Raw genomic sequence first — 57,671 nt, 5'->3', positions numbered from 1 at the left:
GGAAAAGGCGGCGGCGAAGACGGCCGCCGGTTCCAACCATAAAAACTCGTAACCATTTCAGAGGGAGGAGCGGACTTCATGGCGAAAACGTTGAGGAAGGGCATGCTGTACGGGATTCTGCTCGTGGCCGGCGTCACTTTGGGGATGCAGCTCTCGGACTCGGGGGCGGGTCAATCCGGTCTCGCGCAAAACGGAGCATGGCCAACCAGTGTCTGGTCCAATGGATCTCCATATAACGGTGTCCAGGTCGGCTCGGCCGGGGCTTACAATGGAACACCGGCCGGACAGGCGGGGAACCAGAACATGGCTCCCGGGTATGCCAACGGTAATGCCAACGCCGGAGGGTATGGAACGGGGTATAATAACGGATATAGCAATGATTATAATAACGGCTATAACAATGGCAATAACTACGGTAACCCAAATAACGGGCAATACACCGCCGACGGCAGGCAATACGTTGATGGGGCTAACGGCGGAGCGGCCCTGACGCCTGGTGATTTACTGCTTCCTCAACCGGCTCCTCCCGCGGTAGACCGCTTTGCGGACAAGACCGCAAACCTGCTTCAACAGGTATCCCGCAAGGGGATTCACTGGTTTGCTTCCTGGTTCGGGCCTTCTACGGAATAATTTTGCGAACCGTCCAAATTCCAATGTATCACCGCAGCTGACTTTGTTATAATGGAATGAGCACATTGAACAAACAGTTATTGTTTGCGGGGGTATTGTCAGTTGAAGAAAATTACGATGCAGCAAATCGCCGACCACCTGGGAGTGTCCAAGTTTGTCGTGTCCAAGGCGCTATCAGGCAAGGGCGGGGTGAATGAGACCACGAAGAACCGGGTAATCCAAGCGGCCTCACAACTAGGTTATTTTGCTCAAAAAAATGCTTATATGAAAAACCAACCCATTTCTCAGCAGTCTACTTCCTTTACAGGGAAGCAATCGGTCATCGTATTGATGCCGAATATCCGTTTTCAGACGAAGGATTCGCTGTATTGGGGCAAAATACTTGAGGGGATTTCGGAGGAGTTGGAGGCCCGCAGCCTTGGCATGGTCATCGTCTCGGAATCCCGGGTAGACCATTTTATCCATGTGTTGAATCCGGATGGAATTCTGGGAATGATCGGAGTAGGGCAAATCGATTCTTCGCTTTTGCTTGAAGTGCACCGGCTCGGGATTCCCATGGTCCTGGTGGATCATGAGGACGCCCTTATTCCGACGGACACGGTATTCGCAAACAACGGGGACAGCATTTTCCGTTTGTGCAATCATTTGATGGGCCTCGGACATACTCGGCTTCACTTTTTAGGAAACATTCAATTTTCACGCAGCTTCCGCGACCGTTGGTCCGGATTTCGGGAAGCGCTGGAAGAGAATGATTTGGAGACGCCAGAGATCAGTGATCCGATGCTGCGGCTTCGCGGTGTGGATACAGGTGAATTTGTGCCTGATTTCGAAGAGTGGATTATGGCCCGGCAGAAATCACGCCAGTTACCGACCGCCTTGGTATGCGCCAATGATTCAATTGCGATTCGTGTGGGACAAGCTCTGAAAAAGGTCGGAATCGACGTGCCTGGCCAGATCACGATCACGGGCTTCGATAATATCGATGACGCTTACCGCAACGAACCGCCGATCACAACGGTACATGTGCCTAAAGAAGCGATGGGGCGCAGGGCTGTCCGTAAGCTGATCGAACGAATCGAGCATCCGGAACAAGTATACGAGAAGGTGCTGGTAGCCGCTGAGCTGGTTCACCGTGATTCCAGTGCGGCTCCTTCGGTGGAGCAATAAGAGGGAGAATAACCTGTAGATTCGAAACAAGCAATAAGGGCCGGTCCCGCAGATAACTGCGTGGATCGGCCCTTGTTTTATAAATAATGTTTACTTCAGGGACAAATTACGTTCAACCAGCCCGATGCGTTGTTCCACGCAAGCGAAGGAACGCATAGCATCTTCCGGTGTGTTCACCACGTAGTCCAACAGGCGGTCTACAGTTGTGGCAGCCACATGAATACGCGTATCGGAGGAAGCGTAATAAATATACACTTCGCCGTTATCCGTAGCGATGACGCCGTTGCAGAAGACTACGTTCGATACGTCGCCGACACGTTCTTCGCCTTCAGGAGCGATGAGGTGTCCGCCCGGACGATGCGTAACTTCGTAAGGCTTCTCAAGATCGGAGAGGAAGGCGTACAAGACATATCTGAGCCCGGCCGCAGTGTTGCGAACCCCGTGGGCGATATGCAGCCAGCCGCGTTCGGTTTTGATCGGTGCCGGGCCTTGACCGTTCTTGACTTCCTTGATCGTATGGTAGAAGCGCTCATCAATGATGATTTCCTTCTCGATCACGGCGTTTTCGATCGTATCGGACAGACCCCAGCCGATGCCGCCGCCGGAACCCGTATCGATGAATCCGTCCTGCGGACGAGTATAAAAGGCGTATTTGCCATCCACAAACTCCGGATGAAGCACTACGTTACGCTGCTGCGGGGAAGCGGTCTTCAGGTCGGCCAGGCGTTCCCAAGTGATCAGATCCTTCGTCCGAGCGATGCCGCATTGGGCAACTGCGCTGGAGAGGTCGCCGCGAGGGGCGTCCGGATCTTTCCGCTCCGTGCAGAACAAGCCGTAGATCCAGCCGTCTTCATGCTGAACCAGCCGCATATCATAAACGTTCGTATCAGGTACGTCCGTTTCAGGCAACACGACGGGTTTGTCCCAGAAGCGGAAGCCGTCTACGCCGTTGTCGCTCTCGGCGATCGCAAAAAACGATTTGCGGTCTACGCCTTCCACACGCGCGACAAGATAAAACTTTCCGTTTAATTGAATGGCTCCCGGATTAAATACGCCGTTGACTCCGATGCGCTCCATGAAATATGGATTGGTTTCCGGATTGAAGTCGTATTTCCAGATCAGCGGAGCATGTTCTGCTGTCAGAATAGGGTGCTTGTAACGGTCATAAATGCCATTGCCGCCCGAAACGACTTCATTGCGGCGGGTGATCAAGGATTCGTAACGTTCGGTCAACAGGTTCTTTCTTTCTTCAAATAAGCTCATGTTTTGCCTCCTAAGGATAATGAATTAATTGGTTTTGTACTGACTTGCTGAATTCTTATTGACGGTCAAGTCTTTCAAGCATCTCCAGGCAAGCCCGGCCGTTATGATAAGGACATTTCCAAGGACTGACTTTCGGCTCGTTCGGCAATGGGGTGCCGGATTGGTCAACGCCCCAGTACCATTCGCCGCCGTTGCGATCGACGATATAGTTTTGAATGAACTTCCAGGAATTTACGGCTGCTTCCTCAAACTTTTCGTCACGCGTCATTTGGTAGGCATTATAGAATCCGACCATGGCTTCCGCTTGCGGCCACCAGTCTTTGTTCGTGTCGGTTAGGCCGCTTGGATCGGCCTCATTCCATATGCCGCCGTCTTTATCGATACCTTCGGCATGCACGGCTTCAGCCATTGCAATGGCTGTCTGAATAACGCGCTTAAGCACACCCGGATCGTCAAGCACTTCGGCGGCTTCCACGAGTAACCAGCTGCCTTCAATATCGTGGCCGTAGGAAATATGATGGCTTTTTACATCCCATGCCTCATCAAAGAACAGCAGGAAATGAGAGCTTTCGGAATCGATAATATGGTCCAAAGTCACTTCGATGAGCTCGTTCAAGCTATGTTTGAGCTCAGGCGACTTCCATACCCGGTATAAATTAGTGTAGGCTTCCAGCACATGAAGGTGAGTGTTCATGGATTTTTTCTCATTCAAATCCTTGTCGCTCAGGCTGAGGTTGCCGGTCTGCTCCCAGGTCCGGGACAACGCTTCAACATAGCCTTTATGGATCGGATCATAGCTGTATTTCTCCAGCAGATGATAAAGCTCGATCGCAAGATCCAATGCTTCCTGATTTCCGGCTGCACGATAATATTCCGCTAAGGCGTAAATCATGAAGGCCTGGCCGTACACCTGTTTTTTATCCTGAGATGGGCGTCCCAGATAGTCCACCATCCAGAACAAACCGCCATGCTCCCGGTCCAGGAAATGATTCAGCAAATAATCGTAGGCGCGTTCCGCCATCTCCAGATATTTCGGAGAAGGATGCAACCGGTGAGCGGAGGCGAATGTCCAAAGAATCCGGGAGTTCAGTACGAGCCCTTTATCCGCTTTGCTGTCCACCTGAAGCTGCTGATCGATTTCTCCAATAAAGCCGCCATGCTCGGAATCGATACTGTTGTCGATCCAGAATTTTAGAATGTTATCATTTAATTCTTGCTGCAGCTCTTCTTTCCACTGTTGTTTGTTCACGCAGGAACAACCTCCTATTTAGTTTTCATGCCGTTTCTGGCTGCGTAGGCCTCGAATATTACCGCCTCGGCTTCTTTTCCGTAAACGCAGTAACCGTCATCGTCGGCCGCCTCGCTCTTCTCATACAGTTTTGCCGGCCAATCCCAGAGCATAAAGCCGCGTACCCAGTCGCGTTCACCGCTCTTCTGAAACATCGTGCGGTAAAAATCCGCTTGTTCGGCGTGATTGGTCGCCCCTTGAAGAGTCCAGTCGTTCGGGATCGCGGAAGATCCGGTGCGGCTCGGACAGCCTGCTTCCATAAAGAAAAACGGCTTGTCGTATTTCCGTACAACGCTTTCAATCCGATCCAGCTGCCGGTCCCAGTCATCGATCGGATAATAGCCGCTGGAGCTGATCAGATCGAGATCATCCCACCAGCCGACGTTATCCTCCTGATATTTGTCGCAGTTATAGGTAACAAGACCGCTGTATACCTTTCTTACTTCCGAGATGAGGTGGCGCCATTCGGCCTCGCGCCGGTCGGTTTGCACCATTTCACAACCGATGCAGAACATCTCGCAACCGGTCTCTTCGGCGATTTGCGCAAAATGGAGAATATAATCGCGGTAGGAGGCGAACCAGTCGGACCATTTCGGTTCGCAAGGCACGTCTTTATCAAAGAAGTTGATATGCGCCCGCCAAGTGCCGTCGGCACAATTGACGATGGGCTTCAGGCAAACCTTAAGCCCAAGGGACTTGGCCTTTTGAATGGCCCATTTAACTTCATCATCGGTTACGGTAGGCTCGTTCCAGTACGGAATTTCTGTTGAAAACGCCGTATCCTGGAGAGCGGAGAAAGCGATGGCTGTCCAGTTGACGCCGGTATTCCTCGCCATCGTTTCCATGGATGCGGAAGCCTCGTCGTTAGCCCAACTGCCCCGGACGCCCATGAAACCCCAAGTCATACCAGCTACATATTCATCTAGCTGCTTCATTTCAACACCTCGCTTAGCTGTGATCATGATGTTTGTTATTGTTTGTTATAATTTTATATAACAAATTAGCTACCTTATGTTTAATATAAGTCTAACACCCGATGATTTCAACACTTTAATTTTTGAGTGATTGGATCTTACGAACCCGAAAACAACAAAAACCGCCGATATAACCGGCGGTTTTTGAAATATGTCTATTATTTAGAATTTATTTGCGGTTTGTTATTTATTTTAACTTGATCAGCATCTAACGTGCGAACGGAATCCCGGTATATGATTTTGCCCTGTACAAGTACCCGGCCATTCCGGCGGTTCGGGTTGGACACTTTATCCATAATCGATTTGACGGCCGTGCGGGCCATCTGTTCAATGTCCACTTCCACCGTAGTGAGCGGAGGGGAGGTGAGCGTAGCATAGAGATCATTATCGAAGCCGACTACGGAGCAATCTTCAGGCACCTTATATCCCGAATCGTTTAAAAACTCGCATAAGTTGTATGCTACCTGGTCGCAGTTGCAGACGAAGGCGGTCGGCATTTTCTCCGGAAGTTCGATATCGATATAATAGCCGCGCTCGTCGCGATCATTTAGCAACAGCCGGTCTTCAAAAGCTAAACCATGTTCCAGCAAAGATTTGTAGTAACCGAGAAAACGGTCCTGGATACTGCTTGTAGAGTATATGTTGCCTACATAAGCAATGTCACGGTGTCCGCTCTGAATCAAATAGTTGGTCAATTCATAGGCTCCATAAAAATTGTCCGTGACGATCGAATCGATCGCCGCATGCTCGTCATAGAAATCCAGAAACAGCTTGGGCAGGTCCATATTTTGAACGGTTTCGATATATTTTTTGCTGATTTGGCCCAAAATAATAATCCCGTCGACCTTGTTCTCACTGTAAACCCGCGGAAAGTTCAACTGTTCCTCGTCTTCGCTGCTTAGTATATTCAGGATGCCAAAGTAGCCGTAATGATCCAGATGAATAGCAATTTCCTGATAAACCCGGAGGTAAAAAGAATCGTTCATGCCCGTAAAACGTTGCGGGATCATGACCCCTATATTATAGGAAAGTCCATCCTTAATGGATTTGGCCGCCGAATTAAAACGGTAACCCATCTCACCAGCGACTTTTTTGATCGTAACCTTCAGGCTGTCGCTGACTCCTTCTTTATCGTTTAGCGCTTTTGATACCGTTACGCTACTGACCCCTAATTTATTGGCGATATCTTTCATCGTAATATTACTTTTCATTAACTTCATTCACCGTCCTGTTAAACTTTATCCGGAATCAGCTTAACTAATATAAAATCAGTATACATTTATCGTTAATAAAGATAAAGAGACAGACTCCGATGTTTCTATTCAAGCTACAATTAACTTAACACATAAACTAATTAATTAACTAATATTAATTTCGTAATTGACGGGAAAGCGTATTCAAGATAGAATGAAAAAGTAGTTTATCGATAACTTAAATAGTTAAGTTGAAAGGGGTTAATGAAGTGAAGAAAAACAAAGCACTATTTGGTTTCATGGCATTGGTACTCGTACTCTCAATGCTGGCAGGATGTGGAAAGAGCAATAACGCGGCGGAAAACAACACGCCTGCAAACAACACGGGGGCGAACAATTCTTCGTCGGAACAAACAGAGAAGAAAATCGCCGGAGAAATTACCGTGCTCACTCAGAGAACAGATATCGTAGATACGGTGTTCAAAGACTACGCTGCAGAATTCAACAAAAAATATCCTGACGTTAAAGTCAACTTCCAAGCTTTGTCCGATTACGAAGGTCAAATCACGGTTCGTATGAACTCCGATGATTACGGCGATGTTCTGCTCTTGCCGACAAGCATTCCGCTTAAGGATTCTCCTGATTTTTATGAGCCGCTTGGCGAATTGTCGGAACTGAGCAAACAGTATATCGGTTTGGAAGAAAGAACCGTGGACGGTAAAGTATACGGGATTCCGACTGCCGTGAACTTCTCAGGCATTCTGTACAACAAAAAAGTGTTTGCGGATGCAGGCATTACAACAGCGCCTAAAACACCTGAAGAATTCTTGAACGCTTTGAAAGCTATTAAGGATAAAGGCGATGCGATTCCTTTGTACACGAACTATGCTGACAGCTGGCCATTGACACAGTGGGAAGCCGTACTGACCACAGTAGCAGGCAGCGTGGATTATGTAAACGTGGAACAGCCGAACACGGACGATAACTTTGTAGCCGGCAAGCCACACTACGAACTTTATAAAGTAATGTATGACGCTGCAAAAGAAGGTTTGATCGAAAAAGACCCAACAACAACAAACTGGGAAGCTTCGAAAGCTGATATGGCGAACGGCAAAATCGGTGCAATGGTGCTCGGTTCCTGGGCGATCGGACAAGTTCAAGGCTTGGCCGCAAATCCGGACGACATCGCTTATATGCCATTCCCTACGAATGCAAGCGAAGTAATCATGCCGCTTGCTGACGATTACACAGTCGGTATTAACAAACACAGCAAAAACAAAGATGCAGCACGTGCTTGGATCGACTGGTTCATTAACGAGTCCAACTATCCTACAGAACAAGCCGGCGGTATGAGCCCGGTTGTTGGCGCTCCGCTTCCTGCAACCTTGAAACAATTTGAAGGATCTGACGTGAAATTCGAACTTCAAACTCCTTCCCAGCCTGGTCAAGAAGGCCTGGTCGACAAAATTGACAAGGATGCCGAAATTGGTCTTTGGCAGCCGGAATTCAAGAAACGCATTATCGAAGCAGCCATCGGCAACTTGAACGAATCCTATGATGACATCATGAAGGATCTGAATGACGCATGGGTGAAATCCCGCGCGAAAGTAACGAAAGAATAACAGACCGACCAAGCATTTGACACCCGGAAATAAAAAAATGGGAAACGCGCGCTAGGTGCGTTTCCCTTATATTTGACTTGTAGAGACAGAGACCATATGCAGCAAGATTATTGGAGGTGTGAGTGGTGTTCAAAAATTTAAGCTACAAAACACAGCGAAAGGTCATCATTGTCGCCTTCTCGCTAATTCCGGTCGTGTTATTGTTTACTTTCGCATATTTGCCCGTATTTAATATGTTCAAGTACAGCTTTACCGATTGGAACGGTTACAGCAAAAGCTATGATTATGTAGGTTTGGAAAACTACAAAACGATTTTTACGGATTCTAAATATTTTACCGTATTTAAAGTCAGTTTGTACTATTTCGCGGGCTCCTTTGTACAGATGGCCCTGGCCTTATATTTCGCAACGATACTTAGCTTCAATGTTCGCTTCAAGAATTTCTTTAAAGGCGTCCTGTTCTTCCCTTACCTGCTGAACGGGGTGGCCATCGGTTTTATTTTCCTGTTCTTCTTCAGACCGGACGGTACGCTTGATACTTTGATGCAGTCCATAGGCTTGGGTGCTTACACACAAGGCTGGCTGCTGAATCCGAAGATCATTAATATCTCGCTTGCAGGAGCATCTCTCTGGAGATACATGGGCTTCAACTTTATTATTTTTCTGGGCGCGATCTCCTCGATCGGCAAAGACGTGTATGAAGCCGCAGAAATTGACGGTGCCAACCGCTGGCATCAATTCCGGCACATTATTCTGCCGAGCATCAAGAGTATTGTGCAGTTAAATCTGATTTTGGCTATTAGCGGAGCCATCAGCGCCTTCGACATTCCATATATTATGACCGGCGGATCGAACGGAAGTAATACGTTCGTTATCCAGACCGTAACCACAGCGTTCAAATACAACAAGCTGGGCCTTGCTTCGGCCATGGCTGTCGTTCTGTTGTTTATCGTCATCATCGTGACTTTACTGCAGCGCTTGTTGATTAAGGAGGAGAAGTAAACATGTACAGACTTAAGTATACGGCGGCGAGCATTGTAAAGTACGTAAGCTTGCTCCTTGGCGCGTTTGCTGCTCTGATTCCGATCGCTGTAGTTCTGTTTGCCTCCTTTAAGACGAATAAGGAATACGGCGATACCAGTCCATTGACGCCTCCGGATAACTGGCTTAATTTCGCTAACTATTCCAAAGCGTTTATCAACGGGAAAATGCTGCTAGGTTTCGGAAACACGGTCATTATCGTTGTTATTTCGATCATCGGGGCTACGCTCATCGGGTCCATGATCGCGTACGTACTGAATCGTTTCAAATTCCGGGGTAACAAGCTTCTGATGGGCGCATTTCTGTTGGCTACCTTGATTCCAAGTGTAACTACACAGGTCGCGACATTCCGGATCATCAACTTCTTTCATTTGGTGGATACCCGGTTTGCTCCAATCTTGTTGTATCTCGGGACCGATATCATCGCCGTTTACATTTTCATTCAATTTTTGGATTCCATCTCGGAATCGCTGGATGAATCGGCCATGCTGGACGGAGCGTCCTATTTTACGATCTACTGGCGGATTATCCTGCCGCTTCTGGCTCCGGCCATCGTTACGGTAATCATCGTTAAAGGCGTAAATATTTATAACGATTTCTATACGCCTTTCCTTTATATGCCGAGTGAGGACCTTCAGGTTCTTTCGACCGCATTGTTTAAATTTAAAGGCCCATACGGTTCCCAGTGGGAAGTCATTTGCGCCGGCATTATGATTACGATTCTTCCGATTCTTATCGTATTCTTGGCCCTTCAAAAATATATTTATAACGGATTTGCGCAAGGCTCGGTTAAATAAAAAAACATTTTTTCATTATGGAAGGAGATTGCATCATGACTACAGTCAACATTATTGGAGAAAACCTGCCGAATATCCCTTGGCAAGACAAACCGGAAGGTGCAGTAGGACCTGTCTGGAGACATAGCGAAAATCCGGTCGTAAAAAGAAATCCGGCCAAAGGCATCGCCCGTATTTTTAACAGTGCCGTAGTTCCGTATGAAGGAAAATTTGTCGGTGTATTCCGCGCCGAAACGATCAATGGCCGCCCTCATTTGCATATGGGCTGGAGCGATAACGCGCTGGACTGGAAAATTGAAGAAGAGCGCATTCCTTTCGTAGACGAGGCAGGCAAGCCTTTTCAACCGAACTATGCCTATGATCCCCGCCTCGTGAAGGTGGAAGATACGTACTATATCATTTGGTGCACCGATTTTTACGGAGCCTCCATCGGCGTGGCGAAGACGACCGACTTTAAATCCTTTGTACGTCTGGAGAATCCGTTCCTGCCGTTCAACCGGAACGGCGTGCTTTTCCCGAAAAAGATCAACGGCAATTTCGTGATGCTCTCTCGTCCGAGCGACAGCGGACACACCCCGTTCGGCGATGTATTTTTGAGTGAAAGCCCGGACTTCGTCTACTGGGGCAAGCACCGGCATGTGATGTCGAAAGGCGGACAAGGCTGGTGGCAATCGGTAAAAATCGGCGGCGGTCCTGCTCCGATCGAAACTTCCGAAGGCTGGCTGATGTTCTACCACGGAGTCACCGGAACCTGCAACGGGCTTGTATACAGCATGGGCGCCGTCATCCTTGACAAGGACGAACCGTCCAAAGTCAAATACCGTTCCAGCACTTACGTCCTTACGCCGGAAGAATGGTATGAGGAGCGCGGGTTCGTACCTAACGTTATCTTCCCTTGTGCGACGTTGACCGATGCGGAAACCGGAAAAATCGCTATCTACTACGGAGCTGCGGATACGTATGTAGGCGTGGCCTACACTACGGTTCAGGAAATCGTCGATTATGTAAAAGCAACGCATGAAGAAGTAGGCGACGACTCCGAAATCGGAATTATGTAATCACTAATCACTTCAAGTAATAATAGACAGCGAAAACGGATAACTCTTATGGAATTATCCGTTTTTGTCTTATTAGGAGGAGACAACCATGGCTAACGATAAAGTGGAAGATTTGCTGAAATACACCGGGATCAGTCCGAAACCGGACGATTTTGATGCCTATTGGGATCGGGCGTTGAAGGAGCTGGACGCTCAACCGCTCGATTACGAACTGGTGGAGGCTGATTTCCAGACGCCGCTTGCCGCGTGCTACCATCTGTATTTTACCGGTGTCGGCGGTGCCAGAGTGCATGCGAAATTTGCCAAGCCAAAACAACTCCAATCCGAAAAGGGACCCGGGCTCGCTCTGTTTCACGGTTACCATACGGGCAGCGGAGACTGGTCCGATAAAGCGTCCTACGCCGCCCACGGCATTACGGTGATCGCGATGGATTGCCGGGGACAGGGAGGGATGTCCGAAGACAATTCCACTACAAAAGGCACGACGTTGAAGGGGCATATCATCCGCGGCATCGACGAGGAAAATCCCGATAAATTGTATTACCGTAACGTGTTTCTCGACTTGGTGCAGTCCGTCCGGATTTTAATGTCCATGGATCAGGTCGATGAGGAGAAAATTGCGGTACACGGCTGTTCCCAAGGCGGAGCGCTTACGGTAGCTTGCGCTGCTTTGGAACCGAGAGTGAGTCTGGCGATCCCGGTATACCCTTTCCTGACGGATTATAAAAAAGCATGGGAAATGGAGATTACGTCATCCGCTTACGAAGAAATCGCTTATTATTTCCGGTTTATGGATCCGCTGCATCAGCGGCAGGATGAAGTTTTCAACAAGCTCGGCTATATCGATATTCAGAACCTTGCGGACCGGATCCGGGCCAGGGTTGTATTTGTGACAGGCTTGGCCGATACGGTTTGCCCGCCTTATACGCAGTTTGCAACCTATAACAAGATTCAATCGGACAAGGAACTCGTCGTATACCATGAATATGGTCACGAGTACCTGCCTTATTTAGGCGACCGAGTTATGCAGGAATTATTGAAAATGTAATAAAAAGCAGGTCCTATCATGAGGAACAGGTTCAAAGGGGGAATTGGAATGAAGATCCATCAACCGCATCATACAAAAAGTCCTTATACCCGATTTCGCGAAATTGGAATTCATCCATCGAAGTCGGTAGGAGCACGTTTGTTTTTTATTTTTTTCGTAGCCACTTTGGTCTTCGTTTTGAGCCTGGGTATAGTTTCTTATCAAATGTCCAGAAACACGATTGAACGTAACGCAGAGCTGTCTAACCAGCAAACGGTCAATCAGACGGCGGAGAAGCTGGAGCTGGTGCTGAAGCGATACGAGGATTCGCTCCAGCAATCGATGTTCAGTAATGAAATACAGGATCTGGTACGGCAAGGATCGTTAAGCGGTACTGAAGCCAGACAACAAATCATCATCAAGCAGAAGCTAACTTCGGCGCTCGGAAACTGGGCGTTTTCTAACCCGGGAGTATTGGGCGTATATCTGATTCCTGAGAATGATGTCATGCAAAGCGTAACGTCCGGGATGAAGGATGATGCTTTCTTTGAGGGCGCCAAGCAGGCGGAGTGGTTCGAACAGGCGCTGGCAACGGACAATACGGTCTGGATGGCGGAAAAGGAAGGCGGGCAGGGGCAAGGACCTTCAGCGTTGTTCCGTTTGGCGAAGGCATTGCCGGGTTCGGTCGGGACAAGCTATGTCATCGTAGCCGACATTAAAAGCTCCGTATTAACCGAAGAATTGAAAAAAATAAGTCTTGGCGACAAGTCGGTGGTTCAGCTTATTTCAGCGGACGGGGATTTGATTGCTTCCTCGGCCGAGGCCGGGCAAGCGGGGCATGATGCCGTTATGGGTAACGTGGATCCGGAGCAGGAACGCGGGAGCCTGCATGGGAAGGATGAGGACGGGAACAAAAGCTTAACCGTATTCAGTACGCTAGGTTCTGCGAAGTGGCGGTTGATCAGCGTCATCCCTGTCGATGAACTGATTAAGGATGCCAAGAAAATCCTAATGACCACTTATTTATCCGCATTGATCGTAGCATTGATCGCAGTCGCCGTTGGCTTTTGGATGGCCAGAACGATCGCTGGTCCGCTCATTAATATGAAGATGTTAATGCGTGAAGCCGCCAAAGGTAACTTAACGGTGCGGATGAGCTCCCGAAGCAAGGATGAAATCGGAGAATTGTCCCTTTCGTTTAATGAAATGATGGAACAGATTACGGGGCTAGTCGATCAGACCGGCCAGACGGCGCTGGAAGTACTGGACACGGCCAGGGAGCTTGGCGAAGCTTCGCGCAAAACGGCGGTCTCGGCCAAAGAAATCGCAGCGGCTACCGAACAGATTGCCATCGGAGCAACGAATCTGGCCCAGGAAGCGGAGCGCGGCAACGAGCTGACGGAGCAAATGTCCGGGCAGATGCGGCAATTCATTGAAGTAAACCGGGAGATGGGGGACTCGGCGGTCAGTGTCGGAGAATCCAGTGAACGGGGAATCGGGCAACTGGAGGAGCTGGAAATCCAGACCGGTTTGACCGGACAAAAGACCGGAGCCTTGGTGGAGAGGGTAAACGGTCTGAAAGAGACGACCTCCTCGGTGCTTCAGGTATTGGATGTCATGCAAAACATTACGAAACAGACGAATATTTTGTCGCTGAACGCGACGATCGAAGCGGCGAGAGCAGGAGCGGCGGGCAAAGGATTTATGGTCGTGGCCGATGAAATCCGCGGATTGGCCGAGCAATCCAGGCAATCGATCGAAATGGTCGCCACGATTGCGGACGGCATCATGCATGAAATGAATGAGACGGTTGCCGCTCTGTCCGAAGTGACGCCGTTATTCGGCAGGCAGAGGGATGCGGTTCAAGAGACGAACGAGATATTCTTTGCCGTCCGAGAGGAGATGAGGGCGTTTATCGAACGCTTGGACACGGTGACGGACTCGATCGGCCGGTTGTATGATTCCCAGTCCGTGTTGTCCGAATCGATGAGCAACGTAAGCGCCGTAGCGCAGCAATCCTCCGCGACTTCCGAGGAAGTGGCTTCTTTGAGCGGAGAGCAGCAGGATGTCAGCGAAATGCTGGTCCTTTTATCCGGAAAGCTGGAGCAGGCCTCGGCGAAGCTTAAAGAAAAATTGTCGGTTTTTAAGTTTTAATTCAAATTGGCTTTTGTGTTGTTTGTTATCTAAATATTATCAAAAGATAATAATTATATTATTCAATTAGCGCTAACTTTATTGTTTTATTTGCTTCTTGATGCTAATATTTATGACGTAGACAAAAATATTAGTACCTGAAGGGAGGTTAGTGCTCATTTTTTTATTGCACTCATTATGAACTGAAGGGGTGAGGTTTTTGAAGAAAATTAGAAGAGGGGGAACAGCCGCCCTCCTGGCAGCAGTTTTGACGCTGCAGTTAGCGGTGCCGATGGGTTCCATTCAAGCCGCCGGTACGACGGTGGAGAAGGCTCAGACCATTGCCGTTCAGAGTGGAGCGCATTGGGCGCAGTCCAGCATCGATCAATGGACGGGCTATGGGGTAGTCAAAGGTTATCCGGACGGGTTGTTTCATCCGAATGAAAAGGTAACCCGGGCCGAATTGGCCACGATCATTAACCGGATGTTTGGTTTCTCAGCGAAATCAGATAAGCCGTTTGCGGATGTTCCTGCGGAGGCTTGGTACAGCGACTCTATGGCGATTGCGAGTGGCGCGGGGTATTATGAAGGATTTCCCGGCAACTTGGCCAAAGCGACTGCTAATGTAAGCCGGCAGGATGCAGTAACCTTGATTTCGAAAGCGTTCTCACTAACAAATGAAAGCGCTGTTAAACCGACGAACTACCAAGATGAACAAGATATCAGCGAATATGCCCGTAAAGCAGTTTCGGCGTTAAGCGGGGCTATCTCCGGTTATCCGGACGGCACGTTCCGCCCGAACCAGCCTATGACCCGGGCAGAGCTCGTTACCGTGCTGGATCATCTGGTGAGCAAGTTTTATCATAGCGCGGGAACCGTTACGGGCGGAGAAGCTGCCGGTCATGTCATGATTAACCGGACCGGTGTAATTTTGAAGGACAGCAGCATCTCCGGAAATCTGTACCTGACTCCTGGAATTGGTAACGGGGATGCCGAACTGCATCAGGTAAAAGTACAGGGGACGGCGTTTGTATCGGGAGGCGGAGACCAATCGATACATATTGCCGACTCGGAAATAACGAACCTGATCGCTAATCGTATCGGCGGCAAGGTAAGGATCGTCCTGTCGGGAACGACTCGATTGGGACATGCTGACTTTAACACTGCGGCTATTTTGGAATTGGGGAACGGTACCGCAGTCTCCAGTATCACGATCGGCAGCGGAGCGGCCGGTACTACGCTGGATGGACAAGGCAGCATCGGTGAAATCACGGTATTGGCTGATCAAGTCGAGATTAACGGTCAGACCGCTGAAAAGAACAAGAAATACGCTCTTCAAGGCGGGAAATTACAGGTAATCACGCAATCAGGTACTACGCCTAATCCTGGCGGTGCCGCTAACGGCGGCTCGAGTTCCGGTTCAGGGAGCGGCGGCGGTTCGGGGACCGATCCGGGGACGCCTGGAGTAAAAGGCGTGAATCTGGTAGATGATCAGGCGACGGCTGAGACGAAATCGCTGTTTGAGTACCTGAATGAAACGCGCGGTAAGAATGTTTTATTCGGGCATCAGCACGATACCACGGTTTCTTTTGCCGGGAAAGACGATCAAGGCCGGACCATATCGGACGTAAACAATTCAGTTGGAGACTATCCGGTAGTATTCGGTTGGGACACGCTTAGCCTGGATGGGCTTGAGAATCCTCCGGGCGTATCCGGAGATTACGAAGCGAGCCGCATCGCGCTTTCTGAAGCGATGAAGGAAGCATATGAGCTCGGCGGAATCGTGACGCTGAGCACGCATCCGTACAATCCGGTCACGGGGGGCACCTTCAATGATACGAGTAATACCGCGGATGCTACACAATCCGTTGTAGCTCGAATTTTGCCGGGCGGCGACGCAAACGGCAAATTCCGCGAATATCTGGATCGGATCGCCGCTTTCGCCAACCAGTTGAAGGACGATAACGGCAAACCGATTCCCGTATTGTTTCGTCCGTTCCATGAGCAAAACGGCGGCTGGTTCTGGTGGGGAGCGGCCACGACGACGAGGAGCGAGTACGTGGAATTGTACCGCTACACAGTGGAGTATTTACGGGATGTGAAGAATGTAAGCAACTTCCTGTATGTATATTCACCGAACGGACCGTTTAACGGAAATCCGAATGAATACTTGACTACCTATCCGGGAGACGAGTTTGTCGATATTCTCGGCATGGACCAGTATGACAACAAGGAAAATGCAGGCAGCGAAGGGTTTTTGAACGGGCTTGTGAAGGATCTGGCCATGATTTCGAAGCTGGCGGACAGCCGCGGCAAGGTTGCGACTTTGTCGGAATACGGCTACAGCGCCGCTGGGATGAAAACGACCGGAAACAACGAGCTGAGCTGGTTTACTAAAATCACGGATGCTATTAAGAGCGATCCTGATGCCAAAAGAATATCCTATATGCTGACTTGGGCCAATTTTGGCGAAGGCAACAATTTGTTCGTGCCGTATAAGGACGTTCCGGGAAAAGGCAGCCATGAGCTGTTGCCTGATTTTATCAAATTTTATAACGATCCTTACACGTCTTTCTCCAGAGACGTTAAGGGCGCGAATATTTATAACCGTACCGTCATCGCCGCGAGTGAAAAACCTTTCATGCACATCGTGACTCCTACGCATGTAGGAACGGTAAGCGAAGCTCCTGCGGTCATTCGTGCCAAGGTGTTGAATACGGTACCTTCCAAAGTAACCTATAGTATAGGGAACGATGGAACGGAAATCGAGATGAAGCTAGACGCCGACGGATATTATTCTTCAGCTTGGCTTCCCGAAGCGGCGCTGAACGGCGGCACGGCTGAGATTACGGTTCGGGCTTATCCAACCGGCGGAGCCATCCTCGAGCAAACCGTTTCCGTGTTCGTAAAAGTTCGCGAGTTGGCCATCAAGCAATTCACTTTTGATACGGCTGACACCCTTGATGCAGTTAATAACAACGGAACCTGGCCTGAAACAATAACACTGGGTCTCGGTCATAGTGTAGTCGATGGAGATGGCAAGCTGGAATTCCAGGTATCGGGGCTGGAGGCTAAAGACACCTGGCAGGAGTTGAAACTGCAGTTGACTGACAAGGCCTTGTCGGATGTTGATTTGGCTAAAGTCAAGCGCTTAAAGCTGTCCGCGCTCATTCCGGTATCCCTTGCGGGAACGGGTACGGGAGCGGCAATCCAGGCGGTCGCGATGTATCCCGAAGATTGGGACCATAAATACGGAATGAATGCCACGAAAAAGACATTGAACGAACTGGAACAAGTAACGATTGCTGGTAAAGCGTACTACAAATATGATGCTGTCATTGAATTAAACAATGCCGAGGCTGCTAGTAAAGCATCCGGCCTGGCGGTTTCATTGATAGGAAGCGCGTTGCAGCAAAGCGGCAGCGAATCTATCTATATGGATAACCTGGGTCTGTTCAGCGCATATACGGCTCCGATCCTCGATACTTCCCTTGTGGATGATTTCGAAGGTTACGGCGGATCGAGCGAAGCCGTATCGGCGAAATACCCGAAAGCGGGCGGAGACGATATCGGCGTGAGTATAGACCAGGATCACAAATTGTCCGGCGAATACGGGATGAAGCTCCAATACAACATTGATTCTGCCGGATATACGGGGATCGGTAAAAATCTGGGTACCGTGAATTGGTCCGATACCAATGCATTGCATCTTTGGGTAGCCGCGGGCGAGACAGGCGCTTATGCCAAAGATGGCAAGCCGCTCAAACTGGTCATCCAGCTGCATATGAATGGCTCCGCATACGAAGCGTATCCGGAGTTGGAAGCCGCGGGCGAGAAGGAACTTAATATTTCGTTCAACGACTTTGAGGTGGCTTCCTGGAGCTCGGGAGGGCCAATTTCCAAGGAAAGCCTGAAAAAAGTGACCGGCTTCAACATTTATGTAAACTCGATGGATCAAAGCAAGCATAGCGGAATCCTTTACTTTGATGATATCCGTGCGGTCAAGGACGACAATCTTCCTGAGATCCCTGGGGTCGGGCAAGAAGAGCCGGGGATGCCGCCGGGCGTATTGTACAAATTTGAATCCGCTTCGGATATCGAAGGATGGAACCTTGACGGCAATACGGCCAAAGCGCTGGCTCCAAAGTTTGATACAAACGAAGCGGCGCTCGCTATCGAGTTTCCTTTAGTGAACACGGGTAAAAATAACTCAGGAGTTTCTAATGAAGAATTCGAGATTTCCAAATCGCCGTCCGGTTTGAATCTGAATGGACTGGACAGCATTACCGCCCGCGTGAAATTAAGTAAGGGTACGGCGAAAGCCCGTCTGTTCATGAAGAGCGGAGCAGGCTGGACTTGGACCGATAGCGGAGCACCGGCAAACGTCGATGCGAACGGCTACACCGCCTTGACGATTTCCTTGCCGGAAGCAGCGGCAGCAGCTGGAGTTGATCTGAAGGATATTAAAATGATCGGCATCAAAGTTGAGGAGATCGGAAACGACGGCGGAACGGCTAACCTCTATTTGAAAGACGTTGTCTTAACTAAGGCGCAGCCTCAACTCGTTTTCGGTTTTGACAAGGATGCGGAAGGCTGGGCGAAGGAAGCAGGTAATGTAACCGTAACTAAGAGCGTATATTCCGAGGATGGACAGGACTGGAATGTATTAAAGGCTGACTTCACTTTAGGAAAAGAAAACGACTTTATGGCGGTGAGCAAAACGGGCGCCATGGACCTGAGCTCTTTTGACGGAATCGAGGCGAAGGTTAAGATTGATTCCGAAATACCGAACGTGAAGGCGAAGCTTTTTATCAAAATGGGAAATGACTGGATTTGGATGGATTCGGGTGAATTAACCGTAGACGGAAAAGGCTTTACTACATTAAGATTCGTGTTTTCTGAATATGGGTACATCGCTAAAGAACCGTTTAACAAAGAGGACCTGAAAGCAGGGAAAGTCATCGGGGTTCAAATCGTGACGCCAGGCGGCATCTCCGAAGGTAACGGGACCTTGTATATTGACGAGATAAAAGGCTTCAAGAACTAATAACTTACAGTTTCATCAAAAGGAGCGGATTCCCCGTTAGATCGGAGGATTCGCTCCTCTTGTATTAGTTTTGAACCGGAGATAGAACTATACAGCGCTTCAATGCTATAATGTTGTGAATCAAGCAATGTTTCCACAAATAGCATTAAGATGTCTGGAGAGAATGTTATGAGCCAAAAAGTAACCATGCAGCATGTGGCGGATGCGGCAGGAGTATCCAAATATGTCGTTTCAAAATCGCTTTCCGGCAAAGGAGGCGTCAATACGGCGACCAGGGAACGCGTGCTGCAGATGGCCGCAAAGCTGGGTTACCGGTTTCAGGCACGCACATCAGGGGTTGACGGAGGTTCGCCGGATGGGGATGAAACGGGGAAAACAACGGTTGTGGTGCTGCTCCCTAATGTGCGTTATCAGCTTCTGGATTCGGTATATTGGGGACGGATCGTGGACGGGATCACCCAGGAGCTGGAGGAAAGCAACGCCAGGGCTGTCGTGATTACGGATCAGACCGCGGACAGTTTTTTATCCCTGGTCCATCAGGACAATATACAAGGCTTTATCGGGGTCGGTCAGGTCAGTCCCCAAGTGCTTCAAGAGGTCGGAAGGCTTCAGGTGCCCATCGTGCTGATTGATCATGAGGAACCGCTGGTTAAGGCCAGCGAACTGTTTGCCGACAACAGGGAGTGTACCTCACAACTCACGCATCATCTAATCTCTTTAGGGCATCGCTTCATTTACTTTGTGGGGAATACGGATTATTCATTGAGTTTCCTAAGCCGCTGGAAGGGGTATAAGGATGCGATGGAGGAAGCCGGGCTGGAAGTGCCGAAGCAGCATCCGCTCACAGGTCTTCAAGGCGAGACAAGGGTTGAGCATACGGAGCAGGTAAGATCCATTCTGGAGGATATGAAGGGACAAGAGGAATTCCCGACCGCATTAGTCTGCGCCAATGACGCCATCGCGACCTGCGCGGTAAGCGCCTTAAGAAGTATGAATATTGGCGTTCCCGACCAAGTATCCATTACGGGGTTCGATAATATTGAGGATGCTTTTTTGTCCGAGCCTCGGCTTACTACAGTAAATGTTGAAAAAGAATTGATGGGCAAACGGGCAGTGCAGGTTCTGTTCAATCATATGAACCACCCGGAATTTCCGAAGGAGACGATTTATATGTCGGCTTCCATCATCTACCGGGATTCGATTACGAACCCGCCTGAGTCATAATTGGGATGAAATGTGCACTTAGCGGTCTCACCGATTGATGCAACCCTTTGCAACTGATATAATAAATTGATTGTACTTCAAGGATTTGTGGTGGGGGTAAGGATGACTGACATTAGAGCAAGACAAGAGAAGATACGGAATTTCAGTATTATCGCTCATATAGACCATGGTAAATCGACGCTGGCGGACCGGATACTTGAATATACCGGGGCGCTGACCTCGCGGGAAATGCAGGAGCAGGTTCTGGACAAGATGGATCTGGAACGCGAACGGGGCATCACGATCAAGCTGCAGGCCGTACGCTTAACCTATCGCGCAGACGATGGGGAAGAGTACCTGCTTAATTTGATCGATACACCGGGACACGTCGACTTCACTTATGAGGTATCCCGAAGCCTGGCCGCTTGCGAAGGGGCTTTGCTTGTGGTGGACGCGGCGCAGGGCATCGAAGCTCAAACCCTGGCCAACGTATATCTGGCACTGGATAACAATCTTGAAATATTGCCAGTCATCAACAAAATCGATCTTCCGAGTGCGGATCCGGAGCGGGTGAAGCAGGAGGTCGAGGACGTGATCGGGCTGGATGCCAGCGAAGCCGTGCTTGCTTCGGCGAAGGCGGGTATCGGCATCAAGGAAATTCTGGAGCAGGTCGTCCAGAAGGTTCCCGCTCCTACGGGAGACCCGGACCAGCCGCTCAAAGCGCTGATTTTCGATTCGCATTACGACCCTTATAAGGGCGTTATCGTTTATGTGCGCGTCGTTGACGGAAACATCAAGTCCGGTTCGAAAATAAAAATGATGGCGACGGAAAAAACCTTTGAGGTCATCGAGGTCGGTGCTTTCAAACCGAGCATGACGATTGTGGACGAGCTGAAAGTCGGAGACGTAGGGTTCATCGTTGCCGGCATCAAGCATGTAGGCGATACCCGGGTCGGGGACACGGTTACGGACGCGAAGAATCCGACCGCAGAGCCGCTGCCGGGTTACCGGAAGATCAACCCGATGGTTTACTGCGGTCTCTATCCGATCGAAACCTCGGATTATAACGACCTTCGCGAAGCGTTGGAGAAACTGCAACTCAATGACGCCTCGCTCAGCTTCGAGCCGGAAACGTCTAGCGCACTTGGCTTTGGTTTCCGCTGCGGATTCCTCGGCCTGCTGCACATGGACGTCATTCAGGAGCGCATTGAGCGCGAATTCAATATTCCACTCATTACAACCGCACCGAGCGTAATTTATCGGGTCACCCTGACGAACGGAGAGACGATTTCGATCGATAACCCTTCGAACTATCCGGAGGTCGGGAAGATCGAATACGTGGAAGAACCTTATGTGAAGGCAGCCATTATCGTTCCTAACGATTTCGTAGGGACCGTAATGGAGCTTTGCCAGGGGAAACGCGGCGAATTCGTGAATATGGAATACCTCGATACGACGCGGGTAACGATCACTTATCAGATCCCGCTTGCTGAAATCGTATATGATTTCTTCGATCAGTTGAAGTCGAGTACGAAGGGATACGCCTCATTCGATTACGAGCTGTCCGGCTACCGCCAGTCCAATCTGGTGAAGATGGATATTTTGCTCAACAGCGAACAGGTTGACGCTTTGTCCTTTATCGTACACCGGGAACGTGCATACCATCGCGGCCGGATCATTTGCGAGAAGCTGCGTGAGCTCATTCCGCGGCAAATGTTTGAGGTGCCGATCCAGGCATCCATCGGTACGAAGGTCATCGCTCGCGAAACGGTCAAAGCGATGCGCAAGAACGTCCTTGCCAAATGCTACGGCGGTGACATTTCGCGGAAACGGAAGCTGTTGGAGAAGCAAAAGGAAGGTAAGAAGCGCATGAAGCAAGTCGGCAATGTCGAAGTGCCGCAGGAAGCTTTTATGGCGGTACTGAAAATAGACGACAAATAAAAATGCGCGTCGGCGTGATCGACGATCCAAGGAAAGCCTGCGGGCTTTCCTTTCCTTGTAAGAGCCGAATCACGTATTCAGCCCGGTTTGTTGATTGAATTGGAAATATCCAATGAAAAACATCTTGATTTAGCCCATTGGCGGGTTTCATTGGAAAATTCCAATGAAATTTATGAAATTCCCCTTTTGGGCGTGAAATTAGGGATCTCCATTGGAAATATCCATTCCAAAGGGCAAATTGGCCAATGGATCTCTATTTTCATTGGAAATATCCAATGGGCCCAGGTGCGGGAAGAAGAAGTCAGCCACTTAACCACTATAGATGAAGATCCACAGCTAAACGCTATGGAAGAAGGCTATACCAAGAGCTGCATTAAATGTAGCGAAGCAATATTTAGGAGGCATTACCATGAATGAGATCACAGATCAGCAGGGCCAGGGAATGCCTGAGCTTGGGAAAGAAAACAATGCCGCTCCCAAGGCGGTTTATATACACATTCCTTTTTGCACGAACAAGTGCTTTTATTGTGACTTCAATTCGTACGTGCTGAAGGATCAGCCCGTGATGGATTATTTGCGGGCGTTGGATCGAGAGATGGAGTTGACCGTACAGGCAACCCCTCCCGGTGAAATCAAGACGATTTTTGTCGGCGGAGGTACACCGACGGTGCTTAACCCGCAGGAGATGGAGTTCTTCCTGAAATCGGTCCGCAAAAACTTTCCGGACTGGGCGGAGGACATCGAGTTTACGATGGAAGCCAATCCGGGAACGACGGATGCCGAAAAACTGGCGGTCATGAAGGCCGGCGGCGTCAACCGGGTCAGCTTCGGCGTTCAGGCGTTCCAAAATGAGCTGCTCTCGGGAATCGGCCGGATTCATAATACGGACGATGTTTACCGCAGCCTGGAGAATGCCCGCGAGGCGGGACTCCATAATTTGTCGATCGACCTGATGTTCGGTCTGCCGAACCAGACGGTCGAAATGCTGGAGTACAGCGTGGGCCGGGCGCTGGAATTGGGGCTGCCGCATTATTCGATCTACAGCCTGAAGGTGGAGGAAAACACGCTGTTCCATACGCTTTTCCAAAAAAATCAGCTCCCGCTTCCGGGTGAGGAAGATGAACTGAAAATGTACCTTCTGCTTATGGAGCGCATGAAGGCCGCCGGATACAAGCAGTATGAGATCAGCAATTTTGCCAAGCCGGGCTATGAGAGCCGACATAACATTACTTATTGGCGAAATGAGGATTATTATGGGCTGGGCGCCGGAGCCCACGGTTATGTCAAACGGCAGCGCCATATGAATATCAAGGGCGTCAATCCGTATGTCGAAGCTGCCAAGCAAAAGCTCCCGAGACTGGACCAATTCCCCGTATCTAAGGAAGAGGCCATGGAAGATTTCGTGATGGTCGGCCTTCGCATGCTGGATGGAATCCGCATGGCCGATTTTACCGCCCAATTCGGGGTTACGCTGGAGGAAACGTTCCATAATCAGCTGCATAAGATGACCTCGGCGGGTTTGTTGGAGATGCATGAAGATCATGGCGGTTATCGTCTCAGCGAAAAAGGAGTTCTGTTCGGCAATGAGGTGTTTGCCGAGTTTATCGGCGCATTGACGACGTAATCGGGTGATCGGCTCTGCATTGGAATTGTGAGCTTGTGCAGATAATTACGCATTTTCTCTCTTGAACTTTTATACGCCATCATGTATATTTATTCATATCAGTTTTTAGGATGGGTTCGAGGGGGAGAGACTATGCAGGCCGTAGCCGTGTGCAGACAAGCGACAATTGAAGATGTCGAGCCGCTTTATATAATGATTGAGAATTACAGCCGTCAAGGGATTATGCTGCCGCGCTCCCGCGCCGTGCTGGAACGGCAGATCCACGATTTTGTCGTCGCTGAAATTGACGGCATCGTCGTAGGCTGCGGTTCGTTATGCAAGCTGGGTGAAGAACTGGTGGAAATCCGGTCGCTTGGCATTGCGGAAGGTTATAAGGGCCGGGGACTCGGATCCATGCTCGTTGAGCAGCTTGTGCATGAAGCTAAGAAACGCTCGCTTTTCAAGGTAATGGCTTTGACCTATGAAGTTTCTTTCTTCTTGAAGAACGGATTTACCGTAGTGGAAAAAGAAATTTTTCCCGAAAAGGTTTGGACGGATTGCGTAAACTGCGCCAAGCAGCATGCTTGCGATGAAATAGCCGTACTTAAGATACTGAACTGACTTGACAATCGTCAGGTTGGTTTGGTATTTTTGTATTAGTGATTAGCACTCAACAGACTAGAGTGCTAACGAGCTTCAAACATTCAGTAAACAGGAGGGATTTCCATGTTGACGGAACGCCAAAGAATGATTCTGACGGCTATTGTAGATGACTATATTCGATCGGCGGAACCCGTGGGATCCCGAAGCATCTCCAAACGGGGGGACGTCGGGTATAGCCCGGCTACCATCCGCAACGAGATGGCCGATCTGGAGGAACTCGGATTTCTGGAGCAGCCGCATACTTCGGCCGGACGCATTCCTTCCCATAAGGGATACCGGTACTATGTGGATCACTTGGCTCCACTAAATCTGCTTGAGCCAAACGAGTTCAAGATGATGAAGACTTTCTTCGCGGAAAAATTGAATGCCATCGAACAGGTTGTGCAGCATGCCGGAACGATACTGTCCCATATGACGAATTACACTTCCATCCTGCTTGGGCCGGAAGTTTTTCATACGTCTCTGCGGCATTTTCAGCTGCTTCCGCTCGGTGAGAACACAGCGGTTGCCATTATTGTGACAAGCACGGGCCAGGTCGAAAACAAAACGGTTTCGATCCCGTCCGGAGTTTCCGTGTCCGATATGGAAAAGGTTGTGAATTTGCTTAACCGGAAGCTTACAGGGGTACCTATTTATAAGCTGAAGACGGCTCTATACAACGAAATCGGGCAAGAGATGCAGCGGCATGTCGAACATTTCGAGGAACTGATGAACGTGCTGGATGAAGCGCTGGATGGCGGTCAGGACGGACAGCGTCTGTTTCTCAGCGGAACGACAAATATGCTGAATCAGCCCGAGTTCAGGGATATCGATAAAGTGAAGAGCATACTCGACCTATTCGAAGAAACGCCGACCTTAATGAAAATGATGATTTCAGCGTCGACGGGCACCGGCATTCAAGTAAGGATCGGGACTGAGAACGACCACCAGGCTTTCGCTAACTGCAGCCTGATTACGGCGACTTACGCCATCGAAGGCGAAGCCGTAGGGACGATCGGGATTTTGGGACCGACCCGTATGGAATATGCCCGGGTGATCGGGATTTTGGATATATTATCTAAAGACTTGACCAAGTTTTTATCCCGGCTGCATTAATAATGAAAATGAGCAAACTAAGCGTACCAGACAACATGGCAACATTTATAGCTAAGGAGGTGACATCTTGAAGGAACAAAAGCCGATTCAGGATAACATCCAGACGGGTGTGGAAGAAGAGTTAAATGTGAACGGTACTGAGAATCAGGACCCGAACCGGGTGGAAGAGCCCGAGGTGTCCGCAGAAGAGGTTCAGGAGACTGGATCTGCAGGGCAAGCCGAGCTGGACCAGTTGCGGGCTGAAGCGGAGGACCACAAACAGCGTTTGCTCCGTACGCAGGCCGATTTTGATAATTTCCGCCGCCGCACGGTGAAGGAGAAGGAAGAGCTTGGTAAATATGCTTCCTCCAAACTTATCGTCGAATTGCTGCCGGTCATTGATAACTTTGAACGCGCTTTGGGCACGGTGTCGGAGAATGCAGATGTTTCTTCTTACGCCAAAGGGGTGGAAATGATTTTCCGCCAGTTTGAAGGTGTATTAAAAGCGGAAGGCTTGACTCCGATGGAGTCGGTGGGCACGCCGTTTAATCCCGAGTTTCATCAGGCGATCATGCAGGTCGAAAGCGATGAATATGAGGAAGGTATCGTTGTGGAAGAAGTTCAGAAGGGTTACCTGCTGAAAGATAAAGTGCTTCGTCCGGCGATGGTTAAAGTCAGCGGTTAAATTGAACCGAACAGAAATTATGAAACAGCAACCAATTAAGGAGGATAATTTCCTATGAGTAAAGTAATCGGTATTGACCTTGGAACCACAAACTCTTGCGTTGCGGTTATGGAAGGCGGCGAAGCTGTCGTAATTCCGAACCCGGAAGGCGCGCGTACAACCCCTTCGGTTGTAGGCTTTAAGAAAGACGGCGAGCGCGTTGTCGGTGAAACGGCAAAACGTCAGGCGATCACGAATCCGGACCGCACGATCATTTCGATCAAAAGACATATGGGTACGAACCATAAGGAAAGCATTGACGGCAAAGACTTCACGCCGCAAGAAATTTCCGCAATTATTTTGCAAAAATTGAAATCGGACGCCGAAGCCTATCTTGGCCAGCCTGTAACACAGGCGGTAATTACGGTGCCTGCTTACTTTAACGACAGCCAGCGCCAAGCTACCAAAGATGCCGGTAAAATCGCCGGTCTTGAAGTATTGCGCATCGTCAACGAGCCGACTGCTGCGGCATTGGCTTACGGTATGGAGAAATCCGAAGATCAAACGATTCTCGTATATGACCTTGGCGGCGGTACCTTCGACGTATCGATTCTGGAACTCGGCGACGGCTTCTTTGAGGTTAAAGCCACTAGCGGGGACAACCGTCTCGGCGGCGACGACTTTGACCAAGTCATCATCGATTATCTGGTAGCAGAATTCAAGAAAGACCAAGGCATTGATCTGAGCAAAGACAAAGCGGCTGTACAACGTTTGAAAGATGCTGCTGAAAAAGCGAAAAAGGAATTGTCCGGCGTTCTTACGACGACCATTTCTCTTCCATTCATCACCGTTGCTGACGGCGTTCCTCAGCACTTGGAATTGAACCTGACCCGCGCTAAATTCGAAGAATTGTCCGCAGATCTGGTTGAACGGACTTTGGGACCTACTCGCCGCGCGCTCAGCGATGCCGGCATGACTCCTGCCGACATTAACAAAGTCGTGCTGGTGGGCGGATCTACCCGGATTCCTGCCGTACAGGAAGCCATCAAGAAACTGACCGGTAAAGAGCCTCATAAAGGCGTGAACCCTGACGAAGTTGTTGCCTTGGGCGCAGCCGTACAAGCGGGCGTTCTGACCGGCGACGTCAAAGATGTCGTATTGCTTGACGTAACTCCGTTGTCGCTGGGGATTGAAACCGCTGGCGGCGTGTTTACGAAAATGATCGAGCGCAACACAACGATCCCTACAAGCAAATCGCAAGTCTTCTCGACCTATGCGGATAATCAACCAAGCGTTGAAATCCACGTACTTCAAGGGGAACGCGAAATGGCTGCAGGCAACAAGACCCTCGGACGCTTTATGCTGGGCGACATTCCTTTGGCTCCACGCGGCGTGCCACAAATCGAAGTTAGCTTCGATATCGATGCCAACGGGATTGTCAACGTGTCGGCTACCGACAAAGGCACTGGCAAGAGTCAGAAGATCACGATCACTTCCTCCAGCGGCTTGAGCGATGATGAAGTGGAACGGATGATGAAAGACGCCGAGCTTCATGCCGAAGAAGACAAGAAGCGCAAAGAACTGGTTGAAGCCAAAAACAACGGCGACCAACTGATCTACAGCGTTGACAAGACGCTGAAGGAACTTGGCGATAAAGTCGATGCGGCTGAAACAGAAAAAGCGAACGCAGCGAAAGAAGAATTGAAAAAAGCGCTGGAAAGCGATAACCTGGATAGTATCAACTCGGCATCCGAAAAGTTGACCGAGATCGTACAACAGTTGTCCGTTAAGCTGTACGAGCAAGCGGCACAGGATCAACAACAGGCTGAAGGCGCTCAAGGAGCATCGGCTGCAGGCGGTAAAGACAATGTAGTCGACGCCGAATACGAAGTTGTGGATGAGGACAAGAAGCAGGACTAAAGAACTGGGCTAAATCACAGGTTACTTGACCGGTGAATAGACTTAGGTGAACTGGGAAGGTCAAAGTGCGGGCTGTTTCCGTGCTTTGACTTTCCTTTTGCCGGATTAAGGAGACTTTGTTCCGGCACGCCAAGCAAGTCATAACGGGGGTGGAAGGATGGCTGAAAAACGGGACTATTACGAAGTGCTGGGCCTTGGCAAGAGCGCTTCGGATGAAGAGATCAAAAAGGCTTATCGCAAGCTTGCGCGTCAATATCACCCGGATGTAAACAAGGCGGATGATGCGGAGACCAAGTTTAAGGAAGTTAAGGAAGCGTATGATGTCCTGAGTGATTCGGGCAAACGCGCACGCTATGATCAATATGGACATGTCGATCCGAACCAAGGGATGGGCGGCGGCTTTAACGGCGGCGATTTCAGCGGTTTCGGCGATATTTTCGATATGTTTTTCGGAGGCGGTGGCGGTCGTCGGGATCCGAATGCCCCGCAGCGGGGAAATGATCTGCAGTACACGATGACCATCGAATTTAAAGAAGCGGTGTTCGGTAAAGAGACTGACATTACGATCCCGCGGACTGAAAATTGCGATACCTGCTTCGGTTCGGGAGCAAAACCCGGAACTAAGCCGGAAACCTGCTCCGTCTGCCACGGCTCCGGACAACAGGAGGTCGTGCAGAACACGCCGTTCGGCCGGATGGTCAACCGTCGCGCGTGCAACAACTGCGGCGGCAAAGGCCAAATCATCAAGGAAAAATGTCCTACCTGCTCCGGCAGCGGCAAAGTGAAGAAGCAGCGGAAAATTCATGTCCGCATTCCTGCCGGCGTAGACGATGGGGCTCAGCTCCGGATGTCCGGCGAAGGCGAAGGCGGATTGCGCGGGGGACCTGCAGGCGATCTGTATATTGTTATCCGCGTGAAATCGCATGACTTCTTCGAGCGTGAAGGTGATGATATTTATTGCGAGGTGCCTCTGACATTTGCGCAGGCGGCGCTTGGCGATGAGATCGAGATTCCGACCTTGACGGAGAAAGTCAAACTGAAGATTCCGGCAGGAACGCAAACCGGAACTTATTTCCGTCTCAAAGGCAAAGGGGTACCGAAGCTTCGCGGCATCGGACAAGGCGATCAGCATATCAAGGTCGTGGTTGTAACTCCTAGCAAGCTGAGCGAGGAACAAAAAGATTTGATGCGGCAGTTCGCGGCGCTCGATGGCGAGCATACGCACGAGCATGAACAATCGTTCTTCGATCGGATGAAACGGGCGTTCCGTGGAGATTGACCGTAATATAAAAGCAGCAGTCGAAGGGAAACCTTCGAACTGCTGCTTTTTTGTTTAGGGCCTTTTAAGGAACATTACTGCCGGACAAATGCGGTGATTTCTTCATCCAGATCCAGTGTGATATCATCGCGAAATGCGCGGATACCGTATTCCTTATATACATATTGCATAATCGCTTCCAGAATATTGGATTCGACGATATATCGGCTTCTGCCGCCCGCCCAAAGCTCTCCGGTATAGCCGGTGTCTTCATCCCAGCTGAGCTCCACTTGAACGTCGGTAGGACGAAGTCCTGTACGCTCGGCGGTATGAATGCAGATTGCGTTTATGATTTCGTCCATGCTGAGAACCATAGCTTAATATCGTCCTCCGCGGTTGTAATCATCAGGTTGCGGTCGCTTCTTAAATCGGCGGAACAGCCAAACGACAACGGCGATGACTGCATATATGGCTAGCAGGTTTACTGCGAGACCGAGCAAGTTGCCGAGGAAGCCCATTCCTCCGAATAGTCCGCCGAAGAGCATGCCGGCCAAACCGCCGATCATTAAGCCCTTCATGAAGCCTCCTCCGCTGAAGAATCCGCGGCCAGAATTATTTCCAGTCGTGGCGCCGGACTTTTTAGTACTGGAAGTATCGCCGGATTTCTGATAATCGCTGGTCGTCGACTTTTTGGGGGCCGGCGTGTAAGAACGTGGGCCGGATTTAAATCCGCCGCCGCGTTTTGCATCGACCAAGGCTGGTGAAGTGAAGGCGAAAATCAGCGTAAACGCCATCACGATCATCGTTAATTTCTTTAGCATTTGATGTGGTAACCCTCCTATGAATTTTAGTATGATCTAATGCCATAACTGTAATACGGACTAGCTGCCAAAGCGTTTCAAATTTTAAAGACACACAGAATAAACCGGGATAAAAGATAGCATTCTAAACGAAAGAACCGCACCAAAGGGGTTCACTTGACGTTTCAGCTAGGAAAGGCAGGGGATCAGAATGGGTGAAAAAAATATTTTGGCTTATTTCAAAAGCCCGGAAGAAGCGGAAGGCGTAGCCAGAAAGCTGAATGCGCTGCGGGCCGTTGAGGTATCTGTCGACCGTTTCAGCCGATATGCAGGCGAAGGCTATGATCCGATGAACCCGATCACGGGGAAGGTGAGCAGTCTGGCGGCAATTACCCAGGATGCAATGATAACCAACACCTCGGCAGGGATATTGGCCGCAGCGGACCCGGCAGCCAGCGGTATGAGCCATGGCGGTCAAGGCGGGCCAACGGGTCATGACATATTACTTACAGCTGTTGTGGACGAGGGGATCCACCACCAAGCGCTGCGAATCGTGGAAGAAGCCGGCGGACTGATGTAGCCGGAAATATCATTGAATGACAATTGAAATCTGAAACCATGGAAGGAGAGAGTTTATTTATGAGCGAAAAGAATTTGGATCGCGTGACGAAAAGACAAACGGCAAAATCATCCCGGCTCTCGATCGGACATAACGAGGACGTCGAATTCTCGGATGAACTGGCGGATCAAGAGGATTGGGAAGCCATTGAACGCAGTGAACGGGCGGATGCACGGCAGCAGGGCCAGCACAGCTCCTGGCCCGGGCGATAATTTCGCAACTCTCTAATCTATCTCTACAAATTCATCACGGAAACAGACTCATTAGACAAGCAAGCCGTCGGAGAAGGCTCCGGCGGTTTTTGTTATGATCAAGTTTAAAGTGGATCTTGACAGTCCCTAGGAAACATAATATGTTGAAGTTAATTAATTTTTTCATCGAAATAATTAATTACCTAGGAGGCATAACCCATGAAAATCTCGTTGGGCGGGTATTCATTCAATCAATTGTTTTTGGAAGGGAAAATGGATGTATTCGGTTATCTGGAAACGGTTAAATACCGTTACAGGCTGGATGCGGTTGATTTGTGGAACGCCCAGATTGCAGAGCGTACGACACCGATTCTTACCCTGGCGGATGAGAGCTACTTGCGTAAGGTCCGCGAAGCGCTGGATGAGAAAGAATTGAGACTGATTAATCTTGCCGTGGATACAGCTCATTTATGGGACCCGGACCCTGAGATGCGTGAGGCGCTTTACCAGAGCGCATTGAATCATTTAAAGGCGGCGGTTATTTTGGGAGCCGAAACTGTCCGGATCGATACCGGAGGCTACGGTGAACAAGAATTCTCGGAGGAGGCGTTTCATTGGATTGTCACCAAGTACCGGGAATATTGCCGGATTTGCAGCGACTATGGTATAAAGATCGGGCCTGAAAACCACATGGGTCCCTCCCTTATACCGAAGCAGTTAGCTCGGATCGCTCAAGCGGTGGATGAACCGAATTTCGGAATTTTGGTTCATTTAAACCGATGGGACCAGGACAGGGAAGACGGCAACGAAATCGTGGCCCCTTGGGTCATTCATACCCATTTTGACGCCAACACCGCGGGATCGGAGGAGGCGCCCGACATCGTCCGGATGCTCCGACGTTACGGTTATGAGGGCCACTATTCAATCGAGTATAACGCACAGTCAAATCCATATATTGAAATCGAGCATGTCATAGCGCAAGTAAAAAAACGACTGGCGGAAGCGGATAACTGATTCGCGGCAGAGACAAACAGGAGGAACAGAATGCAGAATGTAAAAATAGGACTTATAGGTGCGGGACAGATCGGAAAAATGCATTTGGATCAATACAAGAACATTCCGGGAGTAGAAGTGGCAGCCGTATGCGACGTTAATGCCGAGGAGGCGAGACAAGTAGCGGAGAAATACGGAATTCGGAACGTATATAGCGATTTTCGCGAGCTTCTGGCCCAGGAGGATCTGGTAGCCGTGGACGTGTGCCTGCATAATAATCTGCATCAGCCGGTGACCTCCGCGGCATTGGAAGCCGGTAAACATGTCTATTGCGAGAAGCCGATCGCCGGCTCTTACACGGACGGACTCCGTATGGTCGAGGATGCGGAACGATTCGGACGAATGCTGCATATTCAACTCGGAAAATTGTACGACACGGAGACATGGGCGGCAAAGCGTCTCATAGACGAAGGAAAGCTTGGTAAGCTGTATCACGCCCGCTCAACCGGCTTCCGGCGGCGCAATCGTCCTTTCGTGGACGGCTACGGCACCGCATCTTTTACACGGAAGGAAACGGCAGGCGGGGGAGCCATGTACGATATGGGGGTCTATCATATCTCCCGGATGCTGTACCTGTTAGGAAACCCGCAAGTACAGCGGATCTCCGGGCAAGTGTATCAGGAGATGGCCATGAATGAGGAACGCAGGGCGGCCAGCGGGTTTAACGTTGAGGAGATGGGTGCAGGGTTCGTCAAAATGGACGGAGGGATTACCTTGGATATTATCGAGTCCTGGTCCCTTCATCTTGGCGGGCTGGAGGGCAGCTCGCTCGTCGGATCGGAGGGCGGGATCAGGTTTTCCGGCGCGGTCTCCGAGAAGGAGCCGAACCGTTTCTCTTATCATACTACGATCGCGGATCTGGACATGGACTGTACAGTGAATCTGGAATTGGCCGCGCTTCGGCATCAGCGGCTTAGTCCTTATCCGGATGCGTACGCTTCGTCACAGCACCATTGGATCGCAGCTTTGTCGGGCCAGGTTCCGCTCCTGCCGACAGCGCAGATTGCGTTAAATACCATGCTGATCAGCGAGGGGTTGTTCCTTTCCCATGAGCTGGGGCGCGAAGTTTCGGCGGACGAAGTGAAACAACGCTCGGTCTCTTGCTCCATTTCTTTGTAAAACGGTTAGGCAGCGGTATAAAAAGAGGAGTTTTTACGTGGAGAGGGGGCAATCCGGATGTCGGAAAGTACCGGCGGGATTCACCGCAACGCGTACCTGATGCTAAAAGTATTCAATTTTGTTTTGTACGGTGCCTTGGCCATTTTCGGAACGTTCTTCGCTTTATACCTGAGGAATCTCGGAGTTTCTAATATCGCGATCGGGGCCATCCTGGCGGGTGGCCCGGTCGTGTCTCTGATCGCCAACCCGTTTTGGGCCTATTGGGCGGACCGGCTCCGCAACAACCGGCTGATTCTGATTATTACGCTGACGGCGGCGCTGATCGTAATGCAGTTCGTTTTTTTGACGCACAATGAGCCGGTCATATATGGAACCTTGCTTGCGTTTTTTCTTTTCCAAAGCCCTCTGTATACGCAAAGCAACAGCCTGATTCTGAATTCGATCCAAGGTACAGGGCTGAAATTCGGAGCCTTCCGCCTGTGGGGTTCATTGGGCTGGGCGCTTAGCGCCGCGGCTTTTGGTCCTGTCATCGGGTGGATAGGAATCAACCGGCTCTGGATCGTATTTGACGCCATGATGCTGTTGGCATTGGTGTTTGCCTTTTTACTGCCGACCGGAGGGGAAGGGAAGCGGAAAGACGTGTTTTCCAACAGCGGCTACCGCCAGGTGTTCGTGAACCGGCCCTTTATGCTTCTGGTCCTGATCGGCATCTTGGTTTCCGTGCCCAATTCGGTCAATAACACGTTTGTAGCCATCTATATTTCGGATTTGGGCGGATCGGCGTCGATCGTAGGCTGGTCGATATTTGCGACGGCTATTTTGGAGGCTCCCGTCTTTCTGCTGCTGGATCGTTTTCTAAAGCCTTCACCGCACAAGATGATCGCCTGGATGGTCGTAGTCAGCGGTCTTTACTCGCTGAGATGGCTGTTAATGAGCTCGGTGGAAACGGCGGGCGGAATCGTTTGGATTCAACTGATGCACTGCGTTACTTTCGGAGCTTACTACTATATCGGGACACAGCTGACTTCGCTGCTCGTGCCCGATTCATTCCGGTCCACCGGGCAAGCTGTGTACGGGCTGACCTGGGGCGGAATATCAGGCGTCATTGCCGGCCTGGCCGGCGGCTGGATGTTCGAATATTTGGGTCCCGTCACGCTTTACAGGATCAGTTCCCTGGTAACCTTGATGGGGGCCTTCGGATTTTTGTTCATGTTGGGGCTGACGCGAAAGTCGTTCGGGGATTCCGCCCTGGAATCCAAGGCCGGAACCGTAGGCAAATGATATAATGGGGAAATGAATAACAGCGGCAGGAGATAAGGTAATGAATAAAATCGGGAATCAACAAATGCTCCGGGAAATCAACAAAGCGCTGCTGCTGCACCTGATCCATGAGCGGGGACCGGTGTCCAGGGTCGAACTGTCCAGGGAAACCAAGCTCAGTCCTTCGACCGTATCGATCCTGGTTGACGAAGTCATCAGAGAAGGGCTTGTTCACGAAACTGGGACCAGCGGCAGCGGGGTCGGACGCAAAATGACAATGCTGGAGATCAAGGCGGACAGCGGGTATGTGGTAGGCATCGATCTGTCCAATCCGCGCTGCGTCTTGCTCGACATGAAAGGCGAACTAAAGGCCGTGCAGAAAATTCCGCGTCTGATAGGCGCTGAGCAGATCCGTGATGAGCTTGCGGGGACGGTGATGTCGTTTTTGGAGCATCACGACATCGGACTGGAGCAGGTGCGGCGCATCGGTATTTCCGTGCCCGGCAGAATCGATGAGAGTAAGCAAACGGTAATCGGTGCGATCCCGATCGGGTTGGACCGCCTGGAGCTCGGGGCGATCATGGAAGAAGCGCTCGGAGCGCCGGTACAACTGGTGAACGACATCGACGCTGCCGGTTTTGCCGAACGGTATAACGGAACGGCGCAGGGATTGCGTACCATTTTATATATCCTGATCGACTACGGCGTTGGAGCGGGGCTGGTCATCGACAACCACATTTACCGGGGAAGCAGCGGCCGGGCGGGTAGAACACCGGAGCTCGGGCAATTCAGCATGATCCGCTATGCGGAGAGCCTGAAGCTGCAGTTCCCTGAACATTTTGCGGAAACGGCCACACCGGAGCAAACCTTGCAGGAATTTACCCGGCTCGGCATGTCGGGGACAAGCCCGGCCTCTGATGAACTGGAACGTCTAGTGAATGATATTGCTGCGGACTGCAACAGGATGTTGAATTTGATGAACCCGGAAGCCGTTATTCTAAGCGGATGGATTGCAGAGGAAGATGCATTGTTCGCCAAACTGGCGGCTCGCATTCAGGAGCTGGAGCACGGGGTTCCCGAGCCCACTCCGGTGCAGGCCGCCCACTGGAAGACGAACGGAGCGGCCGTAGGCGCAGCCACACTGGGTCTGCATGAAATGTTCCGGATGATGATGATCGATTGATTTCGACTTTAATGAAGCGAAGCGATGAAAAGATAAAGCGACCAGGCCAGACAATCACTGGCCCGGCCGCTTTTGATTTTGTTTATTGGGGCATCTTTTGTCACTCTTTTCATTCTATAGTACAATAGATTTTATGCACGAATTCAAGGAGGAAAACTTACGATGATATGGAAAGAACTGACTATACATACAACCGAGGAAGCGGTGGAGATGATCTCCAATTTCCTGCATGAAGCGGGAGCGGGGGGCGTGACGATCGAAGAGCACGTCGATAACGACAAGCCGCGCGACACATCCCTGGGGCAATGGTTTGAAATTCCGCCTAACGATATTCCCGAAGGCGAGGCGAAGATCAGCGGCTATTTCCCCGAAGGAATCGATATGGAGGAAGTAGTCTCCCAGGTGAAGGAACGGACCGAAGAGCTTCGGGAATACGATATCGATCCCGGAAATCCGGTGATCACGGTAAGAGATGTCAGCGAGGACGATTGGGCGAACAACTGGAAGCAGTATTTCAAACCAATCCGCGTTTCCAACCGCTTGACCATTAAGCCGACCTGGGAGCAGTATGAGCCTGAGTCTCCAGAGGAGCGCATTATTGAACTTGATCCCGGAATGGCCTTCGGTACGGGGACGCATCCGACCACCTCGCTCTGCCTTCGAACTCTGGAAGGCGTTATCCGCGAGGGAGATGAAGTCATCGACGTCGGCACCGGATCGGGCATTTTGGCGATCGGCGCATGCCAGCTTGGCGCTTCCCGGGTACTGGCGCTGGATCTGGATCCGGTCGCGGTGTCCAGTGCGATGGAGAACACGCGGCTGAACCGGTTGGAAGAGCAAATTCTGGTGGTGGAGAGCGACCTGCTGTCCGTCCTTAAAAAAGAAGGCGATGCCCAGGTAAATGTGCAGCTTCCGGTGCGCGTCGTCGTCGCCAATATTTTGGCGGAGATTATTTTGTTGTTTATTGAAGACGTGTATGAAGCCTTGCAGCCTGGCGGTTATTATATCGCCTCCGGAATATATAAGAACAAGGAACAAGCCGTCGAGGAAGCCTTGGTGGCGGCAGGATTTGAAATTGCACAGACGGCTCGGGATGAAGACTGGGTCGCTTTCGTAGCGAGAAAGAGGTAATCGATGGATTTTCTGGATAGTATATTGCGCGTTCCGCTAAGCCAGCTTCCTTTTTATTTGATCACGCTGGTTATTGCGTTTACGCTTCATGAGTTCTCTCATGCTTACTTCGCTAACAAATTCGGTGACCCGACGGCCAAGCTGCTTGGCCGGGTCACTTTGAATCCTGCGGTGCATTTCGATTTGCTCGGGATCATTCTGCTGCTGATTGCGGGATTCGGCTGGGCACGGCCTGTGCCCGTCAACCGGGACAATTTCAGCAGGCCGCGCCTGATGGGCGTTATCGTCTCCGTAGCCGGCCCTTTGAGCAATTTGCTGCTGGCGGTCGTAGGGGCCGCGATTTATGCGGCATTGCTGCAATTTGGCGTTGTTTCGCCTTTGGGCGACGATAAACTATCGCAAGCCGTTCATATTTTCTTCAGCTTGTTCATCGTCATGAACTTTTTCTTATGCTTATTTAACCTTATTCCGCTCCCTCCGCTTGACGGTTACCGGATTCTTGAAGATGTGGTGCCGCGCCGCGTACTGGGCAAGCTTCAGCAGTTTGAACAGTGGTCGGTGCTCATTTTCTTGATTATCTTAATCGTACCGGGATTTCAAAGATATACGATTGCTCCGCTGTATAATGCGGCCCATTCGTTGGCGGCACACTTTCTGATTTTCTTCCGCACTTTATTCGGGGCTTAAGGGACTGAAGAGATAAGATATTTTTACCGGGATCAGGTACTGGAAAGCGCAAATCAAAAGTTGTATGATGGTCTTTGGTGATTTTTAGTTCGATTTCAAGGAATGATGACGAATGCAGCGATATTTTATAGAGCCCGCACAGTTCGGGGAGAAGACGGTTACCATTACCGGCGATGATGCGAAGCATATCGGCAGAGTGATGCGCTCCAAGCCGGGGGATAAACTGATCGTCAGCGACGGGGAATCCCGCGATGCGCTCGCCGCGATTATTGCGATAGATCCGCAGGAAGTGACGGCGGAAATCATAGAAACGCTCGAACCTTCGGGAGAGCCGTGGTTTCGGGTGACGGTGGCGCAAAGTCTGCCGAAGGGGGACAAGATGGAGACCGTGATCCAGAAGTGTACGGAGATCGGAGCCACCTCGTTTTTACCCTTTTTGTCGGAACGTACCGTTGTTCAATATGATGGAAAAAAAGAAGAAAAGCGTACGGCGCGCTGGCGTAAAATCGCCAAGGAAGCTGCCGAACAAGCGCATCGCAGCCGCGTGCCAGCCGTGGATTCTCCGGTATCCTGGCGCGAGCTGTTGAAGGGCTTGTCCGCTTATGATCTGGTATGCTTATGTTACGAAAAGGAGCACGGCCAGCAGCTTCGCGACGTGCTTAAGCCGTTCGTCGGCAAGCATCCGGCCGGACAGCCGTGCAGCATCGCCGTCATCGTCGGACCGGAGGGCGGTTTATCCGAGAACGAGGTGTCGGAAGCGGAAGCCGCGGGGGCTGTATCCATCGGCCTGGGCAGGCGTATCCTGCGGACGGAGACGGCCGCCATGGCCGCCCTGACTTGCATCATGTATGAATCTGGAGAAATGGGGGGAATGTGAGGATGCCATCCGTTGCATTTTACACGCTCGGCTGCAAAGTGAACTTTTACGATACAGAAGCGATCTGGCAGCTATTTAAAAACGAAGGGTATGAACAGGTCGATTTCGAACAGACGGCCGACGTTTATTTGATTAATACTTGTACGGTAACTAATACGGGGGACAAGAAGAGCCGGCAAATTATTCGCCGTGCCGTTCGGCGCAATCCGGACGCGATCGTGGCGGTGACGGGTTGCTATGCCCAGACATCTCCGGCTGAGATTCTGGATATTCCGGGCGTAGATCTGGTAATCGGGACGCAGGATCGCGAGAAAATCATTCCGTACGTCAATGAAATTCAAGCTCAGCGAAAACCGATCAACGCCGTTCGCAACATTATGAAGACCCGGGAATTCGAGGAACTGGACGTTCCCGATTTCGCGGATCATACTCGCGCCTTTTTGAAAATTCAGGAGGGCTGCAATAACTTCTGCACATTCTGCATCATTCCATGGTCCCGGGGGCTGTCCCGCAGCCGTGATCCGCAAAGCGTCGTAGCTCAGGCTCGCCAATTGGTGGCCGCGGGTTATAACGAAATCGTGTTGACCGGGATCCACACCGGCGGTTACGGCGATGATCTGGACAACTACAGACTGTCCGACCTACTTTGGGAATTGGACAAGGTGGAGGGCCTGGGACGCATTCGTATCAGTTCTATTGAGGCGAGCCAGATTGACGACCGTATGCTTGAGGTGCTGAAAGGCTCCTCGAAGATGTGCCGCCACTTCCACATTCCGCTGCAAGCGGGCAGTAATGAAGTGTTGAAGCGGATGAGACGGAAATATACGATCGAGGAATTCGAAGGGAAGATCAAGAAGATCCGCGAATTCATGCCGGATGTGGCGATCACTACCGACATTATCGTCGGCTTCCCTGGAGAGACCGATGAGCTGTTCCGGGAAGGCTTCGAAGCGATTAAGCGGATCGGGTTCTCGGAAATGCACGTCTTCCCTTATTCGAAACGGACCGGAACGCCTGCAGCGCGCATGGAAGACCAGGTCGATGAAGAGATCAAGCATGCAAGAGTGCAGGAATTGATCGATTTGTCCGAGCAAATGCAACAGGCTTATGCCGAGAAGTTTGTCGGACAGGTGCTGGACGTAATTCCCGAGCGCGATGAGAAGGGCGTTTGGGGAGAAGGCTTCGTAACCGGCTTCAGCGACAACTATCTGCAAATCAAATTCGACGGTTCCCACGACCTGGCCGGCAAAATTTGCCGCGTCAAGATGACGAAGGCCGATGCGAATACGAGCGAGGGCCAATTGGTTCGCGTTCTGGATGAAACAGCGCAGGCGTTGGCGTAGATTTAAGAGGTTAGCGGGTTGACCCGTGGAACATAGGATGGGACATAAACAGGGATTTCACCCCGCCGGGGGTTGAAGTCCTTGTTTTGAATCGGGGTAATACGGGGTAAGGAGGCGAGGATTATGCCGGACAAGGAAATATCCGCCGGAGGCGTTGTTTACCGCAAAAATGCCGGCCGGCTGCAGATTCAGCTTATTACGGACCGGTACGGCAGACTTTCTTTTGCCAAGGGAAAAAGCGAGCCCGGGGAGACGGTAGAGGAAACGGCGCTTCGGGAAATAAGGGAGGAGACCGGCATAGTCGGCAATATCGATGACCTTATCGATATTATCGCCTATACGTACAATCATCCCGTTCACGGAGCCGTAGATAAAGAGGTTCATTATTACCTCGTAGAAAGCCGGGGCGGCCAGCTCCGGCCCCAACTGGAAGAAATCCGCAGCGTGGCGTGGTACGAACCGAAGGACGCTTGGGAAAAGCAGCTGAAATCCGGGTATGACAACAATGATTTTATTTTGGAAAAAGCGCTGCGGATGCTAAAGCTGGAAGTTTAGTTTTAGTACAACCCCTATTATGTTCTTTGGGGTGCAATGGGAGTGCTATGAGACGTTGGCGGACGGTCCAGGCGCGTCCAAAACGGAAGATAGCAGATCGGCAGGGCCGCAAGTGAGCAGACCACATTGAATATCGTTTGTGAATGGGCGATCTGTGCCGCCGGATCGGAGGACAACCAGGCCGAGGCTGTTCCCAGCAGCGGCGTCAGCGGGAGAAACACCACTGCGCCCAGCACATTGAGCACGACATGCGACCAGGCGACAAAGCTGCCAGAGCGCGTTCCGCCGATGGAAGCGATCAGCGCGGTGACGCAGGTGCCGACATTGGAGCCGATCACCATCGCGATGCCGAGCTCAAGCGGCAGGGCACCGGTGCCGACCAGGCCCATCGTCATTGCGATCGTGGCTGCGCTGCTGTGGATCAGTGCGGTTAGCACAGCTCCGGCGAGCGCGCCCCAAAGCAGGCTGTCTCCCGCGTGGCCGAGCAGCCAGTCGATGATGCCGTAGGTTTTGAGCGCAGGCCCGGTCGATTGCATCCAGCGGATTGCAATCATGATGAGGCTGAATCCGGCGGTCGCCAGGGCGCCGAATTGGAGCGGCATGAGCAGGCCGGACCATTTGGCGGACCTCCAACCGGGGAGCATTTCCAATAGAGTGACAGCCGCGGCCCATACCAGAAAGGATATAAAGAGGAGCGGAACGCCAATACTGGAAATATCCAGGGCGATCAGTTCGGTGGTCAGGCAGGTTCCGATGTTGCCGCCGAGAATGATGCCGAGCGTGCGGGCATAGGACAACAACCCGGCGTTCACGAGCCCGATCGTCATTACTGTGAGAGCTGTACTGCTCTGAAGGACTGCGGATACGACGGTGCTGGACAGCAGTCCGGTCCAGGGCGTTCTCGTTGTGAGATGCAGCACCCGGATCAGCTTAGGGCCGGCCCAGGCATGAAGGGCGGACTCCATCACCTTCATGCCGAACAGAAAGAGGGCCAGTCCGAAAGTGACAGGAAAAACGATGGCGTGAAACATCGGTAAAGACCTCCTTTTTTATGCTCCGTCATTTATCGAACAACCTATACAAGTTACATATATGCCTCTTGGCAGAAGTCCATGCGGGGTACGGTACAGACTTATAGTGGCGATGATAAAGCTGATGACAGCCACAGGAATAGGAACGGTAGTACTGTAGCAATTTGAACGAACAAACTAGTTAAGGAGTTGAGTGATTATCGTGGGATCCGTTATTTTATCGCGCAGCCGCAAGAAGCGTCTGGAACAGGGCCATCCCTGGGTTTACAAGAGTGAAATTGAGAGTGTGGAAGGAGAGCCGGCGGCGGGCAGTCTGGTACAGGTACTGGATCATCGGCGCCGGTTTCTGGCCACCGGGTATTATAATCCCGCATCGCAAATCACGGTTCGGGCCGTTTCCTTCGTCATGTTGGAAAAGATGGATACCGCCTTTTTCGTGGAGCGGTTTCAAGAATGCCTCAAGCACCGGGAGCGTTTCGTTCATGAGAATGCTTACCGGTTTGTGTACGGAGAAGCCGACTTTTTGCCGGGCTTGATCGTTGACCGTTTCGGCGAAGTGCTGGTGGTCCAATTGCTGACCTTGGGCATGGATCTATGCAGAGACGCTATTGTCGAAGCGTTGGTTACTGTACTGCAGCCGGTCGGCATTTATGAGCGAAGCGACGTTTCCATTCGGGAAATGGAGGGTTTGGAGCAGGTTAAAGGACCGTTATACGGGAACCCGCCGCGGCATGTTACGGTTACGGAGAACGGTTTGAAGATCAAGGTCGACATTGAGCAGGGTCAAAAGACCGGATATTTCTTTGATCAGCGCGAAAACCGTGCTTCCATCAAGCCGCTCATGACCGGATGGGGAGCGCGCAGCGGCATAGAGCTGCAGGAAATACCGGATGAAGAGGGAGGGACCCGCCGGGTTCCGGTCAACCGCAAAGGCAAGGAAGTGACTTTCCCTTATTGGGATGGAGCGACGGTATTGGAATGCTTTTCCCATACGGGCAGCTTTACGCTGCATGCGTGCCAATACGGGGCTAAAAAAGTAACCTGCCTGGATATTTCCGAGCATGCGATCGAGAGTGCAAAGAGCAATGTGGAGCTGAACGGTTTCGAGGACCGTGTTGAATTTGTGGTTGCGGATGCATTTGACTACCTGCGCAGCCAAGTCAAAGGGCTGGCCGAACGCAGCAACCGGGCCGCGGCGGGCAGTGAAGCCAAAACCGACACTTCCGTCCCTATGACGGCCGGAGGCGGACGGACGTGGGACGTCGTGATCCTTGATCCGCCGGCCTTCGCCAAAACCCGGGGAGCGGTCAAGGGTGCCTGCCGGGGATACAAGGACATTAACCTGCATGGGATGAAGCTGGTCAACGAGGGCGGTTACCTGGTAACGGCAAGCTGTTCGTACCATATGCGCCCCGACCTTTTCCTGGAGACGATTCAGGAAGCCGCAGTCGATGCTGGGAAAATCCTCCGTCTCGTCGAATGGCGGGCGGCGGGTAAAGACCATCCGCAAATCCTCGGCGTGGATGAGGGACACTATCTGAAATTTGCCGTGTTCGAAGTCCGCAGCAAAAATTTCTAGTAGGATTTGCCGGAAAACATATTTTTACTATTTTAAGTAAGAAGTAACAACAACTAGATTAATCTGTTTACTCGTGTGATAATGAGATTACACTTGAGAGTTTTTTAAACTTCTCTAAATAATGGACTTTAATTGCAATCCTTTCTGGATGTTCCGGAAGGGATTGTTTTGTTGCAGGGCGGGGAACGTACATTCCTATTTTTGTCTGATATGATATACTGGATAGTAAACTGTAGAAAAAACGGAGTATTAATAGCATATTGGCGAGGGATGGATGCCTTCGCAGGCGGGAGGCAATTTCATGTCATTACAATTCATCATAGGCCGCTCGGGCAGCGGCAAAAGCAGCCTGGTTCTGGAACAGATTACATCGAAGCTTCGCGAGGACCCGTCGGGTCCTCCGATGGTGCTGTTGGCTCCCGAGCAGGGAACATTTCAGATCGAGCAGGCGCTAGTCAGAGCCCCGGGTCTGCGGGGAACCGTGCGCATGCAGGTACTCGGCTTCCGTCGATTGGCGCTTCGCGTCATGCAGGAGACGGGCGGTGCAGCCCTTGTTCCTATCGGTGAGGAAGGGAAGAAGATGCTGCTGTACAAAATTCTCAGACGCCGCAAAGCGGATCTGAAGTTGTACGGTAACGGCAGCGATCAGTTGGGACTGATCGACCGGATCAATTCCCTGTACACGGAGCTGAAGAAGCATAATGCCGATTTTACCCGGCTCGATGAACATCTCCGCTTGCTGGAAGCAGCCGCTGGGGAATCTCCGCTGCTCAAGGACAAGCTGCATGACCTGAGCATCCTGTACCGCGAGTTCGACGCGGAGCTATCGAGCTTATACATCGATGCTGAGGATCATGTCGTCAAACTGGCCGAAGGCGCGCGGGACTCTTCTTACTTGCGCGGCGCCGATCTGTGGATCGACGGTTTTCACTCATTTACTCCGCAGGAATATAAGGCGCTGGGTGTATTAATGCAGGTTGCCTCATCGGTCACGGTCGCCTTGACGCTGGATAAGCCTTATGACGACGGCGCCCCTCCGCATGAGTTGAATCTGTTTCATCAAACAGCGACAACGTACATGAAGCTGCGGGCACTGGCCGAATCGGTTGGCGTGGACGTGCAGCCAGCCCAACTGCTCAAGGCTCGCCCGTTTCCGAGATTCCGCAGCAGTGAGACGCTGTCTTATCTGGAGTCGGCCTATGACCGGAGGACGCCATGGCCGGGAAGTGCCGCACCGGATGACCTTGAGGAATCCCTGTCCCTTCGTTCGGCGGGAAGCCGCCGGACCGAGGTAGAGGGAGCGGCCCGGGAAATGTTGAGATTGGCGCGGGATAAGGGTGCGCGCTGGCGGGATATGGCGTTGTTTGTGCGAAATCTCGGCGATTATGAGCACATTATCCGGCCGGTGTTTGAAGATTACGGAATTCCTTTTTTCATGGACCAGAAGGCTAGCGTTCTGCATCATCCGCTGGTTGAATTGATCCGCGGAGCGCTGGACGTGGCGTTGAAATTTTGGAAATACGAAGATGTGTTCCGCTGCGTGAAGAGTGAGTTCCTCCTCCCTATGGATGGAAGCCTGACGCGGGCGGATATGGACATATTAGAAAATTATGTGTTGGCCAGCGGTATCCAGGGATACCGTTGGACGGACGGACGTCCATGGAAAGGGACGCCAAGCCTGTCGCTGGAAGCGGACGAAGCTAGCCGGAACCGCGCCGAGAGCGAACGGCTCCAGTTCCTTGAACGTTGCCGCGCAGCGGTGACGGTGCCGTTGTCTGCCTTTGAGAAGCGCTTAAAGCGCGCAAAAACAATACGGGACATGTGTGCAGCCGTTTACCTCTTGCTTGAGGAGACCGAGGCGCCGCAACGATTGGATCTGTTGGCTCACAGGGCTCTTCAGGGCGGACATCCTCAGCAGGCGATGGAACATCGGCAGTTGTGGAGCGCGGTTCTCGACCTGCTTGATCAGATCGTGGAGATGATGGGCGAAGAAAACCTGGCTTCCGAATTGTTTGCCGGAATTTTGGAGACGGGTCTCAAGGATTTGCAGCTGGGTCTCGTTCCGCCGGCCATCGATCAGGTGTTGGTCGGCAGTACGGACCGAAGCCGGACGCGCCATGTCAAGCACGCCTTCCTGCTGGGCATTAACGAGGGAATCATGCCGGCGAATCTTCAGGAGGAGGGGATCCTGAGCGATCAGGAGCGTCTGCGACTGGAGGAAATCGGACTTGAATTGGCTCCCGGCATGACGCGCAGGCTGCTTGATGAGCGCTTCCTGATCTATGGAGCGCTTTCCGCGGCGGGCTGTTCGCTGTGGCTGAGTTATCCGAACGCGGACGAGGAAGGCAAAAATCTGCTACCCTCCGAAGTGATTCGGCATATGAAGCAGATTTTTCCGGCGGGAATGCTGCAAGAACAACAAATCGACGATGCTCCGCCGGCTTCCGCGCCCCGGGAGCAGCAGCTTGAATTTATCAGCCGCCCGGTTCCGACGCTGCCGCGGCTGATGAACCAGCTAAGGGCATGGAAGTCCGGACAGCCTATTTCGCCGGTTTGGTGGAGCGTGCTCCAGTGGTATAAGGAGCGGCCCGAATGGGAGGAATACGTGGACCGTCTGCTGGGGTCGTTGGATTACCGGAATAGGGTCAGCGGACTTTCCCCGGCTACCAGCCGCAAATTGTACGGCAAGCGGCTCCGTACGAGCGTATCGCGAATGGAGAAGTTTTCAGCTTGCCCGTTCTCTCACTTCGCCTCACATGGCCTCAAGCTGAAGGAACGGCAGCTGTATCGGCTTAAGGCGCCGGATATCGGTCAGCTGTTCCATGCGGCGTTGAGCCAGATGGCGATAACCTTTAAGGAACAGAACCGAAGCTGGGGCAGTCTGACACCGGAAGAGTGCGTAAGGGAAGCGGATGCGGCGGTGGATAAACTGGCTCCCAAACTTCAAGGTGAAATATTGCTTAGTACGAAGAGGTACGGATATATCTCACGCAAGCTGAAGAATATCGTCGGCCGCGCCTCCGTCATTTTGGGAGAGCAATCCCGGCGGGGCAGCTTCGAGCCGGTCGGTCTGGAACTGGATTTCGGACCGGGGCGGCCTCTTCCGCCGTTGACATTCGAGCTCCCGAACGGCTGCGTGATGGAAATCGTCGGCCGCATCGACCGGGTTGATATGGCTGAAGGAGAAGACGGCGTTCTGCTGCGGGTCATTGATTATAAATCCAGTCAGACCGATTTGAAGCTGCATGAAGTGTATTACGGACTGTCGCTTCAAATGCTTACTTATCTGGATGTATTGCTGCGCTCGGCGGAAGAATGGCTTGGGCAGCCCGCTATGCCGGCTGGAACGCTTTATTTTCATGTGCAAAACCCTTTGCTCCAGAGCAGCAACGGACTTAGTGCGGAAGAGGCCCGGACCGAGCTGCTGAAGCGGTTCAAAATGAAAGGCCTGCTGCTGGCGGACAGAGACGTAATCGCTCAGATGGACGGGGAACTGGAAAAAGGACATTCCGAAATTCTGCCGGTGGCGGTGAAAGCGGATGGAGGCTTTTACAGCAGCGCCTCCGTCGCAACGCCGGACCAGTGGCAGACGCTGCTCGGTTCGGTACGCCGAACGATCGTGGATATTGGCACAAGAATTACCGACGGTGATGTTAAAATAGCGCCGTACCGCCTCGGAACCGAGACGGCCTGCACGCATTGCGCGTTCAAGCCGGTATGCCGGTTCGAAGAGTCGATGGACGGAAGCGATTATCAAATTTTGAACAAGCCCGGTAAGGACCAGCTGTGGGAACTGCTGGAGGGGCCGGATGGAAAGAAGGATGAGACATGTTGACGATACCCAAACCGCCCGGCAGCTATTGGAGCAATGATCAGTGGAAGGCGATTTCGCTGTCAGGCGGCGACATCCTGGTTGCGGCGGCGGCAGGTTCCGGCAAAACCGCCGTGCTGGTTGAACGGATTATCCGCAAGCTGTCCGCTTCCGATGCACCGCTGAGTGTCGATCGCCTGCTTGTCGCAACCTTTACGAAAGCAGCCGCCTCGGAAATGAGACAGCGGATTCGCGAAGCGCTGGAGAAAGAACTGGAAAGGGATCCGGGCAGCGAGCATCTTACACGGCAGCTTGCCATGCTTGGCCGCGCGTCGATTACGACGCTGCACTCTTTTTGCATGGAAGTTATCCAGCGTTATTACACACTGATCCCGCTTGATCCCGGGTTTCGTATCGCTTCCGAAAGCGAGACGGCACTGCTCCGTCAGGAGGTGCTGGAGGATCTGTTTGAAGAAAAATACGCCACCGAGCAGGAGGGCGGCACCTTCTTATCGCTGGTTGACTGGTTCAGCGGCGAGAGAAGCGATGATGCCGTGTTTGCGCTTGTGCAGAAGCTGTACGACTTCTCGCGAAGCCATTCCTGGCCGGAGCATTGGCTGCGGCAGGCGGCGTCTTCCTTTCATGCTCCCGATCCCGCGGCATTGGAGGCAAGCCCTTGGGTGGCGAGTATTTTAACCGATACGTCGATTACGCTGGACGGGGCTGCGGAGCTGCTCCGCCAAGCCAAAACGCTGTCGCTTTCCCCCGGCGGACCCGAGCCTTATGCCTTGACGCTGGAAGAGGATCTCGGGATGGTTGCGGGATTGCAGTCCGCTGTTTTGGAGGGGCCCTGGTCCGGACTGTACGGGAAGTTCCAACTCACCTCGTTCGGCAAATTAAAGCCGTGCAAAAAAGACCAGACCGATCCGCAAATACAGGAGAGGGTCAAGGGCTTGCGCGAAGAAGCAAAGAAGATGGTCACCGATTTACGGGGCCAGTTATTCGGCCGGACGGCGGAAGCGTTCCTGGGAGAGCTTCATTCGGCTGCTCCATTGATGGGAGCGCTCGCCGAGCTGGTTATCGAGTTTGGCGAACGCTACAGACGGGAAAAGACGGCCAAGGGATGGCTCGATTTTTCGGATTTGGAGCATTACTGCCTGAAGATATTGCGCGATTCGGCTTCGACTCCGGAAATGACTGTGCCTTCGGATGCAGCTCGGGAATATCAGGCCCAGTATGATGAAGTGCTGCTCGATGAGTATCAGGATACAAATACAGTACAAGAAGATATCGTTCGTCTGATTTCCCGTGAAGGGCCCGGGAACCGGTTTATGGTCGGTGACGTGAAGCAGAGCATTTACCGTTTCCGGCTGGCGGAGCCCGGATTGTTTTTGGAGAAATACCGGAGCTATGGGAACAGTTTTGAGGACGGGGGATTACGGATCGATTTGGCCCGGAATTTCCGGAGCCGCCGTGAGGTTGTAGATGCGGTCAATTTGCTGTTTCGCCAGATCATGAACGAGGGCGTAGCGGAGATTGCCTACGATGCCAGGGCGGAATTGGTTTATGGCGAAGGCTTTCCGGCTTCGGCCGGGGACAACGACTACCGTCCCGAACTGCTGCTCGTTGATCGGAGCACGGATGCTCACGCTTCCGGCACCGGAGAGGCGCTGGCAGAAGGGAATTCCACGGAAGCGGGAACAGAGGAAGAGGTCGCGGCCGAACTGGAGGCCGTCCGGCTGGAAGCACGGGCGATTGCCGCTCGAATACGCGAGTTGACGGGTGAGAGCGGAAGGCCGCCCCTGCGAATCTACGATAAGCAATTGAAAGATTTACGGCCGGTGGAATACCGGGACATGGTTATATTACTCCGTTCTACTTTGTCTTGGGCGCCCGTTATGATCGAAGAGCTTCGCATTGAGGGAATTCCGGCTTACGGAGAGCTCAGCCAGGGATATTTTCAAGCTTCGGAAGTGGAGACGATGCTGTCGCTGCTGCAAATTATAGATAACCCTTTACAGGATATCCCGCTAGCCGCCGTATTGCGGTCGCCGATTTACGGACTGTCCGAAGAAGAACTGGCGGAAATCCGGCTCGCTGCAGGATCAGGCAGTTACTTTGAAGCATTGGTAGCCGCAGCGGGCGGGGACGGTGAACAATCCGGAATACCCGTGAAGGGTCAAGTGGAGTTGTCCGAAGAGGATTCCGCTGAAGTTTCGCCTTTACTTACCGCAAAACTGCAGGCTTTTTTGAATCAGCTTGAGTCCTGGCGCAATTTGGCTAGGGAAGGCGAGCTTAGCAGGCTGATCTGGGGGATTTACCGGGATACCGGTTATTTAGATTGGGTTGGCGGCCTGCCTGGAGGCGCCTTGCGCCAAGGAAATCTAAGAGCGCTGCATGATCGTGCGAGACAATATGAACTGACGACCTCTTCCAGGGGGCTGTTCCGTTTTTTGCGGTACGTGAACCGGCTGCGTGAGAATGGCGGGGATCTGGGCGCCGCGGCTTCAGCCGGAGGACAAGAGGATGCGGTTCAGATCATGACCATCCATAAGAGTAAAGGGCTGGAATTCCCCGTCGTATTTGTCGCCGGGCTATCCAAAATGTTTAATCGGCAGGATTTGAATGCGAATTTCCTCATGCATAAGGAAATGGGCTTCGGTCCGAAATTCGTGGATGGTGAACTGCGCGTAAGTTATCCGACGCTGCCGAATTTGGCAATCCGCCGGCGGGCGCAAATGGAGCTGCTCGCGGAGGAAATGCGCGTGCTTTATGTGGCTCTGACCCGTCCGAAGGACAAGCTGATTCTGATCTCCTCGGTCAAGGATCTAACTGCAGCGGTTGAGAATTGGAGCGGTGCGCTGGAAATCCGGGAAGAAAAACTGCCCGATTACCTGCTTGCCCGGGGGAGGTCTTATCTGGACTGGATCGGGCCGTCGCTCATTCGGCATCCGGCCGCGACAGAGCTGCGGCGTTTTGCGGGATTACCCGAAACCTCCCCTGCGATTTTCGCTGACAGCAGCTCGGATTGGGTTATCGGCTTCCTGCCTGCCCAAGAGATCGCGTTGTCTGCTATGCTTGGGGCGGCGGTGTCCAAAGAAGCGGAGAATCCGATCACGGGATTAAGTTCGGATCAAGGAGTGAATCCCGCTCAGATCCAAGCTTTATTGTCTGGAGGACCCGTGAGCGTAAAAGAACCGGAGGACAGCGAAGCAGGCCGGCAGATTGGAGTTAAGCTCGGCTGGTCTTACCCCTATGAGCTGTCCACGCAAATTTCGGCCAAGACCTCGGTTACCGAAATGAAAAAGATGTTAGCCGAACAGGAGATGCCACCGCTTGATGTTTTTGCGGAAGCCGACCTTCGCAAGGAGATGGAGCAATCGCCAGAACAGGTGGATTTCAAGCTTCATCTCCGCCGGCCGCGGTTCATGGAACAGGCGAGGATGACTCCTACCGAACGGGGGACCGCTTACCATACCGTGATGCAGCATTTGCCTTTGGATAAGGAGCCCGGCGAGAGTACGGTCATCGAGACGTTGGCTCTGCTGGTGGAACGACAGATCATGACCCAGGAACAAACTGCGGAGATGGATGTGCCTAGAATTACGGAATTTTTAAGTAGTCCTCTAGGGCAGATGCTGCGAAAAGCGGATTGGGTCCGGCGGGAGATGCCGTTCAGTTACGGTTTATCCGCGGCCGACGCCTATCCGCGTCTTGCACCGCCGATGAACGGGCAGCTTACAGAAGAATCAGGGACTGGTATTCGGATCGCGCAGATTCTGGATCAGGAGACCGTATTGATTCAGGGGATCGTGGACTGCCTGTTCTATGTGGACGGCAAACAGGTTTTGCTGGATTACAAAAGCGACAAGGTGCTGGCCCACCGGGGCGGCGTCACCGCGTTGGCTGAGGCATACAGGTTCCAGCTGGAGCTTTATGCTTCCGCTGTGAAGCAAATTACCGGCGTTCCCGTGGATGAGAAATGGTTGTATTTCTTTGATAGCGGCGAAGCCGTCAAGGTTTGAGCAAACAGGACAACTAACGGAGTTTTAGAAATGGGGGAAGAGCAATGCGGATATTGCATACGGGGGATTGGCACCTGGGGCGGACACTGGAAGGAAGGAGCCGGTTGCAGGAGCAAGAGAAGTTTCTGGAGGAGCTTGTCCTGATGGCGGAGGAGCAGCAGGCGGATGCCATCCTGATGGCCGGCGATGTCTACGACAGCGTCAACCCGCCGGCTGCGGCGGAGACCATGTTCTATGAGGCGGCCGCGCGGCTTACGGAGAACGGGCGGCAGCTTGTTGTAATCTCGGGCAATCATGATCAGCCGGAGCGGGTCTCTGCCGTGGCTCCGCTCGTTTCCCGCCGAGGTATATCCCTGGTTGGACTGCCGACGTCCGAATGCGTGCGATTGCACGTGCCGCGTACAGGTGAAACCGCGGTGATCGCCGCTCTTCCCTACCCTTCGGAAGCAAGGCTGGCGGAGTTGCTTGCCGGTGATGGAGACGAAACGGAATTGCGGATCGCCTACAGCGCTAAAGTCGGCAAATTAATGCGGCAGCTCTCTGGAGCCTTTCAACCGGATACCGTTAATTTGGCAATGAGTCATATTTATGTGCTGGGCGGCTTGGAATGCGATTCGGAGCGGCCGATTCAAGTCGGCGGCGCTTATACCGTAGATCCTTCCGCCCTGGATATTGGAGCTCAATATACGGCGCTGGGGCACTTGCATCGCCCGCAAGCGGTTAAAGCGGGCGGAATGGTCCGTTACAGCGGGTCGCCGCTGGCCTACAGCTTCTCGGAAGCGGGACAAGCCAAATCGGTGATGCAGGTCGACGTGGTGCCGGGCGGAATTCCCCAAACGGAGGAGCTGTTTCTGACGAGCGGCAAGCCGCTTGTCCGATGGAGCTGCCGCGGCGGGTTGGAGGAAGTTTGGCGGTACCTGGATGAAGGAAGGGACCGCAGCGCATTTATCGATTTGGAGCTTCATCTCGGCGAAGCGATGTCAATGGGCGATATTCAGAAGCTGCGGAAAGCGCATGAGGGTATCGTGCACATCCGTCCGGTTTACCCCGGACGCGAAGCCGAGGAGCTGGTGTCTTCCCGCGCTCAGATGCCTGTACATGAACTGTTCCGAAAATTTTATCAGCGGCAGAGTGGCGGAGCGGAGCCGGAGGAAGAACTGGTCGATTTGTTTATGTCGCTGGTCTCCGAAGATGAAGAGCGGCGAGACGGGGAGGCGGAATAAATGAAACCGATAAGTCTTAAATTGTCGGGCCTGCAAAGCTATCGGGAAATGCAGGAGATCGATTTTACCGGCTTGTGCGACACCGGCTTGTTCGGCATTTTCGGACCGACCGGCAGCGGAAAATCCACATTGCTGGACGCCATAACCTTGGCGATGTATGGAAAAGTAGGCCGTGCTTCGGGCGGAACCCAGGGGATCATGAATCACTCGGAGGATGCCCTGTTTGTTTCATTTACTTTTGAACTTATGTCTGCTCAAGGCCCTGAACGATACCGGGTAGAGCGCCGTTTCAAGCGGCAAAATGAGCTTTCTGTGAGCAATACGATCAGCCGTTTTATCGAAATTGCTCCGGAAGGGGAAAAAGTACTCGCCGATAAGCTTGCGGAAGTAACGCGGCAGGTGGAGGACAAGATCGGGCTGAAAATGGATGATTTCACCCGGGCCGTCGTGCTGCCGCAGGGGAAATTCGCCGAGTTTTTGTCTTTAAAGGGCGTTGACCGGAGACAGATGCTCCAGCGGCTGTTCCATCTGGAGAAGTATGGGGACCTGCTTGGCCAAAAACTGACCCGGAAGGTAAAGGAAGCGGAGCAGAAGCTGAAGGAGCTGGCTGCCGAGCAACAGGGTCTCGGCAATGCTTCGGAAGAAGCGCTCCGCGAAGCCGAGGCTGCGCTTAAAGCAGCCGTGCTGCTGGCGGAGACGCGGCGCCGGGAGCTTGGCGAAGCGCAGCAGCGGAGCGATCAGCTCGCCAAGGTGCGCGAGTTGAGCCAGGAGCGCAGCCGCCGTGCGGCTCTGCTAGCGGAGCTGCGCACGCAGGACGGCGAGATCCGCGCCCTGGAAGCGCGGCTCGCCAAGTCGGCTGCCGCAGGCAGCATCAGGCCGGCGCTCACGGCCTGGAAAGCGGCGCGGCAGTTGGCGGCGGATCGCAGCGCCGCCGCCGGCCGCGCCGGCGAAGCGGCCGCAGGGGCTGCGGCCGCGGCCTCACGGGCCGCCGAGCAAGCGGAGGCGGCCGCCGGCGCGCTCAGCAGCGAGGAGCCCTCGCTGCTGCTGCGCCTGGACCAGCTGGAGCAGGCAAGGCAGCTCCAACTGGAGTGCGATGCGCTGGCGACGGGGCTGCGGGAGCTGCAAGCCTCCCGCGAGCAGGAAGGCAGCCAGCGCCGCACCGTAGCGGAGGAGCTGCAGAAGGAAGAGCAGCTCCTCGCCAAAGCCCGGCAGCGCCAGCAGGAGCTGGAGCAGCTGCTCCGGGAATGCGAAGTCAAAGCTTCCGAGCGTCAGCAGGCGCAGCAGGCGGCTCGCCGCAAGCAGGATATCGCGAGACTGCAGGAAGAAGCCGCCAAGGCTGCGCTGGAGGAAACCACGCTTCAAGGGAAGGCGGAGCAAGCCGCGATTTCATGGAAAGAGCTGGCGGCCAGCGAGCAATCGGCGGAATCTTTATGCCGGGAATATGCTGCAGAAGCATTGGAACAATTGTCCCGGCTGCATACGCTGGAGGGGCAGATTGCCGCCACTGAGCACGCTATGGCTTCTTCGGAAGCGGAACTGAGAGCCCGGCTTAAGAACAGGGAGCGCCAAATCTGGTCGATTCGTTTGGCGGAGCAGCTTGAGGAAGGCCAGCCGTGCCCGGTATGCGGTTCCGCGCATCATCCGGGAATGCCACCGGGCGATGAGCAGATTCATGGAAACGAAAGCGAGCTTGAGGAATTCGGCGTTCTTTTAACCTCGATCAGAGAATTGAAATTTACTGTCTCGCGGAGTCTGGACATCTGCCGCAGCCTGCTAGAGAGTCTCGGTACGGAGCAGCCGGAAGTTTCCGGCAGGGCCCCAGGGTTGAGCATGGCGGCTGAGGCGGCTGCCGGACAGCAGCAGGCAGGGTTTGCCGCTGGCGTCGGTCTAGAGAAGTCCGCAGTCGCTCAAACGCTCGTCCTTCTTCGCAAGCATGCGGAAGAGCTGGATAGCCAGTCTGCCCGGCTGCGTTCGGAATTGGAAGGACTGCAACGGAATATCAAGGCGGCGAGAACAGGCCTCTCCGAATTGCAGCCGAAACGGGCAGCCGCACAGGCGGAAGCGGCGGCTGCCTCAGGTCTGCTGGAGCAGGCCGTCCGGCGGAGCCGTTCCCTTTCCGACGAGCTTAAAGAAAAAATGGCGGAATGGACAGAAGATTATCCCGACCTTAGCTTAGAAGCCGCGGAGATGCTGCAGAGACAAATCGAAGAAAAAGACAAGAAGAGCGATGAGATCAAGCAGCGGCTCGAGGTAAGCATTCCGTTTATCGAAGAGAAATCAGCGAAAATATCTCTGTTAAGCCAGCAGCTGATTGAGCTGGACAAGAAGCTGCTTCAACTGGAGGTACAGGAACAAGGGAAGGTTACGCTGCTCCAAGAAAAACGCGTACGCTTGTCGTCATGGATCGGCGAGGACTCCGTGGAGAAGCTGCTGCCTGAGACGGAGCGCCGTCTGCAAGCGCTGCGTCAGGCGGCTCAGGAAAGCCGCAAGCAGCAGCTGGAGAGTGATGCCCTGAATCGGGAGGCGGAGCAGGCCCACGCCTTGGCCCGCCAGGCGGCCCAGGCGGCCGCTGATCAGGAAGCCGAATGCCTGGACCGCTGGCAAAGCGAGCTCGCCGCTTCTCCGTTTCAAAATGAGACGGAAGCGTCCGAGGCTTACATCGACCCTGAGCAGGCGGAGATCCATGCCGCAAGGATTAAGAATCACCGCGATCAGGAGACCGAGCACGAAATTAATCTTAAGGAGCTGGATGCCAAGCTGGACGGGAGAGTCGCTACTGAGGAAGACTGGGAGAATTCTGTCCGTACGCTGGAGCTCGCGAAGACTATGGATGAAGCCGCCCTGCAAGGTAAGGCCCGAGCCGAACGCGACCTGGAGGATCTGGGGGAAAGGCATCTTCGCTGGAAGGAGCTGGAGGCTCAAAGATTGAAGCAGGAGCATCACTCGGATATGCTCGCCAAACTGCAATCCTCTCTGCGTGGCAATGCTTTTGTCGAATATGTCGCTGAGGAACAATTGATGAACGTCAGCCGCGCCGCTTCCCAGCGTTTGCGCTCGCTGACGAAGCAGCGGTATGCCTTGGAAACGGACTCCGGCGGCGGCTTCGTCGTTTGCGACGATGCCAATGGAGGGATCAAACGACCGGTCTCCACTTTGTCCGGAGGCGAAACCTTCTTGACCTCCCTGGCTCTTGCGCTTGCATTGTCGGCCCAAATCCAGCTGCGCGGACAATACCCGCTGCAGTTCTTTTTCCTGGACGAAGGCTTCGGAACGCTTGATCCGGAACTGCTGGATACAGTGATAACTTCACTGGAGCATCTCCATAATGATCATCTGTCCGTGGGGATCATTACGCATGTAGCGGAACTGCGTGCACGTCTTGCCCGCAAGCTGGTCGTCGTTCCGGCTGAACACGGAGGCGAAGGCTCCAGAGTAGTAATGGAGCTGATGTAGACCTGTATTTTAATTTCAGCTTATATAACTGAACTTCGTGACCAAAATCACAGATACAGTATCACCCTGCTGTTATACTACAGTTAGCCGACATCAATTTTGTGTAGCACCCCGCCGGACGTATTGGAGACAGAGATTTCATTTCATGTTTCGGTCCAATACGTCCGTGCGACGAGCGAACTCGCTGAGTGAGCAGGGTGCTTCTTTTTTTTGCCTATTTTAGGTATGATAGCTGGTAGAGGTTATTCAAAATTAGTTTACTCGATACACGCTAACGCCAATCTAGGAGGGTTTCAGGTGGAAAATTGTTTGTTTTGCAAAATTGCGGAAGGCTCGATCCCATCGAACAAAGTGTATGAAGACGAGCAGTTTCTTGTGTTTCATGACATTCAGCCTGCGGCTCCGACCCATGTGCTGATTATTCCGAAGAAGCATATCCCCACGATGAATGATGCGGGACCGGAGGATTTTGCTCTGATCGGAGAAATGCACCGCATTGCTCAGGAAGTGGCTAAAACGCTGGGTGTGGCCGACAGCGGCTACAGGCTGATCAACAACTGCGGTCCGGATAGCGGACAAGCGGTGTACCATATTCATTATCATTTACTTGGCGGAACGCGGCTCGGAGCCCTTGTGCAGAATTCAGATTCGCACGCCTGATCCGGGACGGATATTCTTCCATATATTAAAAATGGGTGTTCAGGTTGACACCCTATTTATTTTTCCCCTATAATGAAGAATGATGAACCGTGTTATGCTCTTGGACGGTCTGGTCGGAGGGAGGGAAAACTGGTGTCTGAAACTAAAGTTCGCAAAAACGAGACAATTGATGCTGCACTTCGTCGCTTTAAACGCTCTATCGCTAAAGATGGCGTATTGGCTGAGGTGAAGAAACGCAAGCATTATGAAAAGCCAAGCGTAAAGCGCAAGAAAAAGTCTGAGGCTGCTCGTAAGAGAAAGTTTTAGGAGGATTATGCTACCATGAATCTTAGCGAGCGATTGAACGAAGATATGAAGCAAGCGATGAAGAGTCAAGACAAGTTCAAACTCTCCACCATTCGAATGGTTCGTGCTACTATAAAGAATCTTGAGATAGATTTGAAAAGACCTTTGGACGATAATGAAGTGCTTGATATCCTAAGTCGTGAAATCAAACAGCGCAAAGATGCCCTCCAAGAATTTGAAAAAGCGGGTCGTGACGATCTTGCCGCCAACGTCAAAGCGGAAGCCGAGATTATTGCCAAATACCTTCCCGAACAGCTGAGTGAAGAAGAAATTAAAGTCATTGTACAGCAGACCATCCAGGAAACCGGTGCTACTTCCAAAGCTGAAATCGGGAAAGTGATGAGCGCGCTTATGCCTAAGGTCAAAGGCCGGGCAGACGGCAAGCTGGTCAATCAGGCAGTTCAACAGCTTTTGCAATAGGTGAAACGAAAGCAACACCCTCTACATTTCGTAGAGGGTGTTTTTTCTGTTTCTCATAAATGGGAGTCCTTCCGCATACTTTGTAAGGTAGAGGAAGGAGGATTGCCTCATATGAGCCGGTTTGTCCGCAAATTCCGGAAATGGACGGTCGATGCGCTCGACTTGCCGAGTGATCTCGTACTCGATTTACCCAGGCTCACCTTGATCGGAGGTAAGCAGCTTTACATAGAGAACCATCGGGGAGTAGTGCATTTTTCCCCGGAATCGCTACATTTGGAGCTTAGCCAAGGCATGCTGGAGGTTGAAGGGAGCGGGCTTGTCATAAAGGAGATTATGCCGGAGGAAGTTGTGGTAGAGGGGCGGATCTCCGGTATTAAATATCGCGAAACGGAGGGATCCTAGTGAAATCACCGATGTTTTCCAAATTGCAAGGAACCGTGACCGTCGTGATTCGCGGCGGAAATATCGAACGGTTCATTAATGAGCTCTCCAGGGGCGGCATTCAAATCTGGGATTTAGTGCCTTTGCCGGACGGAAAAATGGAAATGAACCTGCAGGTTGCGGACTTTTTTTCTTTGCGTCCGCTTTTGAAAAGGACGGGCTGCCGCCTAAAGGTGAAGCGGCGCTCCGGCCTGCCTTTTATCTTGATAAGGCTATGGCGGAGAAAATGGTTTGCGGTCGGCTTTGCCCTGTTCGTGGCCGTCATTTTCAGTCTCTCCCAACTGGTGTGGGATATCGAAG

Annotated in this window: 47 protein-coding genes (2 of these 47 cut by a window edge); 40 read left to right on the top strand and 7 right to left on the bottom strand. The window is 52.1% G+C overall.

Going from position 1 to position 57,671, the window contains the following annotated elements:
- The 3 genes from KB559_RS01895 to KB559_RS01885 form a co-directional block, all read left to right on the top strand.
- Positions 1-52, top strand: the final stretch of a protein-coding gene (locus KB559_RS01895) for a stage II sporulation protein P (protein ID WP_211019887.1). The gene continues 1,283 nt to the left of window position 1, outside the view; only the last 52 of its 1,335 coding nucleotides appear in the window; its start codon lies beyond the left edge, outside the window; it ends in the stop codon at positions 50-52.
- A 26-nt stretch (positions 53-78) separates the two neighbouring features.
- Positions 79-630, top strand: coding sequence for a hypothetical protein (locus tag KB559_RS01890; protein WP_211019886.1), 552 nt, complete (start codon positions 79-81; stop codon positions 628-630).
- A gap of 102 nt (positions 631-732) precedes the next feature.
- Positions 733-1,797 carry a LacI family DNA-binding transcriptional regulator gene (locus tag KB559_RS01885; protein WP_247681495.1) on the top strand — a complete coding sequence of 355 codons (1,065 nt, stop codon included), beginning with the start codon at positions 733-735 and terminating at the stop codon, positions 1,795-1,797.
- A 90-nt stretch (positions 1,798-1,887) separates the two neighbouring features.
- Here KB559_RS01885 and KB559_RS01880 read toward each other — a convergent pair whose 3' ends face one another.
- From KB559_RS01880 to KB559_RS01865, 4 genes are all read right to left on the bottom strand, one after another.
- Entirely contained in the window at positions 1,888-3,060 is a 1,173-nt protein-coding gene (locus KB559_RS01880; RefSeq protein WP_211019885.1) for a glycoside hydrolase family 130 protein, read from the bottom strand.
- Positions 3,061-3,115: 55 nt separating this feature from the next.
- Positions 3,116-4,309 carry an AGE family epimerase/isomerase gene (locus KB559_RS01875; RefSeq protein WP_211019884.1) on the bottom strand — a complete coding sequence of 398 codons (1,194 nt, stop codon included), beginning with the start codon at positions 4,307-4,309 and terminating at the stop codon, positions 3,116-3,118.
- 14 nt (positions 4,310-4,323) lie between these two features.
- Positions 4,324-5,283, bottom strand: a complete 960-nt coding sequence (locus tag KB559_RS01870; RefSeq protein WP_211019883.1) for a glycoside hydrolase family 113 — start codon at positions 5,281-5,283, stop codon at positions 4,324-4,326.
- 197 nt (positions 5,284-5,480) lie between these two features.
- Complete coding sequence (locus KB559_RS01865; RefSeq protein WP_211019882.1) at positions 5,481-6,533, bottom strand: LacI family DNA-binding transcriptional regulator; 1,053 nt, start codon at positions 6,531-6,533, stop codon at positions 5,481-5,483.
- 251 nt (positions 6,534-6,784) lie between these two features.
- Here KB559_RS01865 and KB559_RS01860 point away from each other — a divergent pair, with 251 nt between their 5' ends.
- The 16 genes from KB559_RS01860 (at position 6,785) to dnaJ (ending at position 29,586) form a co-directional block, all read left to right on the top strand.
- Positions 6,785-8,137 carry an ABC transporter substrate-binding protein gene (locus KB559_RS01860; protein WP_244861384.1) on the top strand — a complete coding sequence of 451 codons (1,353 nt, stop codon included), beginning with the start codon at positions 6,785-6,787 and terminating at the stop codon, positions 8,135-8,137.
- 125 nt (positions 8,138-8,262) lie between these two features.
- Entirely contained in the window at positions 8,263-9,138 is an 876-nt protein-coding gene (locus tag KB559_RS01855) for a carbohydrate ABC transporter permease (RefSeq protein WP_211019881.1), read from the top strand.
- 2 nt (positions 9,139-9,140) lie between these two features.
- On the top strand, positions 9,141-9,974 hold the full coding sequence (locus KB559_RS01850) for a carbohydrate ABC transporter permease (protein ID WP_211019880.1): 834 nt from the start codon (positions 9,141-9,143) through the stop codon (positions 9,972-9,974).
- A 35-nt stretch (positions 9,975-10,009) separates the two neighbouring features.
- Complete coding sequence (locus KB559_RS01845; protein WP_211019879.1) at positions 10,010-11,032, top strand: glycoside hydrolase family 130 protein; 1,023 nt, start codon at positions 10,010-10,012, stop codon at positions 11,030-11,032.
- Positions 11,033-11,120: 88 nt separating this feature from the next.
- A complete protein-coding gene (locus KB559_RS01840) occupies positions 11,121-12,080 on the top strand; it encodes an acetylxylan esterase (protein ID WP_211019878.1) in 960 nt (319 codons plus the stop codon).
- A 48-nt stretch (positions 12,081-12,128) separates the two neighbouring features.
- Positions 12,129-14,213 carry a methyl-accepting chemotaxis protein gene (locus KB559_RS01835; RefSeq protein WP_211019877.1) on the top strand — a complete coding sequence of 695 codons (2,085 nt, stop codon included), beginning with the start codon at positions 12,129-12,131 and terminating at the stop codon, positions 14,211-14,213.
- 199 nt (positions 14,214-14,412) lie between these two features.
- On the top strand, positions 14,413-19,239 hold the full coding sequence (locus KB559_RS01830) for a glycosyl hydrolase (RefSeq protein ID WP_211019876.1): 4,827 nt from the start codon (positions 14,413-14,415) through the stop codon (positions 19,237-19,239).
- 168 nt (positions 19,240-19,407) lie between these two features.
- The gene (locus tag KB559_RS01825; protein WP_211019875.1) at positions 19,408-20,463 is read left to right on the top strand and encodes a LacI family DNA-binding transcriptional regulator; all 1,056 of its coding nucleotides are present in this window, start codon (positions 19,408-19,410) and stop codon (positions 20,461-20,463) included.
- Between the two features lie 102 nt (positions 20,464-20,565).
- A complete protein-coding gene (gene lepA / locus KB559_RS01820) occupies positions 20,566-22,383 on the top strand; it encodes a translation elongation factor 4 (RefSeq protein WP_211019874.1) in 1,818 nt (605 codons plus the stop codon).
- An 87-nt stretch (positions 22,384-22,470) separates the two neighbouring features.
- On the top strand, positions 22,471-22,800 hold the full coding sequence (locus KB559_RS01815; protein WP_211019873.1) for a hypothetical protein: 330 nt from the start codon (positions 22,471-22,473) through the stop codon (positions 22,798-22,800).
- Between the two features lie 25 nt (positions 22,801-22,825).
- Complete coding sequence (gene hemW, locus KB559_RS01810) at positions 22,826-24,007, top strand: radical SAM family heme chaperone HemW (RefSeq protein WP_247681548.1); 1,182 nt, start codon at positions 22,826-22,828, stop codon at positions 24,005-24,007.
- A gap of 132 nt (positions 24,008-24,139) precedes the next feature.
- The gene (locus KB559_RS01805; protein ID WP_211019871.1) at positions 24,140-24,607 is read left to right on the top strand and encodes an N-acetyltransferase; all 468 of its coding nucleotides are present in this window, start codon (positions 24,140-24,142) and stop codon (positions 24,605-24,607) included.
- 105 nt (positions 24,608-24,712) lie between these two features.
- The gene (hrcA, locus tag KB559_RS01800; protein ID WP_211019870.1) at positions 24,713-25,744 is read left to right on the top strand and encodes a heat-inducible transcriptional repressor HrcA; all 1,032 of its coding nucleotides are present in this window, start codon (positions 24,713-24,715) and stop codon (positions 25,742-25,744) included.
- Positions 25,745-25,811: 67 nt separating this feature from the next.
- Positions 25,812-26,408 (top strand): nucleotide exchange factor GrpE, encoded by a 597-nt coding sequence (grpE, locus tag KB559_RS01795; RefSeq protein ID WP_211019869.1) that lies wholly within the window; start codon positions 25,812-25,814, stop codon positions 26,406-26,408.
- A 54-nt stretch (positions 26,409-26,462) separates the two neighbouring features.
- Positions 26,463-28,307 carry a molecular chaperone DnaK gene (gene dnaK / locus KB559_RS01790; protein ID WP_211019868.1) on the top strand — a complete coding sequence of 615 codons (1,845 nt, stop codon included), beginning with the start codon at positions 26,463-26,465 and terminating at the stop codon, positions 28,305-28,307.
- Between the two features lie 157 nt (positions 28,308-28,464).
- A complete protein-coding gene (gene dnaJ, locus KB559_RS01785) occupies positions 28,465-29,586 on the top strand; it encodes a molecular chaperone DnaJ (protein WP_211019867.1) in 1,122 nt (373 codons plus the stop codon).
- 74 nt (positions 29,587-29,660) lie between these two features.
- Here dnaJ and KB559_RS01780 read toward each other — a convergent pair whose 3' ends face one another.
- Both KB559_RS01780 and KB559_RS01775 read right to left on the bottom strand, forming a co-directional pair.
- A complete protein-coding gene (locus KB559_RS01780) occupies positions 29,661-29,939 on the bottom strand; it encodes a YxcD family protein (protein WP_211019866.1) in 279 nt (92 codons plus the stop codon).
- Between the two features lie 3 nt (positions 29,940-29,942).
- Entirely contained in the window at positions 29,943-30,386 is a 444-nt protein-coding gene (locus KB559_RS01775) for a hypothetical protein (RefSeq protein WP_211019865.1), read from the bottom strand.
- A gap of 190 nt (positions 30,387-30,576) precedes the next feature.
- Here KB559_RS01775 and KB559_RS01770 point away from each other — a divergent pair, with 190 nt between their 5' ends.
- From KB559_RS01770 to KB559_RS01720, 11 genes are all read left to right on the top strand, one after another.
- On the top strand, positions 30,577-30,945 hold the full coding sequence (locus KB559_RS01770) for a hypothetical protein (RefSeq protein ID WP_211019864.1): 369 nt from the start codon (positions 30,577-30,579) through the stop codon (positions 30,943-30,945).
- A 59-nt stretch (positions 30,946-31,004) separates the two neighbouring features.
- Positions 31,005-31,196 (top strand): YfhD family protein, encoded by a 192-nt coding sequence (locus KB559_RS01765; protein WP_211019863.1) that lies wholly within the window; start codon positions 31,005-31,007, stop codon positions 31,194-31,196.
- 198 nt (positions 31,197-31,394) lie between these two features.
- Positions 31,395-32,189 carry a sugar phosphate isomerase/epimerase family protein gene (locus KB559_RS01760; RefSeq protein WP_211019862.1) on the top strand — a complete coding sequence of 265 codons (795 nt, stop codon included), beginning with the start codon at positions 31,395-31,397 and terminating at the stop codon, positions 32,187-32,189.
- A 30-nt stretch (positions 32,190-32,219) separates the two neighbouring features.
- A complete protein-coding gene (locus KB559_RS01755; RefSeq protein WP_211019861.1) occupies positions 32,220-33,347 on the top strand; it encodes a Gfo/Idh/MocA family protein in 1,128 nt (375 codons plus the stop codon).
- Between the two features lie 57 nt (positions 33,348-33,404).
- On the top strand, positions 33,405-34,628 hold the full coding sequence (locus KB559_RS01750; RefSeq protein WP_211019860.1) for an MFS transporter: 1,224 nt from the start codon (positions 33,405-33,407) through the stop codon (positions 34,626-34,628).
- Between the two features lie 40 nt (positions 34,629-34,668).
- On the top strand, positions 34,669-35,790 hold the full coding sequence (locus KB559_RS01745) for an ROK family transcriptional regulator (protein ID WP_211019859.1): 1,122 nt from the start codon (positions 34,669-34,671) through the stop codon (positions 35,788-35,790).
- 162 nt (positions 35,791-35,952) lie between these two features.
- On the top strand, positions 35,953-36,921 hold the full coding sequence (gene prmA, locus KB559_RS01740; protein ID WP_211019858.1) for a 50S ribosomal protein L11 methyltransferase: 969 nt from the start codon (positions 35,953-35,955) through the stop codon (positions 36,919-36,921).
- 3 nt (positions 36,922-36,924) lie between these two features.
- Entirely contained in the window at positions 36,925-37,608 is a 684-nt protein-coding gene (locus KB559_RS01735; protein WP_211019857.1) for a site-2 protease family protein, read from the top strand.
- Positions 37,609-37,720: 112 nt separating this feature from the next.
- On the top strand, positions 37,721-38,485 hold the full coding sequence (locus KB559_RS01730) for a 16S rRNA (uracil(1498)-N(3))-methyltransferase (protein ID WP_211019856.1): 765 nt from the start codon (positions 37,721-37,723) through the stop codon (positions 38,483-38,485).
- A 2-nt stretch (positions 38,486-38,487) separates the two neighbouring features.
- A complete protein-coding gene (mtaB, locus tag KB559_RS01725) occupies positions 38,488-39,828 on the top strand; it encodes a tRNA (N(6)-L-threonylcarbamoyladenosine(37)-C(2))-methylthiotransferase MtaB (RefSeq protein WP_211019855.1) in 1,341 nt (446 codons plus the stop codon).
- A 123-nt stretch (positions 39,829-39,951) separates the two neighbouring features.
- On the top strand, positions 39,952-40,383 hold the full coding sequence (locus tag KB559_RS01720) for an NUDIX hydrolase (protein WP_211019854.1): 432 nt from the start codon (positions 39,952-39,954) through the stop codon (positions 40,381-40,383).
- 17 nt (positions 40,384-40,400) lie between these two features.
- Here the strand turns inward: KB559_RS01720 and KB559_RS01715 are convergent, their stop codons facing one another.
- Entirely contained in the window at positions 40,401-41,414 is a 1,014-nt protein-coding gene (locus tag KB559_RS01715) for a Na/Pi cotransporter family protein (RefSeq protein ID WP_211019853.1), read from the bottom strand.
- Between the two features lie 202 nt (positions 41,415-41,616).
- Here KB559_RS01715 and KB559_RS01710 point away from each other — a divergent pair, with 202 nt between their 5' ends.
- The 10 genes from KB559_RS01710 to yqfD all read left to right on the top strand — a co-directional run.
- A complete protein-coding gene (locus tag KB559_RS01710) occupies positions 41,617-42,993 on the top strand; it encodes a class I SAM-dependent rRNA methyltransferase (protein WP_211019852.1) in 1,377 nt (458 codons plus the stop codon).
- Between the two features lie 301 nt (positions 42,994-43,294).
- Positions 43,295-46,828, top strand: a complete 3,534-nt coding sequence (addB, locus tag KB559_RS01705; protein ID WP_211019851.1) for a helicase-exonuclease AddAB subunit AddB — start codon at positions 43,295-43,297, stop codon at positions 46,826-46,828.
- Entirely contained in the window at positions 46,822-50,829 is a 4,008-nt protein-coding gene (gene addA, locus KB559_RS01700) for a helicase-exonuclease AddAB subunit AddA (protein ID WP_211019850.1), read from the top strand. The genes addB and addA overlap by 7 nt, the downstream gene beginning before the upstream one ends.
- A gap of 44 nt (positions 50,830-50,873) precedes the next feature.
- The gene (locus tag KB559_RS01695) at positions 50,874-52,052 is read left to right on the top strand and encodes an exonuclease SbcCD subunit D (protein ID WP_211019849.1); all 1,179 of its coding nucleotides are present in this window, start codon (positions 50,874-50,876) and stop codon (positions 52,050-52,052) included.
- On the top strand, positions 52,053-55,505 hold the full coding sequence (locus tag KB559_RS01690; RefSeq protein ID WP_211019848.1) for an AAA family ATPase: 3,453 nt from the start codon (positions 52,053-52,055) through the stop codon (positions 55,503-55,505).
- A gap of 297 nt (positions 55,506-55,802) precedes the next feature.
- A complete protein-coding gene (locus tag KB559_RS01685) occupies positions 55,803-56,165 on the top strand; it encodes a histidine triad nucleotide-binding protein (protein ID WP_244861386.1) in 363 nt (120 codons plus the stop codon).
- A 132-nt stretch (positions 56,166-56,297) separates the two neighbouring features.
- Positions 56,298-56,471 carry a 30S ribosomal protein S21 gene (gene rpsU, locus KB559_RS01680; protein WP_005547957.1) on the top strand — a complete coding sequence of 58 codons (174 nt, stop codon included), beginning with the start codon at positions 56,298-56,300 and terminating at the stop codon, positions 56,469-56,471.
- A 15-nt stretch (positions 56,472-56,486) separates the two neighbouring features.
- Positions 56,487-56,930, top strand: coding sequence for a GatB/YqeY domain-containing protein (locus tag KB559_RS01675; RefSeq protein WP_211019846.1), 444 nt, complete (start codon positions 56,487-56,489; stop codon positions 56,928-56,930).
- A 111-nt stretch (positions 56,931-57,041) separates the two neighbouring features.
- On the top strand, positions 57,042-57,332 hold the full coding sequence (gene yqfC / locus KB559_RS01670) for a sporulation protein YqfC (RefSeq protein WP_211019845.1): 291 nt from the start codon (positions 57,042-57,044) through the stop codon (positions 57,330-57,332).
- On the top strand, positions 57,332-57,671 hold the 5' end (the start) of the coding sequence (yqfD, locus tag KB559_RS01665; RefSeq protein WP_211019844.1) for a sporulation protein YqfD. 842 nt of this gene lie beyond the right edge of the window; only the first 340 of its 1,182 coding nucleotides appear in the window; it begins with the start codon at positions 57,332-57,334; its stop codon lies beyond the right edge, outside the window. Before yqfC ends, yqfD begins: the two co-directional genes overlap by 1 nt.

Origin of the sequence: Paenibacillus sp. Marseille-P2973, from assembly GCF_018101095.1 — a bacterium.
GTDB lineage: Bacteria > Bacillota > Bacilli > Paenibacillales > Paenibacillaceae > Fontibacillus > Fontibacillus vini.
The sequence above is the reverse complement of the archived record's forward strand: the minus strand, read 5'-3'. Positions and strand labels throughout refer to the sequence as shown.

Excerpts from the sequence above, each read along its gene's own strand:
- KB559_RS01890 (WP_211019886.1), top strand. The coding sequence starts at position 79 with ATGGCGAAAACGTTGAGGAAGGGCATGCTGTACGGGATTCTGCTCGTG.
- KB559_RS01880 (WP_211019885.1), bottom strand. The coding sequence starts at position 3,060 with ATGAGCTTATTTGAAGAAAGAAAGAACCTGTTGACCGAACGTTACGAA.
- KB559_RS01870 (WP_211019883.1), bottom strand. The coding sequence starts at position 5,283 with ATGAAGCAGCTAGATGAATATGTAGCTGGTATGACTTGGGGTTTCATG.
- KB559_RS01865 (WP_211019882.1), bottom strand. The coding sequence starts at position 6,533 with ATGAAAAGTAATATTACGATGAAAGATATCGCCAATAAATTAGGGGTC.
- KB559_RS01850 (WP_211019880.1), top strand. The coding sequence starts at position 9,141 with ATGTACAGACTTAAGTATACGGCGGCGAGCATTGTAAAGTACGTAAGC.
- KB559_RS01845 (WP_211019879.1), top strand. The coding sequence starts at position 10,010 with ATGACTACAGTCAACATTATTGGAGAAAACCTGCCGAATATCCCTTGG.
- KB559_RS01840 (WP_211019878.1), top strand. The coding sequence starts at position 11,121 with ATGGCTAACGATAAAGTGGAAGATTTGCTGAAATACACCGGGATCAGT.
- KB559_RS01835 (WP_211019877.1), top strand. The coding sequence starts at position 12,129 with ATGAAGATCCATCAACCGCATCATACAAAAAGTCCTTATACCCGATTT.
- KB559_RS01825 (WP_211019875.1), top strand. The coding sequence starts at position 19,408 with ATGAGCCAAAAAGTAACCATGCAGCATGTGGCGGATGCGGCAGGAGTA.
- lepA (WP_211019874.1), top strand. The coding sequence starts at position 20,566 with ATGACTGACATTAGAGCAAGACAAGAGAAGATACGGAATTTCAGTATT.
- hemW (WP_247681548.1), top strand. The coding sequence starts at position 22,826 with ATGCCTGAGCTTGGGAAAGAAAACAATGCCGCTCCCAAGGCGGTTTAT.
- KB559_RS01805 (WP_211019871.1), top strand. The coding sequence starts at position 24,140 with ATGCAGGCCGTAGCCGTGTGCAGACAAGCGACAATTGAAGATGTCGAG.
- hrcA (WP_211019870.1), top strand. The coding sequence starts at position 24,713 with ATGTTGACGGAACGCCAAAGAATGATTCTGACGGCTATTGTAGATGAC.
- dnaK (WP_211019868.1), top strand. The coding sequence starts at position 26,463 with ATGAGTAAAGTAATCGGTATTGACCTTGGAACCACAAACTCTTGCGTT.
- dnaJ (WP_211019867.1), top strand. The coding sequence starts at position 28,465 with ATGGCTGAAAAACGGGACTATTACGAAGTGCTGGGCCTTGGCAAGAGC.
- KB559_RS01780 (WP_211019866.1), bottom strand. The coding sequence starts at position 29,939 with ATGGTTCTCAGCATGGACGAAATCATAAACGCAATCTGCATTCATACC.
- KB559_RS01775 (WP_211019865.1), bottom strand. The coding sequence starts at position 30,386 with ATGCTAAAGAAATTAACGATGATCGTGATGGCGTTTACGCTGATTTTC.
- KB559_RS01770 (WP_211019864.1), top strand. The coding sequence starts at position 30,577 with ATGGGTGAAAAAAATATTTTGGCTTATTTCAAAAGCCCGGAAGAAGCG.
- KB559_RS01765 (WP_211019863.1), top strand. The coding sequence starts at position 31,005 with ATGAGCGAAAAGAATTTGGATCGCGTGACGAAAAGACAAACGGCAAAA.
- KB559_RS01760 (WP_211019862.1), top strand. The coding sequence starts at position 31,395 with ATGAAAATCTCGTTGGGCGGGTATTCATTCAATCAATTGTTTTTGGAA.
- KB559_RS01755 (WP_211019861.1), top strand. The coding sequence starts at position 32,220 with ATGCAGAATGTAAAAATAGGACTTATAGGTGCGGGACAGATCGGAAAA.
- KB559_RS01750 (WP_211019860.1), top strand. The coding sequence starts at position 33,405 with ATGTCGGAAAGTACCGGCGGGATTCACCGCAACGCGTACCTGATGCTA.
- KB559_RS01745 (WP_211019859.1), top strand. The coding sequence starts at position 34,669 with ATGAATAAAATCGGGAATCAACAAATGCTCCGGGAAATCAACAAAGCG.
- prmA (WP_211019858.1), top strand. The coding sequence starts at position 35,953 with ATGATATGGAAAGAACTGACTATACATACAACCGAGGAAGCGGTGGAG.
- KB559_RS01735 (WP_211019857.1), top strand. The coding sequence starts at position 36,925 with ATGGATTTTCTGGATAGTATATTGCGCGTTCCGCTAAGCCAGCTTCCT.
- KB559_RS01730 (WP_211019856.1), top strand. The coding sequence starts at position 37,721 with ATGCAGCGATATTTTATAGAGCCCGCACAGTTCGGGGAGAAGACGGTT.
- mtaB (WP_211019855.1), top strand. The coding sequence starts at position 38,488 with ATGCCATCCGTTGCATTTTACACGCTCGGCTGCAAAGTGAACTTTTAC.
- KB559_RS01720 (WP_211019854.1), top strand. The coding sequence starts at position 39,952 with ATGCCGGACAAGGAAATATCCGCCGGAGGCGTTGTTTACCGCAAAAAT.
- KB559_RS01715 (WP_211019853.1), bottom strand. The coding sequence starts at position 41,414 with ATGTTTCACGCCATCGTTTTTCCTGTCACTTTCGGACTGGCCCTCTTT.
- addB (WP_211019851.1), top strand. The coding sequence starts at position 43,295 with ATGTCATTACAATTCATCATAGGCCGCTCGGGCAGCGGCAAAAGCAGC.
- addA (WP_211019850.1), top strand. The coding sequence starts at position 46,822 with ATGTTGACGATACCCAAACCGCCCGGCAGCTATTGGAGCAATGATCAG.
- KB559_RS01695 (WP_211019849.1), top strand. The coding sequence starts at position 50,874 with ATGCGGATATTGCATACGGGGGATTGGCACCTGGGGCGGACACTGGAA.
- KB559_RS01690 (WP_211019848.1), top strand. The coding sequence starts at position 52,053 with ATGAAACCGATAAGTCTTAAATTGTCGGGCCTGCAAAGCTATCGGGAA.
- KB559_RS01675 (WP_211019846.1), top strand. The coding sequence starts at position 56,487 with ATGAATCTTAGCGAGCGATTGAACGAAGATATGAAGCAAGCGATGAAG.
- yqfC (WP_211019845.1), top strand. The coding sequence starts at position 57,042 with ATGAGCCGGTTTGTCCGCAAATTCCGGAAATGGACGGTCGATGCGCTC.